This is a genomic window from Wenxinia saemankumensis, assembly GCF_900141735.1.
In the GTDB taxonomy this organism is placed as follows: domain Bacteria; phylum Pseudomonadota; class Alphaproteobacteria; order Rhodobacterales; family Rhodobacteraceae; genus Wenxinia; species Wenxinia saemankumensis.
Genome location: NZ_FQYO01000005.1, coordinates 222,237 through 277,512, shown reverse-complemented (window position 1 = coordinate 277,512; position 55,276 = coordinate 222,237). Strand labels below are relative to the sequence as shown.

The window sequence follows — 55,276 nt, the reverse complement described above, 5'->3', positions numbered from 1 at the left end:
GGGCGCGGCGGCGGCCGAGATCGGCGGTGAGGGTGGCGTGCAGCTCGGGGCCGATCAGCCCCTCCTCGCGCAGCACCTCGTATTCCCGCTCCTCCAGCCGCAGGGCGGTGCGGCGGATGAAGCGTCGCTCCAGCTCCTCGGCGTAGCCCGGATATTGCAGGCGCAGCCCGTCCAGCGCCTGTCCCACCTCCTCGGCCCGCGCATCGAGCAGGTCGTGCAGCAGGTTCGCGACCCGCCGGCCATGGATGCGCCGGATCCGCCGGTCGATGAAGCCGTCCAGATCCTTGAGGATCAGGCGCTGGATCAGCAGCCGCTCGAACCGGTCCTCGGTCAGCCGGGCGAAGAGCCGCGACAGGCGCAGCCGCGTGTGCAGCCAGGCCGCCAGCCGGTAGACGCCGCCCTGCCCCAGGGGCCGCCGCGCGGCGCGGCGATAGCCCATCCGACCCTGCACGCGGGTCTGCTCGATCAGTCGGTCGGCATCGGACAGCGCCATCTCGGCCAGCCGGCTCGAGATCGCCTGCTCGCGGAACCGCTCGAGGATCAGCTCGCGCTCGGCCCCCGCCAGCGCGATGAGGCCGAGCGTGATCCGGTCCCGGTCGAGGATCGCCTCGGCCTCGTCCGCGCGCTTGACCGCCGCGTCCAGCCGCTCGCCGAAGCGCTTGGCCTCGGCGCGCACCGTCTCGCGGGCGAGGCCGTAATTCTCGGTGACCTCGGCCACCTCCTCGCGCACCTCCTGCAGGGCGACGGCGACGACCTGGTTCGCCAGCGCCGCGTCGATGGGCGAGAGCCGGTCGAGCCCCAGCTTCGCGATCACCCAGCGCAGCGTGGTCCCCTGCACGATCAGCGTGAACAGGACGAAGCCGGTCGCCAGGATGCCGACCTCGCGCCGCACGTCGGGCGGCACGCGCAGGCTCTCGGTCACGGCGAGCGCCAGCGCCAGCGTCACCGCGCCCCGCAGCCCGCCCCAGAGGATCGCGGCGCGGTAGGGCCGCTCGACATGAGGGCTGAGCCGCGCCCGGTCGAGCAGCGGCAGCAGCACGAAGAGGATGAAGGCCCGCGCGACCAGTGCCGCGGCCGTCACGACGAGGATCCGGCCCAGATCGCCGAAGGTCAGCCCGTCCAGCAGCCGCGGAATGAGCAGCGCGGCGAGAACGAAGATCAGCGCCCCGGCCCAGTGCGCCAGCAGGTCCCAGACCTCGCGCAGGTTGGCCCAGGCGGCGGGGGTCAGCCGCCCCGGCCCGATCAGGTTCAGCGTGAGGCCCGCCGCCACCACCGCGATCACGCCCGAGGCGCCGACCAGCTGCTCGGACCCGATATAGGCAAGGTAGGGCAGCGCGACCGAGAGCGAGAGCTGCGCCAGCGGGAACCGCCAGACCAACCCCATCGCCATCACCGTCAGCCGCCCGGCCGCCCAGCCCGCCGCCGCGCCCCCGACCAGCAGGAAGGGGAACTGCGCCAGCGCCGAGCCCAGCTGGGGGTCGGGCACGCCGCGCATGACGAAGCCCATGAAGAGGCCGAACAGCGCGATGGCGGCCGCGTCGTTCAGCAGGCTCTCGCCCTCGACGATGCGGCTGAGGCGCAGCGGCGCGGCGATGGAGCGGAAGATGCCCACCACGGCCGAGGGATCTGTTGTCGACACGATCGCCCCGACCAGCAGCGCCGGGAACAGCGTCATTCCCGCCACCCAGTGCAGCGCGTAGCCGACGCTGAGGGTCGCCACGACCACGGCGACGATGGCCAGGACCAGGATCGGCACCCAGTCGTCCAGCATCCGCCGCAGGTTCAGCCCCAGCGTCACCTGGAACAGCAGCGTCGGGAGGAAGACGTAGAGGAAGACGTTGGACCGGATCGGCAGGGCGAGGATCGCCTCGGCCACCGGGTTCAGCGCATCGGTGAAGGTCGTCCGCAGGAAGAACGCCGCCGCGCCGCCGATGGCGATGCCGAGGGCCGCGAGGATCACCGAATAGGGCAGCCGCAGCCGCGCCGCGAGCGGCTCGGCGAGGCCGATCACCAGGAAGAGCCCGGCCAGGATCGCGGTGATGAGGACGATGTCCATGGACCTGTCCTAGAGTGCCCGCGTTCCCCTGTCACGGCGGCGGGGGTGCAAGGATTGACCCCGCACGCAGATGTGCCCATCCCTTGGGCGACCCAATTCCCCCCGGAGGACGCCATGACCAACCGTCTCGATCAGCTGAAAGACATGACCATCGTCGTCGCCGATACCGGCGACATCGAGGCGGTGAAGGCGCACAAGCCGCAGGATTGCACGACGAACCCCTCGCTGGTGCTCAAGGCGGTGCAGGACGACGCCTTCAAGGACACGTTCCGCGAGGCGGTGGCGAAGGGCGGCAGCACCGAGGACATCGCGCAGGACCTGGTGATCCGCGTGGGCAGCGCGCTGGCCGGGATCGTGCCGGGCTACGTCTCGACCGAGGTCGCCTCGCACCTCTCCTTCGACACCGAGGGCTCCATCGCCTCCGCCCATTCGCTGATCGAGGCCTACGACAAACAGGGCGTCGGCAAGGACCGCATCCTCATCAAGCTCGCTTCCACCTGGGAGGGGATCCGCGCCGCCGAGAAGCTGGAGCGCGAGGGCATCCGCTGCAACCTCACCCTCCTCTTCTCCATGGCCCAGGCGGTCGCCTGCGCCGATGCCGGCGTCACGCTGATCTCCCCCTTCGTCGGGCGCATCACCGACTGGTACAAGTCGGCCGAGGGCGTGGAGGGCTACGAGCCCGAGAACGATCCGGGCGTGAAATCCGTGCGTGAGATCTACGACTACTACAAGTCGGCCGGGATCGAGACGATCGTCATGGGCGCGAGCTTCCGCAACGCCGGCCAGATCGCCGCCCTCGCCGGCTGCGACCGCCTGACGATCTCCCCCGACCTGCTCAAGGAACTGTCCGAGGACGAGACCCCGCTGGAGCGGGTATTGTCGCCGGAGGGCAAGTCGGGCGGGTCCAAGCGGTCGATCAGCGAGGCGGAGTTCCGCTGGGAGCTGAACGAGGACGCCATGGCGACGGAGAAGCTCGCCGAAGGCATCCGCAAGTTCCACGCGGACGGGGTGAAGCTGGCGAAGATGATTGAGGGGGCGAGGTGACGAACAGGCGTTACCAAGTCTTTGTAAGTTCGACTTATCTCGATCTCCACGAGGAGCGGCAGGAGCTTATACGAGCAATATTAGAGTTGGATTGCATCCCCGCTGGGATGGAGCTTTTCCCGCCTCCGACGACGACGCTTGGAGCCTAGGGGTACGTCGCAAATTGGAGGCTGCCGATCTGGAAAGCAGAAAACCAGGTCATCCGCCTCACTTTGAGCTCATACGATTTCACGTGGCCCCCGGCCCGAACAGCGCCGAAGGCGCCGGGCCAGCGGCGGCCCGCCCCCCGGGCTGCCGCTTCGTCGCCGCCAGCGCGACGCTCATTCGGTGCAATGACACGACGCCATAAAGTGCGGACCTCGACCGTCCGAGGCGGCATCCCGCGGGCCGCCGCAGGCCCGGCTTGCGCGTCGACCGGGGCGGACGGCCGAGCAGGGTCGGAACGGCCGCCCGCCTTGCTCCGGACCCGCCGGCGATCCGCTCAGTCGCGCCCGCCCCTCACCACTCGAACGCCGCCACGCTCTCCCGCCGCCCCAGGCTCATCGCGTCCGCCACCAGCACCATCGGGGCGAGGTCCACGTCCTGCGTGCCGTGCAGCACTAGCTCCGCCATCCGCTCGTAGAGCGCGGGGTATTCCGCGTGGGGGCCGGTCTCCACCGCCTCGCCGGCGATCTCGACCCGGCTGCCGCCGCGGATCAGCTTGACCGATCCTTCCGCCGTCTCGATCTCCATGTTCCAGGTCGGCGGGCCGGCCTCGCGCCAGTCGAAGCGGGCCTCGATCCCTTGCGTGAACTGGAGTTGCGCCGCGATGGGCGTCTGCCTGTTCTCCGGCACCTCCAGCGTCGCCTCGGTCAGGAAGACGGGGCGCGGCAGGATCTCGGTCAGGATCGACAGCGCGTTGATGCCGGGATCGAATACGCCGAGGCCGCCGGGCTCGAACACCCAGTCCTGCCCGGGATGCCATTGCTTCACGTCCTCGATCCAGTCGATCCGCCCGCCCGTCACCTCGCGCGTCGCGAGCCAATCCTTCGCGACCGACACGCCCGCCGCCATCCGGCTGTGCCAGGTGGTGTAGAGCGTGCGCCCCCGCTCCCCCGCCAGCCGGGCGAGGTCGTGCACCTCGGCCAGCGTGGCGCCCGGCGGCTTCTCGAGCATGACGTGCCGCCCCGCCTCCAGCGCCTGCCGGGCCAGCGCGTAGCGCGGCACGGGCGGCTGGCAGAACGAGATCACCTCGATATCGGGCCGCGCCTCGAGGAAGGCGCCGAGATCGGTGAAATGCTCCACCCCCTCCACCTGGCCCGAGCGGGAGATCGTCGCCGCCAGCTCCCAGTCCTCCGATGCCTCCAGGGCGGGGATATGCTGGTCGCGGGCGATCTTGCCGATGCCGGACAGGGCGATCTTCATGGGGGGCGTCCTCGTACTGGGCGGGCTCGCGGCCCGGCTCGTGGTCGGGCCACACTCCCCCGCCGGGGGCAGGGCGTCAACGCTCACCCTTCGCAGAGTTTGCAAATACCGCGGCCGGGCGCGCGCGCCGGTCACGCGCCGGTCCCGGGCCGGCGAGGGGCCGCGATTTTCCCCTTTCCTTCCCCCGGCGCCGCCCCCAAACCTCCCCCCGACACGATCCGGAGCCTGACATGTTCGACGACGCCCTCCTCGCCCGCATCCGCGACCGCTTCGCCCATGTGGAGGAGGATCCGTTCACCGGCCCCCGCATCTTCTTCGAGAGCGCGGGCGGCGCCCTGCACCTCAAGTCGGTGGTCGAGACCTCGACGAAGTTCGCCGCCCTCCCCGACAACCAGGGCCGCGACAATCCCGCCTCGAAGGCGCTCGAGGACATCATCGCCCGCGCCCGCGACGCCTTCCGCCTCTACCTCAATGCCTCCGCCGGCACGGTGATGGTCGGCGAGAGCGGGACCGAGCTGCTGCACCGGCTCGTCCGCACCGCGATGGTGGCGCGCCCGGACGGGCCGGTCGTCGGCACCACGCTCGAGCATCCCGCCAGCCGCGACGCGATGGCCCATTGGGCCGGCGTGCAGGGGCGCACGCACATCCTCGTTCCGCACGACAACGCCACCGGCACCGCCTGGGCCGAGGCCTACCGCGCGCACCTGACCCCCGACACGGCCGTCGTGACGGTGATCCACACCTCTCCCGTCACCGGCCGGCCGGTCGACATCGCCGCCGTGGCCGCGACGGTGCGCAAGGTCGCGCCGGACGCGCTGATCATCGTCGACGGCATCCAGCACGCCGCCCATGGCGCGGTGGACCTTTCCGGCGCGGATGTCGACGGCTACGTGATCTCGCCCTACAAGGTCTTCTCCCGTCATGGCTACGGCCTCGCCTGGGCCTCGGACCGGCTCTCGGCGGTGGATCACGAGGGGATCGCCGGCAAGTGGGAGCACGGGACCCGCGACACCGGCGCCTATGCCACCTGGCTGGACGTGGTGGCCTATCTCGACTGGCTGGGCGGCGAGGTCTCGTCCGAGACCGCGCCCCGCGCCCGGCTGGAGGCGGCGGCCGCCGCGATCCACGACCACGAGGCGGGGCTCGTGCAGATGATGATCGAGGGAACCGGCAACCTCGCCGGCCTCAAGGATCTGCCCGGCCTCACGCTGGTCGGCGGCGCCGAGCCCGCGCCGCGCGAGGGGGTCGTGAGCTTCTCCGTCGCCGGGCGCCCCTCGCCCGAGATCGTCGCCGCGCTCGAGACGCAGGGCCTGCGCGCCCATACCCGCAAGGCCGACGCCTATTCGGGCAACGTCCTGTCGCCCCTCGGCATGGCCGATTGCGTGCGGGTCTCGACCGGGCATTACAACAGCCCCGAGGAAGTGCGCCGCCTCCTCGCCGCGATGGCCGAGATCGTGCCGAGCTGAGGCGCCGTCCCGGCCGGCGGTGGCGGCGCCGCCCGCCGCCTGCTAGGGGCCGGCAAGAGCAGGGGAATGCGACCGATGCCCGGTGTCCAGGCCAGCCAGCAGATCGAGGCGCTGATCGCGGGCGGCGCGATCCGGGCCGCGCGGCCCGTCGCGCCGGGACAGGTCCAGCCCGCCTCCCTGGACCTGCGGCTCGGGGCGCGGGCCTACCGCGTCCGCGCCTCGTTCCTCGCCGGGCGCGAGCGCAGCGTCGCCGAACGGCTGGCCGATTTCACGATGCACGAATTCGATCTCTCGGGCGGCGCCGTGCTCGAGAAGGGCTGCGTCTACCTCGTGCCGCTGCTCGAGAGCCTCGACCTGCCGGACCACCTCTCCGGCGCCGCCTCGGCCAAGAGCTCGATCGGGCGGCTCGACCTGCTGACGCGGGTGCTGACCGACCGGGGAACCGAGTTCGACCGCATCCCGCCCGGCTATTCCGGCCCGCTCTGGGCAGAGATCTGTCCGCGCAGCTTCTCGGTCCTCGCGGCCGAGGGGCAGATGCTGACGCAGGTGATCTTCCGCGACGGCGACACGCGACTGTCCGACGACGCGCTCCGCGCGCTCCACGACGAGACGCCGCTGGTGGGCGCCGGGCCCGCGCGGATCGACGGCGGGCTGGGGTTCTCGGTCGACCTCGCCCCCGCGCGGGGCGACCTCGTCGGCTACAGGGCCAAGCCCCATACCGGCATCGTCGACCTAGCCCGGGTGAGCCACTACCCGGTGCAGGACTACTGGGAGGAGGTGCGCTCCCAGTCCGGGCACATCATCCTCGATCCCGGCGCGTTCTACATTCTCGTCAGCCGCGAGGCGATCGCCATCCCGCCCGGACATGCCGCCGAGATGGCGCCCTACCTCGCCATGGTCGGCGAGTTCCGGGTCCATTACGCCGGCTTCTTCGATCCTGGCTTCGGCTGGGCGGGCGCGGGCGGCACCGGCTCCCGGGGGGTGCTGGAGGTGCGCTGCCACGAGGCGCCCTTCGTGCTCGAGCACGGGCAGGTTGTCGGGCGGCTGATCTACGAGCGGATGGCCGAGGTGCCGGCGGCGCTCTACGGCACGGGCATCGCGTCGAACTACCAGGGCCAGGGCCTGAAGCTGTCGAAGCATTTCCGGATGGACGAGGGCCGCTGACAGGACCTCGGACGAGGGGTTTCCCGGCAGGACGGTCATCGGCGGGGAGGCTGCCGGCCCGCGCCGGCCCCGACCCCGGGGATCCGCGTATCCCGTGTGTTGCCGGCCGGGGGTGCGGACGCTCGCCCCCTCGCCCCCGGGGCCGATCCTCGCGGCGCCGGTCCGGCGCGCCGGACACGAGCGCCGCTGACAGGGGCTAGGGGATCGGCCGATCCGCGCCGGGACAGGGGGACCTTCGGGCGGGATGGGGCCGGCCCCGCGGACGGCCCAGCCCCCCGGCCCGCAACCCGCCGGCCCTACTCCTCGTCGAAGAGCGCGCTCTGCCCGCTTTCGGTCCCGTCCTCCGGCTCGCTCCCGTCGCCGGGGCGCGGGCGGTTGTCGAGCAGGCCGGCGGCCCGCAGCTCCTTCAGGCCGGGCAGGTCGCGCGCGCTCTCCAGCCCGAAATGGTCGAGGAAGGCCTGTGTCACCACGAAGGTGGTGGGCCGCCCGGGCGTCATGCGGCGCCGGCCGAGGCGGATCCAGTCCATCTCGATCAGCAGGTCGAGCGTGCCGCGGCTGATGCCCACGCCGCGGATCTCCTCGATCTCGGCCCTCGTGACCGGCTGGTGATAGGCGACGATGGCCAGCGTCTCGATCGCGGCGCGGCTGAGCTTGCGCGTCTCCACCACCTCGCGGCGCATCAGGAAGCCGAGATCCGGCGCCGTGCGGATCGCCCAGGCCTCTCCGACACGGACGACGCGCACGCCCCGCCCCTCGTAGCGGCGCCGCAGCGCTTCGAGCGCGGGGCCCGGCTCGCAGCCATGGGGCATCCGCGCGGTCAGGTCGGCCAGCGTCACCGGTTCGGCGCTGGCGAAGAGGATCGCCTCGACCATCCGCTCCTGCTCGCCCGCGGGCGGCGCCTCGAACAGGGTCTCGCGCGGGGGCGGCCCCCCCGGCCCCGCGCCCGGCGGCGGATTATCCGTCTCGTCCATTCAGATCCCCTTGCGGCGCCGGATCTGGATCGGCGCGAATGTGTCCCCCTGCCGGATCTCGATCCGCCCCTCCTTCGCCAGTTCCAGGCTCGCGGCGAAGGTCGCGGCGGTCGACGAACGGCGCTTCGCCGGGTCGCTCTCCCATCCCTCCGGCAGGTAGGACGAGATGTCGGTCCAGTCGCCCGCAAAGCCGATCAGGTGCCGCATCCGGCCCAGCGCCTCTTCCATCGACATGATCGACTCGCGATCCATGACGAAGGGGCGGAACTCGTCCTTCGTCCGGGTCCGGGCATAGGCCTGCATCAGGTCGAGCAGCGTCGCGGTATAGCGCACCGCGCGCACCCGCTCGACCGCCTGCGCGGCGCCGCGGGGAAAGACGTCGCGCCCCAGCCGGTCGCGGGCCATCAGCTGCGCCGCCGCCTCGCGCATCGCCGAGAGGCGCTCGAGCTGGAAGGCGAGATGGGCGGCGAGCTCGTCCCCGCTCGGCCCCTCCTCCTCGGGATCGGGGGGCAGCAGCAGGCGCGACTTGAGAAAGGCCAGCCAGGCCGCCATCACGAGGTAATCGGCCGCCAGCTCGATCCGCAGGGTCCGTGCTTGTTCGACGAAGGCGAGGTACTGTTCGGCCAGGGCAAGGATCGAGATGTGCCGCAGGTCGACCTTCTGCGTGCGCGACATCGTCAGAAGCAGGTCGAGCGGCCCTTCGTAGCCCTCGACATCGACGATCAGCGCCTCGGCCGCGCGGCGCTCGGCCACGCTGGCGGCGGGTGCGGGATCCTCGCCCTGCGCGTCGGTCATCGGCTCGGCCTCGATCGGGCGCTCAGCCCAGAAGGGCGGCAAGTTCGTCCTCGAGCGCCTCGATGTCAACGGGATCGGGGGCCCGCCGTGCGGCAAGGGCCGCCTCGGCCCGCGACAGGGCCGCGCCCTCCAGCCGGGGGACGTGGGCGATCACGTCCTCGCGCCCGGCACGGTCGCCGTTGCCGTAGAGAACGACGTCGCAGCCCGCCGCGATCGAGGCGGCGGCCCGCTCGCCCGGGCTGCCGGTCAGCGCCTCCATCCCGATATCGTCGGTCATCAGAAGGCCCCCGAACCCCAGCTCCTGCCGGATCAGCCAGATCAGCGTGGGCGAGATCGTGGCGGCGCGGTGCGGGTCGAGCGCCCGGTAGACGATATGCGCGCTCATCGCCATCGGCAGGTCCGACAGCGCGGCGAAGGGCGCGAAATCCCGCGCCCGCAGCTCGGCCGCCGGCACCTCGATCCGCGGCAGCGTGAGGTGGCTGTCGACCCGGGCCCGCCCGTAGCCCGGAATGTGCTTGAGGCAGGGCAGCACGCCCCCCGCCAGCAGCGCCTCGGCCGCCGCGCGGGCGGCCGCGACCACGGTCCCGACATCGCTGCCGTAGAGGCGGTTGCGCAGGACGGGATGCGTCTCGGGCTCGACCAGGTCGGCGAGCGGCGCGGCGCTGACATCGATCCCGACCTCGTGCAGCTCGTGCGCGATGAGGCGGTTGCGGATCCACTGGGCGCGGATCGGCGAGTCCGCCCGCTCCATCTGGTCCAGCGCGGGCAGGAACTCGCGCCAGTGCGGCGCGCGCAGGCGCTGGACGCGCCCCCCCTCCTGGTCGATCATCACCGGCACGTCGCGGCCGAGGATCGCCCGGACATCCGCCGTCAGCACCCGCAGCTGCCCCGGCGCCTCGACGTTCCGGCCGAACAGGATGATCCCCCAGGGATCGGCCCTGCGCAGGAAGGCCCTCTCCTCGGAGCCGATGACTTTGCCCTCGAGGCCGAGGATCGCGGCGCGAGGCGCCATCAGCGCACCACGACCGGGATGCAGTCCGCCGATTCCGCGACGAGGGCCGAGCAGAACCGGCGCGCATCGGCCAGGTCGCCGAACCCCATGACCCGCAGGCGGAAGAAGGTCTGCCCCGCACTCTCGGCCTCCTGGATGAGCGGCTGCCGGTCGGCGATGAAGTCGGCGAAGGTGGCCGAGGCGCCGGCCCAGGCCTCGCGCGCGGCCTCGGGCGAGGGGAAGGCGCCGAGCTGGACCAGCACCGTGTCCAGCGGCACCGGCTCCACGCTGACCGGCACGCCGCCCGGGGCGGCGGCGGCGGAAGAGGCGGCTGCGGGCGACGGCGCGGTGCGCGTCCGCGCCACGGGGCGCAGGGCCCGGGCGAGGCCGGGCGCGCTTTCGGGCAGGATGTCGGCCTGGTCGATGATCGCGGGGCCCGAGGCGATGTCCTCGGGCGGCAGGCCCGACAGCGGCTCCGCCCCCCGCGCGATCGTGTCGGCGAGGGCGAGCACCTCCTCGGCCGTCAGCGGGCGGTCGGGAGTGATCGAGAGGTCCGCCGTCGCAGTCGCCGCGGCGGGCGCCGCGGGCGGCGGCGGCGGACCGATCAGGTCGGCCGGATCGATCCCGGTGGAGGGGGCCGGGCCCGGCGCCGGCGCGGGGCGCGCCGCGGCCGGAAGGGCGGCCGGGACCGCGGCCGGCGCGGCGGTCATGCCGAGATCGGCCGGAGAGGGGCCGTCCGCCGCGTCGATCCGCAGGTCGCCCTCCGGCGGCAGCGGCACCGCGATCAGGTCGTCCTCCTGCGGGGCGGTCGGCGCGGGGGCGAGGAACAGCGTCTCCTCGGTCGGGGCCGCGCCGCCCATCGCCGCGACCTCGTTCACGGCGAGGCCGGCATGCAGGGCGATCTCGCCGCCCGGCGTGGTCGGCCGCTCGCGGAACGGGCCGCTGGCGGCGTGCACGACCGGCAGGCCGGTCGCGTCGCGCACGAGAAGGCGATAGCCCCAGATGCCGACGCCGATGATCAGGGCCAGCGACACCCCGGCGGTCGCGAACTGCACCGCCCGCCCGGCCCGGGCCAGCAGCCCCCGGCGCGGCGGCAGGTCGCTCTCGTCCACCTCGCCCTCGCCGACATCGACATAGTCGCAGGCGCCCATCGACCGGGTCCAGTCATCGGCCTGCGGCCGCCTCGCGCCGTCCTGCGCACCGTCCTGCGCACCGGGCTCCCGCGACGGCCAGCGACCGTCCTCCCAATCCATCACCGCCATGCGCCTGCCCCTTCCGCCGGGTGCCGGCACGTGCCGGGCCCCGATCTACCGCTCGATCCTCGCCCGGGTCCGTCGACCGGCCCGGGGACCGGCGGGGGCGCCGTTGATCAGCGCATTTCCTCCACCGGAACGACGCCGAGGATACCGAGGCCCTCGCCGATCACAACGCCCGCCGCCCGCGCCAGCGCGATTTTCGCCTGACTCGTTGCAGCATCGCCCTCCTGGAAGAAGCGCAGCGCCGGCTCCTCGTTGCCGCGGTTCCAGAGCGCGTGCAGGTCCGAGGCGAGGTCGTAGAGATAGAACGCCACCCGGTGCGGCTCGTGCGTACGGGCCGCGATCTCCACCAGACGCGGCCATTCGGCGATCTTGCGGGCGAGACCGATCTCGGCCTCGTGCTCCAGCGCGCCCACGGCGCCGGCCAGCGCGGACTCGTCCACCGCGATCCCCGCCTCGCGCGCCCGGCGCAGCACCGAATGGATCCGGGCATTGGCGTATTGCACGTAGAAGACCGGGTTGTCCTTCGACTGCTCCAGAACCTTGTCGAAATCGAAGTCGAGCGGCGCGTCGTTCTTGCGCGTCAGCATGTGGAAACGGGTCACGTCCGGTCCCACCTGGTCGAGCAGGTCGCGCAGCGTGATGAAGGTGCCCGCCCGCTTGCTCATCTTGAACGGCTCGCCGTCCTTCCAGAGCTTCACGATCTGCGCCAGCTTGATGTCGACCGGCACGCGGTTCTCCGACAGCGCGGCGACCGCAGCCTTCATCCGCTTGACGTAGCCGCCGTGATCGGCGCCGAACACGTCGATCAGCTGGTCGAAGCCGCGCTCGATCTTGTCGTAGTGATAGGCGATGTCCGGCGCGAAATAGGTCCAGGCGCCGTCCGACTTGCGGATCGGCCGGTCGACGTCGTCGCCGTATTCCGTGGACCTGAACAGCGTCTGCTCGCGCGGCTCCCAATCCTCGGGGATCTTGCCCTTCGGCGGCTCGAGCGTGCCCTTGTAGATCAGGCCCTTTCCCTCGAGATCGGCGATCGCCGCCTCGATCCGGCCCGTCCCGTAGAGCGACTTCTCCGAGAAGAAGACGTCGTGCCGCACGCCCAGCGCGGCGAGGTCGTCGCGGATCAGGTCCATCATCCGGTCGGTGGCGAAGGGCCGCACGATCGGAAGCCACTCGCCCTCGTCCTTGCCAACGAGGCTGTCGCCGTATTCCGATTTCAGCGCCTCGCCGACCTCGATCAGGTAATCGCCCGGATAGCTGCCCTCGGGCCAGTCGACGGACAGATCGTGCGCCTCGAGATAGCGCAGGTAGGCGGACCGGGCGAGCGTGTCGACCTGCGCCCCGCCGTCGTTGATGTAGTATTCGCGGGTGACCTCGTGGCCGGTATAGGCCAGCAGGCTCGCCAGCGCGTCGCCGAAGACGGCGCCCCGCACATGGCCGACATGGACCGGCCCCGTGGGATTGGTCGAGACGTATTCGACGTTGACCTTCGCCCCCTGCCCCATCGCGGACCGGCCGAACCCGTCCGCCGTCAACGCGGCGCGGACGAGATCGGGCCAGACGGAGGCCGCGAGCCGGAGATTGAGGAAGCCCGGCCCCGCCACCTCGGCCTGGTCGATGCGCGGATCCTCCGCCAGCCGTGCGGCCAGCGCGGTCGCGATGTCCCGCGGCCTTGCCCCCGCGGGCCCCGCCAGCACCATCGCCGCGTTGGTCGCCATGTCGCCGTGCCCGGGATCGCGCGGCGGCTCCACCGTGACGTTGCCGAGATCGAGCCCGCCCGGCAGGACGCCGCTCTCGGTCATGTCGGTGAGCGCCTTGACGACGAGGGCGCGGATGTCGGCGAAGAGGTTCATGGCGTGCGGCTCCTTTACGGGGGCCGGACTACGCCCCGCCGGCGGAGCGGTCAACGGAGGCGAAGCCGTCCCCCGTGCCGTTGCCCTGTCCCCCCTCGCGATCCGCCTCCCTGTCGGCCTGGCGGTCGCGGCCGCTCTGCTTGCGGGTCTTGGTCTCGCCCTTCTCGGCCTCGCGCTCGGAACGCAGGCGCGCCTCGGTCTCGGGCGTGGTCATGGTGACCAGCCGGACGCCGGGGCCGGGCCGCACGTCGTCGCCGTCGATCAGGAAGGACAGGCCTGCATTCGGCCCGATCCGTCCGATCAGCTTGGCGTCGGGGCGCCGCTCGGCCCAGTCCTCGAAGCCGAACTCGTCGGTCAGGCGGGTGATCCGGACGCCCCAGCCCTCGTGGATCATCCGGTCGAGCTCGCGCAGGGTCATGTCGCCCGCGATCACCGCCCCGCCGAGGCCGGGGGGCAAGGCGAAGCGGGCGCTGTCCCGCTTCTCCCGCGCGACCTGGTAGACCTTCTCGCGGCCGAATTCGGGTCCGAGGTCGGTTCCGATCAACGTGTTGTAGGCGTCGTTGTCGGTCGCGGCGAGGATGGTGTCGTAATGCATCAGCTCGAGGTTCTCCTCCGCCGCCTCGGACAGGATGTCGCCCGCGAAGATCGGCACCCCCTCGATCCGGCTGCGGATGAGCCGGCCGTAATTGGGATCGGTCATCAGGACCGGGACCCCGGCCCGGTACAGCGCCTCGGCCAGTGCCTTGGTGAAGGGCGAGGCGCCGACGATGATCAGGCCCGGCGTCTCGGCCCCCGACAGGCCGAGCGCCCGGGCGAAGGGGCGCAGCGTGAAGCCGTGGACGACGACCGTCACCGCGACCAGCACGAAGGCGAGCGGCCCGATCAGCGACCCGTCCGTGACCCCCGCCTCGACCAGCCGCTCACCGAAGAGCCCGGCCACGGCGACCAGCACCACCCCGCGCGGCGCGGTGAAGGCGAGCAGGATCTGCTCCTTCAGCGGCACGCTGGAATTGAGGAACGAGATCGCGACGGTCAGCGGCCTGGCGAGGGCAATCACCGCCACCACGAACAGCGCCGCCCGCCAGTCCAGCGCCGCGAGCTGCCCGAAATCGAGCGCGGCCGCCAGCAGGATGAACACGCCCGAGACGAGCAGGATGGTGGCGTATTCCTTGAAGCGGCGGATCTCGGTGTAGGAGGCGAGCTCGGCATTGGCGATGACGATCCCCATGATCGTGACGGCCAGCAGGCCGCTCTCGTGGAGGACCGCGTCCGAGATGCCGAACACCGCCAGCAGGATCGAGATCAGCACCGGAACCTTCATGAATTCCGGCACGTGCCCGCGGCGGAACGCCCAGGCGATGCCGTAGCCTCCCGCGACGCCCAGCGCCGTGGCGGTCGAGATCCCCCAGGCCAGCGCCCAGACCGCCTCGCTCACCGAGGTCGCGGTCCTCAGCACGAGGACGATCTCGAAGGCGAGGACCGCGGCCAGCGCGCCCACCGGGTCGTTCAGGATCGCCTCCCATTGCAGCAGGGCCGAGGGGCGCCGGGCCAGCCGCGCCTGCCGCAGCAGCGGGGCGATGACCGTCGGGCCGGTGACGATCATGATCCCGCCGAACACGGCCGAACTCTCCCAGCTCAGCCCGGCGGCGAAGCGCAGGGCCAGCGTCGAGAGCAGCCATCCCACGGGCGCCCCGACGAAGATGAGCCGTCGCACCCCCTCGGCCGCATCGCGCAGACGGCGGATGTTCAGCGTCAATCCGCCCTCGAACAGGATGATCGCCACCGCCACCGCGATCAGGGGCTGCAGCAGCGGGCCGATATCGCGCGCGGGATCCATGAAGCCGGTGACGGGCCCGACGATCAGCCCCGCGCCCAGCATCAGCACGATGGCCGGCAGGCGCAGCCGCCAGGCCAGCCATTGCGACCCGACGCCCAGCGCCCCGATCGTGGCGAAAGCCATGACGGGCGCCAGCCCTTCCGCGGCGGTCTCGACTGCCATTCCCGTCCCCTCGTCACCGCCGCGCGACGCCGCGGCCCGAATGGCCCATCGTGGCGCGCCGCCGCCCCCCGTCAAGACCGCGTCAAGACCGCATCGGGCCCGCGTCGGGTCCATGTCGACCATGCCCGGGCCCGCCATCCGCCCCGCATTCCCGGCCACGGCCCCGCCCCCGGGCCCGGCGCCCCTGCCCTCGCGGCGGACCCATCCGCCTCGCATAGCCGCTCCGCCGCCCCGGCCCGGGGGCGGACCGACCCTCCTTCGCAGGGTCGCAAATACCGTCCGCACCCCCCGCCCCTCGCCCCCGGCCCCTGAGTGGCGGGGCCGGACCCTGCCCTCGCGCGACCCCGATCGAGGCGCAGACGCCTCGCCGGCCCCGGACGTTGCGCAGGCCGCCCGCCCCGCCGCCGGCCCCGGGGCGGCCGGCGCGACGGTGGCAGGACGCTGGCGGGACGGCGGGCGGGGCGATGGCGACAGCCGAGCGCCGGCCCGCCGGCCCGCCGGCCTCAGGCGATGCCGAGGACGCGGGTGCGCTCGACCATGTCCGAGCCGGTGAGGCGGGCATGTTCCTGGATCGCGAAGCGGTCGGTCATGCCGGCGATGTAATCGGCCACGATCCGGGCCAGCGCGGTGTCGCCCCCCGGCCCCGCGGCCGCCTCGGCCACGTCCTTGCGCCATTGCTTCGGCAGCTGCGACGGATCGGCCATGAAGAGCGGAAAGAGATCGTTCACGATCCGGGTCACCTCGCCCCGCATCTCGACCACCTGCGGGTGGCGGTACATCCGGTGGAACAGGAAGGTGCGGATCGTGTCGATATCGGCCTTCAGCGCGGGCGAGAACAGGACCATCATCCGCCCCGCCTCGCGGATCTCCTGCGCGCTCCGCGCGCCCGAGGCCTCGAGCGCCGACCGCGCCTGCGCGATCACGTCCTCGACCAGCACCCCGAAGAAGCGGCGCAGCGCCTCGTGCCGGCGGCGGTAGTAGTTCAGCCCGGGATATTTCGCGTCGACCCGCGCGAAGCACTCCCTCAGCACCGGCAGCTCCGCCAGCTCGTCGGTCGAGAAGAGCTCGGCCCGCAGCCCGTCATGCAGGTCGTGATGCGAATAGGCGATGTCGTCCGACAGCGCCGCGACCTGCGCCTCGGCGCTGGCATGGGTCGACAGCTCCAGATCGTGGCGCGCGTCGTAATCGGCCAAGGCATAGGGCACCGGTTCGCCGACCGGGCCGTCGCCCCGAGGGGGCGCAACGGGACCGTTATGCTTGGCGATGCCCTCCAGCGTCTCCCAGGTCAGGTTCAGTCCGTCGAACTCGGCATAGTGCCGCTCCAGCGAGGTCACGATGCGGATCGCCTGCGCATTGTGATCGAACCCGCCATGCGGCTGCATCAGCGCGTCCAGCGCCTCCTCCCCGGTATGGCCGAAGGGCGGGTGGCCGAGATCGTGGGCCAGCGCGACCGCCTCGGTCAGCTCGACGTTCAGCCCCAGCGCGCCCGAGACGGTGCGGGCGACCTGCGCCACCTCGATCGAATGGGTCAGCCGGGTGCGGAAGTAGTCGCCCTCGTGCTCGATGAAGACCTGCGTCTTGTGCTTCAGCCGCCGGAAGGCGGAGGAATGGATGATCCGGTCGCGGTCCCTCTGGAACGGCGAGCGGTGGGCGGAGCCCTCTTCCTCGTGGAGCCGTCCCCTGCTCCGCTCCGGAAGAGAGGCGTAGGGGGCCGTCATCGGCGTGCCTCGTCTCTTGGTGATCGTCTTGTCCGGTCTGCCGGGTTTTCCTATATCGGGGACCTGCAGCCCGGACCAGCAAGTGATTGGACCCCCATGCTCACCCTGCCCCCCAAGGTCACCCCCGCCACCTACGACCGCCTCGCCGAGATCGGCGCGGCGGCAGAGGGCAAGGCCCTGCGCATCGCGGTCGAGGGCGGCGGATGCTCGGGCTTCCAGTACGCCATCACGCTCGACGCCGCGCAGGAGGACGACCTCGTCCTGTCCGGCGGCGCGGGGCAGTCCGTGGTGGTGGATCCGACCTCGCTGCCCTTTCTCGCCGATGCGGTGATCGATTTCCGAGACGAGCTGATCGGCGCGCGCTTCGTGATCGACAATCCGAACGCCGCCTCGTCCTGCGGCTGCGGCACCTCCTTCGCCATGTAGGCGCGCCATGCAGGCGTCGCGGGACGGGCCCATCCCGGGCTTGCGTCCGGACCGCCTGCCGCGCAGAACGATCCCCGTGCCCGCCCAACGCGGGACCGAGGAGGGCCCATGCGGATCGCGACCTTCAACATCAACGGGATCAAGGCGCGGCTGCCCCGCGTCATCGACTGGCTGTCCGAGCAGTCGCCCGACGTCGCCCTGCTGCAGGAGATCAAGTCCGTCGACGAGGGCTTCCCCCGCGAGGCGATCGAGGATCTGGGCTATAGCGTCGAGACCCACGGGCAGAAGGGCTTCAACGGTGTCGCGATCGTCAGCCGCCTGCCGCTCGAGGACGTGACGCGCGGCCTGCCCGGCGACGACGCGGACGAGCAGGCCCGCTACATCGAGGCGACGGTGATGGGCGAGCGGCGGGCGGTGCGGCTCTGCTGCCTCTACCTGCCGAACGGGAATCCCGCGCCGGGGCCGAAATACGACTACAAGCTCGGCTGGATGGCCCGGCTGGAGACGCGGGCGAAGGAACTGCTCGGCTCCGAGATGCCGGCGGTGATGGCGGGCGATTACAACGTGATCCCGCAGGACGAGGATGCAAAGCGCCCGGACGCCTGGCGCGAGGACGCGCTGGCCCTGCCGGCGACGCGGGATGCCTTCCGCCGGATCGTCAATCTGGGCTTCACCGACGCCTTCCGCGCCCGGGTCGGCGGCGGCGGGCACTACTCGTTCTGGGACTACCAGGCCGGCGCCTTCGACCGCGACGACGGGATCCGGATCGACCATCACCTGCTGACGCCGCAGGCCGCCGACCTGATGACGGATTGCTGGATCGAGAAGGCGGAGCGCGCGAAGGAGAAGCCCTCCGATCACGTGCCCGTCTGGCTGGAACTCGCCGCGTGAGGACCGCTCCGGTCCCCGGGCAGGCTGGCGTCCCGGGACGGGCCGCTCTCGCTGCGCTCCTGGCGCTGACCGCGGTCGCCGCCTCGCCCGCGGCCGCACAGTGCCGGATGGCCGGCGCCGGCGCGGCTTGTGCCGAGATCCGTGGCCCGTCCGCCGTGCCGACCGACCTCGGCCCCGGTCCCTACGCGGTCGGCGAGACGGTGCCGCGCACCGGTGCCGGGACGATCCTGCACCAGCCCTGGTATTACGGTCTGCCCCGGGCGGAGGGCGCCTGGATCTACCTGCGGGTTGAGGACGACGTGTACCGCGTCTCGGTCGCCGAGTACCGGGTGATCGAGCGGGTCACGCCGCGGATGCGCCGCTGGTGGGACGATCCCGTCGGCAGCTACGCCCAGCCGGAGCGGCCGCCCCGCGGGCCGCTGCCTCAGATCGGGGCCTCTGACGGGTCGTAGGCATAGACCCGCTCCAGCCCCCGGGCGAGCAGCCCGCCCCCCACCGCCAGCACCGCCTGCGCGCCCCAGCTGAGGGGCGGGCGCAGGTGAAAGCGCCAGGCATTGCCGCGGGCGAGCCGTACCACCGCCTCGGCCCGGGGGCGCCGCGCCGCCTCGTAGCGGGCCAGCGCCTCGGGAATCGTGCCCGCCAGATCCAGCGCCCGGCCGAGGATCACCGCGTCCTCCAGCGCGAGATTGGCCCCCTGCGCGAGGAAGGGCAGCGTCGGATGGGCCGCGTCGCCCAGCAGCGCGGCCCGCTTTCCGTCCTGCCAGCGCGCCGCGACGGGCCGCAGGTGCAGACCCCAGAGATGGACCTCGCGCAGCGCGCCGAGATCGTGGCCGAGCACCGCGCCGAACCGGGCGAAGCGGCGCCGGAACACCTCCGGATCGCCCTTCTGCCGCCAGCCCTCGCCGGTGAAGTCGCGCCGCTCCTCGACCGCGACGAGGTTGCGCAGGCTGCCGTCCCGCAGCGGGTAGCTGACGACATGCGCGCCGGGACCCATCGCCAGCACGGCGGGCGCGCGGGCCTCGCCCCGGCCGGGCAGCAGGGCCCGCCACGCCACCTGCCCGGTGAACTGCGCCCGGACCCGGGCGTCGATCGCGCCGCGCCAGTCGCTCAGTCCCCCGTCCGCGGCGACCAGCAGGTCCGCCGCCCCGGCCGTGGCGGAGCCGGGGCGCACGGCGCTCGACATGCGCATGTCCACGCCGGCCGCGGTCGCGGCCTCGGTCAGCAGGGAGAGAAGGTCGGCCCGATGGATGTACCACGTCGCCCCGGACCGGGGCGGCGGCACGCGCGCGACCGTCCGGCCGGAGGGGGCCCGGATCGCGGTCCCCTCGGACAGGACCGCGCCCGCGGGCGGGCCGTCGCCGCACAGGCCGAGCGAGCGCAGGGCCGCCTGTCCGTTGGCGCTGACCTGCAGGCCCGCGCCGACATCGCCGAACGCCTCGGCCCGTTCGTGGAGGGTGACCTGCGCGCCGGCGCGGGCCAGCGCGAGCGCGGCGGCCATGCCGCCGATCCCGCCGCCGACGACGAGCGCGCGGGAGCGGTCCAGTCTCACGGAAGATCCGTCGCGGGCGGAGGGGAGGTCATGCGCCCGCCCCCGCCCCTAGTCGTCCCGGTGGACCCGCTCGCGGCGCTCGTGCTTTTCCTGCGCCTCGAGGCTCATCGTCGCGATCGGACGGGCGTCCAGCCGCTTCAGCGAGATCGGCTCGCCCGTCACCTCGCAATAGCCGTACTCGCCCTCCTCGATGCGGCGCAGCGCGGCGTCGATCTTGGAGACGAGCTTGCGCTGGCGGTCGCGGGTCCGCAGCTCGAGGGCGCGGTCCGTCTCCTCGCTGGCGCGGTCGGCGATGTCGGGGATGTTGCGCGTCCCGTCCTTCATGCCCTCGATCGTGTCGCGGCTATCGGACAGCAGGTCGCCCTTCCAGTTGAGCAGCTTGCGGCGGAAATATTCGAGCTGGCGCTCGTTCATGAAGGGCTCGTCTTCGGCCGGGCGATAATCGTCCGGCAGGAAGTTCTCCGCTTTCATTTCTGCTCCCATGACCCTCGCTACTCCCCGTGATCGGGGCCGGTCCGTCCGGGTGATCCGGGCCGTCCCGCACGTCGTGCATCCCCGAGTTGCCGCGCCTTTAACCCAGCGGCGGGGGGCTGTCACCCCCCTGCCCGCCGCCCGGGTCCAGAAGTGAAGCGCCCCCGCACGCGGACAATTCGAACCGAAGCCTCGGCATGTTATCAAAGACATACCGGCCGGGTTATGGGTGGAGTTCGAAAGCCTGTCTCCCGTCGGCGGGGGGGGGGGGGGGGGGGGGGGGGGGGGGGGGGGGGGGGGGGGGGGGGGGGGGGGGGGGGGGGGGGGGGGGGCGGGCCCGCCGCCGAAATCGGCACGGGCGGGGCAGCCGCCGGGGTCAGGCGCGCGTCAGGGCGAGGAAGGCGACGCCGGAGGTGATGAGATTCAGCCCCAGCATCAGGCCCAGCGCCCAGAGCGCCGTGCCCGGCAGCCCGAGAAGCAGGAGAAGGCCGAGCAGGATGGAGGCCGCGCCCGAGACCAGCATCCAGCGGGATGCCGGGGCGGTGCCGTGATTTTGCGCCCAGAGCGCGATCTCGAGCGCGCCCTGCGCGGCGAAGAGAATTGCCATCAGAAGCGTCAGCCCGATCAGCCCGTCCAGCGTGACCACCAGGAAGATGCCGGCCGCGATCTGCAGTACGCCCACGAGGCCGGACCACAGGGCCGACCCCCAGGACCGGCTCTGGAACGCGTGGTAGAGCACCGCCGCCCCCGACAGGACGAGAAGCCAGCCCACCAGCACCTTCACCGCGATGGAGGACACGAGGGGAAACAGGACCGCGAGCACGCCGATCGCGATCAACGCCCAGCCGAGGAAGGTGAAGCGGCCGCGATGTTCCTGCACCGCCGAGCGCAGCGGCTCGGGGATCCCGGGGCCCGGATCGCTCATCTCCGGCGCGGGTCGCGCGACGGGCGGACCGGGATCGGGATCGGTTGCGGCTCGGGCGAGAGCGCGCCGCCGACCCAGCCGCGCAGCCGGTCGATGAACTCTGCCAGCACCCTCATGCCCGGCCCTCCCGGCGCAGCACCGCCACTGGCGGCGCCGCGAGGGCGGGGGCCGATCCGCGCGGCCCCTCTGCGTCGCTTTCGGCCCGCAGGAAGAGGGCGACCCCGACCTGTGCGCCGGCGAACACGATCCCGTTGAAGAACCAGAGCATCGCGAGGGCGAGCGGACCGTCGGCGGTCGACGTGACGAGATGGCGCAGCCCCGACATGTCGGCCAGGAGGAGCGCGCCGACGAAGAGCGTCGCGACCCCGAACCCGACGAGATAGTGGATCATGCAGAACCTGGCGAGGCGTGGCATCGGGATAGTCCTCCGGCTGGCCCGTTGAAGCGGAAACGCGGAGCGCCCCCCTTCGTTCCGACCCGATCCTGCCACGATCCGCGCCGGGCGCCAGCCCCGCCCCCGACCTTCCGGTGCGTCAGAACGCCTCGGGCCGGGCCTCGCGCGCCATGTGGTCGAGCACGGCGTTGACGAACTTGGCCTCCCGCCCCTCGGGGAAGAAGGCCTGCGCCACCTGCACGAACTCGACGATCACGACCTTGGGCGGCGTCCGGCCCGCGACGAGCTCGGCCCCCGCCGCGCGGAACAGCGCCCGCAGGACCGGGTCGATCCGGGCGATCGGCCATTTCGCGACCAGCGCGCGGTCGGTCATCTGGTCGATCCGCGCCTGGTCGTTGATCGCGCCTTCCATGAGGCCGCGGAACGTGTCGACGTCGCCTTCCTCGTACTCGCCTTCCTCGTAGACCGCGCCGAAGCGGTGGGTCTCGAACTCGACGATCACGCTGTCGACGGTCTGGCCGCTCACCTCCATCTGGTAGAGGGCCTGCACGGCGAAGAGCCGCGAGGCGGAGCGCGCGCGGCGCCTGCTGTCCTGCCTGGTCGTCATGCGGTGGACCCGTCCCCTGTATCGGCCCCCGCCGCACCCCCGGCCATGAGACGCTCGCTGGTGAACCCGACGCCCTTGCGGGCGGAGCCCCACCTACGGGCCAGCGCCATCAGGTGCAAGGCGGCCGCGGCGGCACCCCCGCCCTTGTTCTGGCCGCCCGGGTCGGCGCGGACGGCAGCCTGCTCGTGGGTCTCCACGGTGAGGATGCCGTTCCCCACGCAATGACCCGACAGGCCCAGCAGCGTCAGCGCGCGCGAGCTGTCGTTGCAGACCGTCTCGTAATGCGTCGTCTCGCCCCGGATCACGCAGCCGAGCGCGACGTAGCCGTCGAAGTTCGACATCCGGCCAGCGATGCCGATGGCGGGGCCGATCTCGAGCGCGCCGGGCACCTCGATCGTCTCGTGGGTGCAGCCCGCCGCCTCCAGCTCGGCCCGCGCGCCTGCCAGCAGGCCGTCCGCGATGTCGCGGTAGAAGGGCGCGACGACGATCAACACCTTCGGCGCGGTGTCGAATTCGGGGCGGGGCAGCGTGTAATGCGATTGTCCGGCCATCATCCGATCTCCGAGATCTTGCGGGTGCCCGCGATTTCCAGCCCGTAGGCCTCCAGCCCCACGACCCTGGGCCGGGGGGAATTGGTCAGCAGCGTGATCCGGCTGAGGCCGAGCGAGGACAGGATCTGCGCGCCCAGCCCGTATTGCCGCAGCGTCTGGGGCGAGACCTCCTCGCTGGCGGCGACCTTCATGTGCAGGTCGCGCAGCAGGACGAGCACGCCCCGCCCCTCCTGCGCGATCAGTTCCATCGCGTCGCCGAACTCGTCGCGGCGACCTTTCGGCCCGGTCCCCACGACGTCGAGCAGCGGGTCGAGCGCATGCATCCGCACCAGGACCGGCTCGTCGCCCGCGACGTCGCCCTTCACCAGCGCGATATGCTCCGCGCCCTCGGCGCTGTCGGTGTAGATCCGCAAGGTCCAGTCTCCCCCGAACTCGGAGGTGATCTGCCGCTCCTCGCGGATGCGGACGAGGTTGTCGTGGCGCCGGCGATAGGCGATCAGGTCGCTGATCGTGCCGATCTTGATGTTGTGCAGCTGCGCGAAGGCGACGAGCTCCGGCAGGCGGGCCATCGTCCCGTCCTCGGCCATCACCTCGCAGATGACGCCCGACGGATTCAGCCCCGCCAGCCGGGCGAGGTCCACCGCGGCCTCGGTATGGCCCGCGCGCACCAGTGTGCCGCCCTCGCGCGCGCGCAGCGGGAAGACGTGGCCCGGCGTCGCGATGTCCGCCGGCCCCTTCGAGGCGTCGATCGCGATCGCGATCGTCAGCGCCCGGTCATGGGCCGAGATGCCGGTCGACACGCCTTCGCGCGCCTCGATCGACACGGTGAAGGCGGTCTCGTGCCGCGAGGAGTTCTGCGAGGCCATCAGCGGCAGGCCGAGCTGGTCCACCCGCTCGCCCGTCATGGCGAGGCAGATGAGGCCCCGCCCATGCGTCGCCATGAAGTTGATCTTCTCGGGCGTCGCCATCTGCGCGGGGATCACGAGGTCGCCCTCGTTCTCGCGGTCCTCGTGGTCGACGAGAAGGAACATCCGCCCGTTGCGGGCCTCCTCGATGATCTCCTCGGTGGTGGAGATGGCGTCGGCCCAGTCGCGCTCGACGGGGCCGGGGCTTTCGAAGGCGGACATGGGGCGACTCCCGGAGGCGGCTGGTGAGGGCGGATCTGGTCGCGCCCCCGATACCCAAGGGGCGCCGCGATGGGAAGGGCGCCCATCGGGCAGGCCGCGCGCAGGTACGGTGCGACGCTGCGGCGCGGTCCGGCGCCCGGGCGGATGGAGGCGCCCGTGCGGCCGCTCAGCCCGCGGGCGCACCTTCGAAGCAGGCCGCGCCGTCGAGCCAGCCGGCGCAGCCCGCCGCCTCGGCCCAGGGCCGCTCGAACGGCGCCTCTCCGACCAGCACGAAGCGGTCGGCCGGCCGCCCCTCGCAGGCGGCGCGCAGCGCGGCACGGGCCGCCGCCCAGCCGGCATGGGGGCCGGGCGCGGGATGGGCGGCGTCGATCACGCCCGACGCGGCGAGGCGGTCGGCCGCCCCTGCGGGCTGGGCGAGGACGACGCGGCGCGTCGAGATCCGTTCCGAAAGCCAGGCGGCCCGGTCCGGCGCGGGCGCGCCCGCCCGATCCGGGCGCAGCGCGTTGGTCGAGAACAGGAAACCGATCAGGTCGTGTCCCGTGGCGGCCCGGAACCCGGCATAGGTGCGGTAGGGCAGGCCCAGTTCCTGCGCGCGCTTCACCCGCAGGCGGACCACCTCGACCGGCAGGACCGGCAGCAGCTCCGCCCGGGCGCGCCCCCAGGCATGGCGGCGCCAGCCGGTGCCCCCCTCCATCGTGGGTCCGTTGTTGTGGCCGATCCCCGGCGCGCTCACGCCGCCGCCCAGTCCTGCAGCCGGGCGACGTAGCGGGCCATCGTGTCGACCTCGAGATTGACCGCGTCGCCGACCTCCGCCCGGCCCCAGGTCGTGACCTCCTGGGTGTGGGGAATGAGGTTCACGCCGAACTCGCGGCCGTCCACCTCGTTCACCGTCAGCGAGGTCCCGTTCAGCGCGACCGAGCCCTTGGGCGCGATGAACCGCGCCAGATCCCCGGGCGCGCGGAAGGTGAGGCGCGTGCTGTCGCCCTCGTCCCGCATCGCGGTGATCTCGGCCACGCCGTCGACATGACCCGAGACGATGTGCCCGCCCAGCTCGTCCCCCACCTTCAGCGCGCGCTCGAGGTTGATCCGCCGCCCCGCCGCCCAGCCGTTCCGGCCGATCGCGGTCCGGCTCACCGTCTCGGCGCTGATGTCGACGTCGAACCAGTTCCTGGGCCCGGTGCCGGTGGCGACCACGGTCAGGCAGACCCCGTCGCAGCTGATCGAGGCGCCGATCTCGATCCCCGCCACGTCGTAGGAGGTGCCGATCCGCGCGCGCAGGTCCCCCCGCGCCGCGTCGAGGGCGAGAACCTCGCCGATATCGGTGACGATGCCGGTGAACATGGGCGGACCTCGCGGGAATGGGCTTTGCCGCCCTTCCTAGGCGCAGGCGGACGGTCCTGCAACGGCCCCGCCCCCACCGCCCGCGCGGCGGGCGGGGCAGCTTGCCCCCCGCGTCACGGCCCCGCCATATTGCCGCCGCCCGGGCCTGCCAGTCCGTCCCGGGTGACCGAGACGATCCCCAGACCGGCCCCCGAGGGAGGCCCCGTGATGCCCGACGCCGCCGCGGGCCGGCGCTTCCTGTTCCTGCAGGGGCCGCACGGCCCCTTCTTCCACCGCCTCGCCCAGGGCCTCCGCGCCGCCGGGGCCGAGGTGCGGCGCGTCGGCTTCAACGCCGGGGACCGCGCCTTCTGGTTCGGCGGAGCGGGCTACATCCCCTATCGGGGCAGGGCCGAGGGCTGGCCCGCCGAATTCGCCCGACTGGTCGAGGCCGAGCGGATCACCGACATCGTGCTCTACGGCGACACGCGCCCCGTCCATGCCAGCGCCGTCGAGGAGGCGGCGCGCCGCGGCCTGACGATCCACGTCTTCGAGGAGGGCTACATGCGGCCCTACTGGGTGACCTACGAGCGCGGCGGCACCAACGGCCATTCCCGCCTGATGGACCTGACGGTCGCCGACATGCGCGCCGCCCTCGCCCAGTCCGACCTCGACGTGCCCGAACCCCCGGCCCGCTGGGGCGACATGCGCCAGCACGTCTTCTACGGCGCGCTCTACCACTGGTTCGTGCTGTTCCGGAACGGGGACTACCGGGGCTTCCGCCCCCACCGCGAGCTGCCGCTCTGGCGAGAGACGACGCTCTACACCAAGCGGCTGCTGCTGATGCCCTGGCTCGCCCTCGACCGGATGATCGCGTCGACGCGGATCCGCACCGGCGGCTTTCCCTATCACCTCGTCCTGATGCAGCTCGAGCACGATGCCAGCTTCCGCGAGCATTCGCCCTTCACCCGGATGGAGGAGTTCCTCGCGCTGGTGGTCGAGGGCTTCGCCAGGGGCGCGCCCCGGCACCATCACCTCGTCTTCAAGGCCCATCCGCTGGAGAACGGCCGCTCCCCCCTGACCGCCATCCTGCGCCGGCTGGGCCGCGAGCACGGCGTCGCGGACCGGCTGCATTACGTGCGCGGCGGCAAGATCGCGCGGCTGCTCGACCACGCGCGCACCGCGCTGACGGTCAATTCCACCGCCGCGCAGCAGGTGCTCTGGCGCGGCATCCCGCTGAAGGTCTTCGGCCGAGCGGTCTATGCCAAGCCCGAATTCTGCGCCGACGCCCCCCTGCCCGACTTCTTCGCCCAGCCCCGGCGGCCCGACACGCGGGCCTACAAGGACTACCGCAAGTTCCTGCTCGAGACGAGCCAGGTGCCCGGCGGCTTCTATTCCGCCCGGGGGCGGCGGCAGCTGATGCGGCAGGTTGTCGACATGATGCTGGCGCCCGAGGATCCCTACGACGCCCTCGCCTCGGGCCGCGCCGCGCCGCGCCAGCCGCTGCGCGTCGTCAAGTAGGGGTCCGCCGGACGCGCGTCCGGCCGGTCCCGCTGCGCCATCGCCGCCACACCTCGCAGGGCGGGCCGCCGCCCGGCCGCCCGCGGGTGTGGACCGCGGGGGGCGTTCCGGCCTAGCGTCGAGGCAAAACATTCCGAGGCAGCAGGTCCGGGACCCAACCCGGGCCGAGGAGACGAGCAGTGACAACCCTCAAGCACCGTCTGACGACGGGCCTCGCCGCGTTCGCGGCCCTCGCCCTCGTCGCGGGCTGCGGCCTGCCGCGCCCGGGCCCCAACCAGTCCGAGATCTTTGCCGGTTCCGTCCTGCGCGAGGGCGATTCCTTCGTCCTCGTCGTCGACGACCGCGTGAACGCGGTGGCGGGCGTGACCCCGGCCATGGCCTTCGCCCAGACCTTCCAGGGGGCCGGCGTGCTGGGGTCGGACACGATCCAGCCGGGCGACCTTCTGCAGATCACCGTGTTCGAGAACGTGGATGACGGGCTGATCGTGCCGACCGGCGCCAACGCGACCGCCCTGTCCGAGATCCAGGTCGACGGCTCGGGCTTCATCTTCGTGCCCTATGCGGGCCGCATCCGCGCCGCCGGCAACACGCCCGAGGCGGTCCGGCGGATCATCGTCGAGAGCCTGTCGGACCAGACCCCGGACCCGCAGGTCCAGATCTCGCGGGTCGCGGGCGACGGGCAGACGGTCAGCGTCGTCGGCGGCGTCGGCGCGCAGGGGGTCTACCCGATCGAGCGGCCGACCCGGACGCTCACCTCGATGATCGCGCGCGCCGGCGGCATCGTCGTCGAGCCCGACATCGCCCAGGTCACCGTCGTGCGCGGCGGCACCCGGTCGACCATCTGGTTCGACGATCTCTACGACCACCCCTCCGCCGACATCGCGCTGCGCGGCGGCGACCGCATCCTCGTCGAGGAGGACAGCCGGTCCTTCACCGCGCTCGGCGCCACGGGCGCGCAGACCCTCGTCCCGTTCGAGAGCCAGACCATCTCGGCGATCGAGGCGATCGCGACCGTCGGCGGGCTCTCTCCCGCCACGGCCGATCCAACGGGCGTCTTCGTCTTCCGCAACGAGCCCGAGGCGATCGCGCGGCAGCTGACCGGCATCCCCGATCTGCAGGGCACGCAGCGGGTGGTCTACGTGCTCGACCTCACCCGGCCCAACGGCATGTTCTTCGCCCGCGACTTCGCGATCCGCGACGAGGACACGGTCTACGTGACCGAGGCGCCCTTCGTGCAGTTCAACCGCCTGATCTCGGCCCTGACGGGCACGCTGGGCGCGGTGGACGCGGTGCGCACCACCGGCAGCGGGTCGAGCGACTGAGCCATCCCGTGATGGATCCGGATGCCGCCGCGGGGGCCCCCTCGCGGCGGCTCTTCGTCTATAACGGCGGCTTCCTCGACCGCCGGGTGCGCCGCCTCCTCGCCCTGGCGGGCTACGAGGTCCGGCTGGGGCGGCCCGGCGCGGACGACGTCGTCGGGATCTGGGGGCAGAGTCCGACGGCCCGCCGCGGCACGGCCGTCGCCGCCCGGACCGGGGCCGGGATCCTGCGGGTCGAGGACGCCTTCCTGCGCTCGGTCCATCCGGGGCGCGCGGGGGGCGGGCCGCCGCTGGGGCTGCTTCTGGACCGGGGCGGGGTGCATTTCGACCCCGCCACCGTCTCCGACCTCGAACGTCTGCTCGCCACGCATCCGCTGGACGACACGGCCCTGCTGGACCGCGCGCGCGCCGGGATCGACCGGATGCGGGCGGCGCATCTGACGAAGTACACCGCCTTCGATCCCTCCGCCCCGGTGCCGGGTCCGGGCTACGTGCTTGTCGTGGATCAGGTCGCGGGCGACGCCTCGGTCCGGGCCACGGGCGGCGGCCGGCACGATTTCCTCGAGATGCTCCACGACGCGGCAGAGGACCATCCGGGCGCCCGGATCGTGGTGAAGGGCCATCCCGAGACGGCGGCGGGCCGGAGGGCCGGCCATCTGACGCGAGCCGACCTCCCAGAGGGCGCGATCCTGCTGGACGGGCCGGTCTCGCCCTGGCGGCTGCTCGAGGGCGCGATCGCCGTCCACGCCTATTCCTCGCAGCTGGGCTTCGAGGCGATCCTCGCCGGGCACCGGCCGCGCATCTACGGCCAGCCCTTCTATGCCGGATGGGGCCTGACCGAGGATCGCGCGCCGCTGGACCGCCGGCAGCGGCGCCTGACGCGGGCGCAGCTCTTCGCCGGGGCGATGATCCTCGCACCGGTCTGGATCGACCCCTACCGGGACCGCCGCGCCACCTTCGAGGAGGCGCTGGACGCGCTGGAGGCCGAGACGCGCGCGTGGCGCGAGGACCGGCGGGGCTGGGTCGGCGCGGGCATGCGCGCCTGGAAGCGCGGCGCGATGGACGGCTTCTTCGGCGGGACGCGGCGGATGGTCTTTGCCGGCACGGCCCGGGCCCCGGCCCTCGCGGCGCGGCGGGGCCGGCGGCTGATGGTCTGGGCGAACCGGACCACGCCCGGGCTGGAGGCCGCGGGCGCCCTCCGGGTCGAGGACGGGTTCCTGCGCTCCAGCGGCCTAGGGGCCGCGCTCGTGCCGCCGATGTCGCTCGCGCTCGACGATCTCGGCATCTACTACGATCCGGGCCGCGAGAGCCGGCTGGAGCGGCTGATCGCCGCCAGCGTCGAGCTGCCCTTGCACGATTCCGACCGCGCGGCCCGGCTGGTCGCCGCGATGACCGGGGCGAACCTCACCAAATACAACCTGCGCGGCGACCTGCCTGCCCTGCCGGAGGGGAGGCGCCTTCTGGTCCCCGGACAGGTGGAGGACGATGCCTCGATCCGGCTCGGCGCCGGCGCGGTGCGCACGAACCGCGCGCTCCTGCAGGCGGCCCGGGCCGCCCATCCGGAGGCGATCCTGCTCTACAAGCCGCATCCCGACGTCGAGGCGGGCCTCCGGCCCGGGCGGGTCGCGGATGCGGGCGAGATCGCGGATCTGGTGCTGGAAGGGGTCGGCGCGGCCGAGGCGCTGGCGGCGGCAGATGCGGTCTGGACCATGACCTCCACCCTCGGCTTCGAGGCGCTGCTGCGGGGGCTGCCGGTGACCTGCCTGGGCGCGCCCTTCTATGCCGGCTGGGGCCTGACAGAGGATCTGGGTCCGGTCCCCGCGCGCCGCACCGCCCGGCCGACGCCGCAGCAATTCGCGTATGCCTGCCTGATCGGCTATCCCCGCTACCGGGATCCGGTGACCGGGCGCCCCTGCCCGCCGGAGGTGGTGCTCGACCGGCTGGCGCGGGGCGAGGTTCCGCGCCCCGGACGGGGGATGCGCGCCCTGTCGCGGCTGCAGGGCCGGCTGGCCGGGATGGCCTGGCTCTGGCGCTGAGCCCCTGCCCGGGAATCGCCCCCGGCCCGGAGCGATCGCCGGAGTATTTGGGGCAAGATAAGAGCAGGGGGCGGGATCAGGTCCCGGCCGGACGCCAGGTCGCGAGCGTGTCGGGGCCGAGAGGGCGTACCTCCTCGAGCACGAAGCGCGGCGCCTCGGCCAGGCGCCCCAGCCCCATCGCGGCGAGGGCGGGCGTTCCCTCGGCTCCGATGGCGAGACCCGCCTGAAAGGTGACGAGCCGGTCGACGAGGCCGGCGCAGATCAGCGAGGCGGCGAGCGCGCCGCCCCCCTCGCAGAAGACCGCTGTCAGCCCCCGCGCGCCGAGGGCGGCCAGGACGGAGGCGGGATCGAGCTGGCCGCCCTCGACCTCGCAGGGCACCAGGATAGCGCCCCGCCCCTGCCACGCCGTGCGGAGATCGGCGGCGGCGGTCGGCCCGTGGCAGAGCCAGAGCGGCAGATCCCGCGCGCTGTGCCCGAGCCGGCCTCCGCCCGGCAGGTCGAGATGGCGGGACAGGACGACGCGCACCGGCTGGCGGTCGATGCCGAGCCCCCGCACGTCGAGCATCGGATCGTCCGCGCGCGCGGTCCCGGCCCCGACCATGACCGCATCGTGCCGGGCCCGCATCGCATGGACGGCGCGCCGCGCCTCCGGCCCCGTGATCCAGCGGCTCTCGCCCGTCGCGGTGGCGATCCGCCCGTCGAGCGAGGCGGCGAGCTTCAGCGTCACCGCCGGCCGGCCCCGTGTCGTGCGCGACAGGAAGCCGGCCAGATCCCGCTCCGCCCGGTCGGCGAGCACGCCCTCCATCACCGCGATCCCCGCCGCGCGGAGGATCGCGACGCCGCGCCCCGCCACGCGGGGGTCGGGATCGGCGGCGGCGATCACCACCCGGGCGATCCCCGCCGCGACCAGCGACTCGGCGCAGGGGGGCGTCGCGCCGTGATGGGCGCAGGGTTCGAGCGTGACGTAGGCGGTGGCGCCGCGCGCCGCCGGGCCGGCCATCGCCAGCGCCCGCATCTCGGCATGGGGGCGCCCCCCGTCGGCAGTGCGGGCGCGGCCGATCACGCGGCCGTCCCGGACGATCACGCAGCCCACGGCCGGGTTCGGCCAGCACCGCCCCTGCCCCCGCGCGCCGAGGGCGAGCGCGGCCGCCATGTGGCGACGGTCGTCCTGCGCGGTCACGCCCGTCTCAGGCCTCTGTCTTGGAGGCGGGGCGCAGCTCGTCGATGAACCGGTCGAAATCGTCCGCGGCCTGGAAGTTCTTGTAGACGCTGGCGAAGCGGACATAGGCGACGGTGTCGATCCGGGCGAGGCTCTCCATCACGATCTCGCCGATCGCCTTGGACGGAATGTCGGTCTCGCCCATGCTCTCCAGCCGCCGGACGATGCCCGAGATCATCTGGTCCATGCGCTCGGGCTCGACGGGGCGCTTCTGCAAGGCGATGCGGATCGAGCGTTCCAGCTTGTCGCGGTCGAAATCCTCGCGCCGGCCGGTCGACTTGATGACGACGAGGTCGCGCAGCTGCACGCGTTCGTAGGTGGTGAAGCGGCCCGCGCAGGCGGGGCAGAAGCGCCGCCTGCGGATCGCGACATGGTCCTCCGCCGGGCGGGAATCCTTCACCTGCGTGTCGACATTGCCGCAAAAGGGGCACCGCATCGGCTGTCCTCGTCTCGTCCCTTGGGGCCCTGCGCCCCCTTGCCGCCAGCACTATAGGAACGGGCCTATCCCTTGGGTAGGGCCGATTCGTCGCCCGAGATGTAGTGTGGCAAAAGGAACGACGCGTCAGAGACGCTGGTAGGCCACCGCCACCTCGCGTCGGTGCGGCCTGTCGCGATGCTCGACCAGATAGACACCCTGCCAGGTACCGAGCAGCGGCCGCCCGTCCTCGACCGGGATCGAGAGCGAGACCGGCAGCAGCGCCGCGCGGATATGGCCGGGCATGTCGTCGGGCCCCTCGTAGGTATGGCGCAGATAGGACATCGATGGGTCGTCCGAGCGCGGGGCGAGCCGCTCGAGATAGGCCTGCAGATCGGTGCGGACCTCGGCATCCGCGTTCTCCTGGATCAGAAGCGAGCAGGAGGTGTGGCGCACGAAAAGGGTGAGCAGGCCGTCCCCGTCCAGCGGAGGCAGGCGGTCCGTGATCTCGATCAGGCCGGGGCCGCGCGTCTCGACAGTGATGCGGTCGATCACGTGCCGGTCACTCGACCACGCAGCGGATCGGCGCCTCCGGCATGGCGGCGACGTCCGCCGTCGCGTCCGCGACGGGTGCGGTGCCGATCAGGTCGGCGACCAGCGCCTCGCAATCGGCGAGTTCGTGCGGCGCGACGACGATGGTGGCACCGTCCTGCATTCCCCGGCTCTCCTCGGGCGGCAGGATCGGCAGGAACATCAGGGCGAGCGTGGCGGCGATCATGGCGGGGGTTCCCTTTCCGGCTGGGGCCCGGTCGACGGGTCAACGAGTCGGGGCGGCCGGGCGTTCCGCCGGTCCCGGGACGGGGGGGAGCCGTTGCACGGGCGCCACTAGTCCGCCGCCTCGCCCGGCAGGGCGCGCGGCTCGTCCGCCCCGTCGAACTCCGTCGCCAGGGACTTCTTCGTCCTCGCCCCCATCTCCTTGAGCATCTCGACCTGCCGCAGGACGTTGCCCGACCCGGTCCTGAGCTGGCCGTAGGCGTCGGAATGGGCACGCACCGCATTGTCCAGATGGGTGCCCACCTTGTTCATGTTGTCCACGAAACCCGCGACCTTGTCGTAGAGGAGACCGGCCCGGCGGGCGATCTCCTCGGCGTTGCTCTCGCGCCGCTCGACCGTCCAGATATGCTCGACCGTGCGCAGCGTGACCATCAGGGTGGTGGGGGTCATCACCCCCACGCCCTTGGACACGGCGTAGGAGGTGAGGTCCCCCTGGGCGCCCAGCGCGGCCGAGAGCGCGCCCTCGATGGGCACGAACATCAGGACGTAATCGACCGATCCCTGCTCCAGCCGGTCGTAGCCCTTGGCCGCGAGCGTGTCGATGTGGCGCCGCAGCGAGGCGACGTGGCGGGCGAGCGCCTCGGCCCGCGGGGCGTCGTCCTCGGCCGCGACGAGCTCGTTATAGGCCTTGAGCGAGACCTTGCTGTCCACGACCAGCACCTTCCGGCGCGGCATCTTGACCACCACGTCGGGGCGGTAGCGGCCCCCCTCCTCGTCGGTGCGGCTGGCCTGCGTCTCGTAATGCAGGCCCTCCTGCAGGCCCGAATCCTCGAGGATGCGTTCCAGGATCATCTCGCCCCAGGCGCCCTGCTTCTGCTGGTCGCCCTTCAGCGCGCGGGTGAGGTTCGCCGCCTCGCTGCGGACCGTCTCGGTCTGGGTCGTCAGCATCGAGATCTGCTGCGCCAGGCGCGCCCGTTCCTCGTCGGCCTTGCCGTGGACCTGCCGCAGCTCGGCCTCGAACCGCCCGACATGCTCGCGGAACGGCGTGAGCAGCTCGGTCAGCCGGGCGGTGTGGGCCTTGGAGAAATCCTCGCCCGTGCGGCGCAGCGTGGCGCCGGCCAGCTCCTCGAAGCGGCGGGACATCTCCTCGCGCAGGTCCTTCAGCGCCGCGACCTCGCGCTCGGCCGAGGCGAGCTTGCCGTCGGTATCGGCCTGCAGATGGGCATGGCGGCGCTGCAGCGCGCCATGCTCGTCCTGCAGGGCGCCGTGCCTGCCCTGCAGGGCGGCCATCTCGGCCGCCGCCTTCTCGGCCGCGGCCTCCATCCGGGTGACCGCCTCGCGCAGGGCGGCGGCCTGGCGGGCGGTCTCATCATGGGCGGCACGGTCAGTCTCGCGCGCGGCGCGCAGGGCCTCGAGCTCGGCGGACAGCTCGGCGAGCCGGGTCTCGCGGCCGTCCAGCCGCTCGCCGGCCCGGTCGCGCTCGGTCCGGGCGGCATCCAGATCGGCCCGCAGCGCGGCGAGCTGCGCGCGACCCGACCGGACCGAGAGGAGGGCGATTGCCAGCAGGGCGAGGGCCACGAAGGCGAGAGCCGCGACGAGGGCTTCGGAAGAAAACGGCATGGACGGGGACTCCTCGGGACGCGGCGATGTTCTCCTTTCGGTCCTGCGGCGTCAAGCCGCGCGGACCCGGCCGGCCGCTCGGGCGTTGCCCCCGCGACCACGACACGGGAGCACGACATGACCGACCGGACCCTCTTCATCACCGGCGCCTCCACCGGGATCGGCGCCGCCACGGCCCGCGCGGCCGTCGCGGGGGGCTGGAATGTCGGCCTCTTCGCCCGGTCGGAGGAGAAGATCGCGGCCCTCGCCGACGAGCTCGGGGCGCGCGCGCTCGCCCTGCCGGGCGACGCCACCGACTTCGCGGCGCAGGACCGCGCGCTCGCGCAGCTCGCCGAACGGTTCGGCGGGGTCGATGCCGCCTATGCCAATGCGGGGCGCGGCACGTCCGGCAAGGGGACCGAGGACGGCGATCTCGACGACTGGCAGGGCATGATCGACCTCAACATCATGGCCCTGCTGAAGACAGTGAAGGCCGCCCTGCCCCATCTGAAGCCGCGCAGGGGCCACATCCTGCTGACCGGCAGCGCCGCCGGGCGACGGCATATCGCGGGGTCGGTCTACGGGGCCACGAAATGGTTCGTGCACGGCTATGCCGGCAACCTGTCCGAGGAGATGCGCGAATGGGGCGGGCGCTGCACGGTGATCGCGCCCGGCATGGTCGACACGCCGTTCTTCGACGAGCCCAAGCCCGACAAGCTGAAGCCGGAGGACGTGGCCGACGCGGTCATGCTGGCACTGACCGCGCGGGGCAGCGCGGACGTGCGCGAGGTCTACCTGATGCCCCGGACCTAGGGGCCCCGGCACGGGCTAGTGCAGGCCGGGCGTGCCGCCCCCTTCGGGGCGGTCCTCGGCCGCCATCGGGCGCAGCGCCCAGAAGCCGGGACGGGCATCCTCGAGCACGGGCCCCATCGGGGGCACGCGGAAGAAGCGGAACTCGTCCTCACCGGCGACGATCATACGCAGCTGGTCCTCGGCCCGGGGATGGCGGCAGAAGATCACCGCCCCCGTCAGGCCCAGCCCGTTGGCCTGGAGGATCGCCTCGACGAACCGCTCCTCGTCCTCCAGGGCGATCTCCTCGCCCGGATCGACCTCGACCATCTGGTCGGTGCCGACGAAGCACACGACCGGCGCGCGATACTCGTGGTCCGTGCGGATGTAATCCACCAGCGGCTGCAGGGCGTCCGGCAGCCCGTCGTTCAGATCATTGAGGGACATCAGTCGAAGACGCTCTCGCCCAGCTGGTCGACGATCAGCTTGCCCTTGGCCAGGCTCTCGGCCACGCCCTGCTCCTCGGTCTCGAGCGTATCGGCCCGGACGAAGTGATGGCTCCGCTCGCCCTTCTCCACCCTTCCGGCGATCCGCCACTTGCCGCCGTCCTTCTGCGGCTCGGGATAGATAAGGAAGTCCTTGTAGGCCTCCGGCGCGGCGGAGGTTTTCGCCGGGGCGGCCGCGCCCCCACCGAGCAATCTGGATAGCCATGACATCAGGTCGGTCCTCCGTGGTCGGTCCGGTCGTGGGCGCTGCGCCCTGCCCGCAGGGCCTGGCGCGGGGGCCCGCCCCCTGCCTCGTTCAAACGATCCGGCGGCCGGCACCGGAATGCCGCCCGCCACGATCCCGGCGGCCCTACTGGTCGAGGAAGCTGCGCAGCTTGCGGCTCCGCGAGGGGTGCTTGAGCTTGCGCAGGGCCTTCGCCTCGATCTGGCGGATGCGTTCGCGGGTCACGCTGAACTGCTGGCCGACCTCCTCGAGCGTGTGATCGGTGTTCATCCCGATGCCGAAACGCATCCGCAGGACCCGCTCCTCGCGGGGCGTGAGCGAGGCGAGGACCCGGGTCGTCGTCTCCTTCAGGTTCTCCTGGATGGCGCTGTCGAGCGGCAGGACGGCGTTCTTGTCCTCGATGAAGTCGCCGAGCTGGCTGTCCTCCTCGTCGCCGATGGGCGTCTCGAGGCTGATCGGCTCCTTGGCGATCTTCATCACCTTGCGGACCTTCTCGAGCGGCATCTGCAGCTTCTCGGCCAGCTCCTCGGGCGTCGGCTCGCGGCCGATCTCGTGCAGCATCTGGCGGCCGGTGCGGACCAGCTTGTTGATCGTCTCGATCATGTGGACCGGGATGCGGATCGTCCGCGCCTGGTCGGCGATGGACCGGGTGATCGCCTGGCGGATCCACCACGTCGCGTAGGTGCTGAACTTGTAGCCGCGGCGATACTCGAACTTGTCCACGGCCTTCATCAGGCCGATATTGCCTTCCTGAATGAGATCAAGGAACTGCAAGCCACGGTTCGTGTATTTCTTGGCGATCGAGATGACGAGCCGCAGGTTCGCCTCGACCATCTCCTTCTTGGCCTGCCGCGCTTCCTTCTCGCCCTTCTGGACCTGCTGGACGATGCGGCGGAACTCCTGGATGTCGACGCCCACATACTGGCCGACCTGCGCCATCTCGCCGCGCAGCTCCTCGATCTTGTCCGAGGACTTCTCGAACAGCATCTGCCAGCCCCGGCCGGACTTGGCGCCCATCCGGTCCATCCAGCCGGGATCGAGCTCGGCGCCGCGATACTCGTCGATGAACTCGCGCCGGTTGATGCGCGCCTGATCGGCGAGCTTCACCATGCTCGAATCGATCGACATGATCCGGCGGTTGATGCCGTAGAGCTGGTCGACCAGCGCTTCGATCCGGTTGTTGTGCAGGTGCAGCGAGTTCACCATCTCGACGATCTGGCTGCGCAGCTGCTGGTACTTCTCTTCCTGCGCCTGGCTGAACGAGCTGTCCTCGTTCAGCGTCGCGCTCATCCGGGCGTCCTGCATCTCGGACAGGGCCTCGAAATCCATCGCGATGCATTCGAGCGTCTCGAGCACGCGCGGCTTGAGCGCGCCCTCCATCGCGGCGAGCGACATGTTCGCCTGCTCGTCGTCGTCATCGTCGTCGTCGCTGGAGATCGGGTTGCCGTCGGCGTCGAGCTCCTGCCCGCCGCCCTCCTTGCGGGCGCCGCCCTCGGGAGTCGCGGCGCCGGGCACGACGGATTCGCCGGCCTCGCCGTCCTCTTCCATCTGGGTGCCGAAGGTCGCCTCGAGGTCGATCACGTCGCGCAGCAGGATGTCCTCGGACAGCAGCTCGTCGCGCCAGATCGTGATCGCCTGGAAGGTCAGCGGGCTCTCGCAGAGCCCGAGGATCATCGTGTTGCGCCCGGCCTCGATCCGCTTGGCGATGGCGATCTCGCCCTCGCGCGAGAGCAGCTCGACGCTGCCCATCTCGCGCAGGTACATGCGGACGGGGTCGTCGGTGCGCTCGAGCTTCTCGGAATCGCCGCTGCCGACGGCGACCTCGCGGTTGCCGGTCGTCGCGACCTCGCGCGAGCCCTTGTTCTCCTCGACCTCCTCGGATTCCTCCTCCTCGGTGACCTGGATGCCCATTTCCGAGAGCATCGACATCACGTCCTCGATCTGGTCGGAGCTGACCTGATCGGGCGGGAGAACCTGGTTGAGCTGATCGTAGGTGATGTAACCGCGCTCGCGGGCCTCGGCGATCATCTTCTTGACCGCCGCCTGGCTCATGTCGAGCGAGATGTTGTCGTCGTCGCTCTCGTCCTTGCGGCTCTCGTCGGTGTTGTCCTTGGCGGCCATCATATCCCCTCGATAAGTCCCGCAAAAGCGGTCCCGTTGCCGGTCCCCACTGCCGCTCGTCGCGTTCCGCACCTGATCGAATCAGGTAGGCGGAATTGGTCACGAATCAACCAAAGGGAGGTGATTCGCAACGGGGGCGGCGGCAAATCCGCATCACATTCGGTCGTCGCGCCGGGGCGGTCCGCGACCGCCCCTTCGGCATCAGCGGGGCCGGCCTCCGCCCCCGCCACTGGTCCCGCCGCGGGCGCCGCCCTTGGCATAGTCGATCCGCCCCAGCAGGTCAGCGAAGGCGGTCCGCTCTTCGCGCCGGACCTTGGCGCCGTTCGGGCCCGTCTCGTATTCCGCCCGGTCCTCGCCATCGCCGCGCCCCGCCCGTTCGAGCGCACGCGCCGCCTGGGCAAGCCGCCAGGTCAGCCCCTCGTCCGCGACCCCCTCGACGTCGAGGGCGGCCTCGGCGATCTCGCGGGCCTGCCCGCGGCGGGCGCCGAGCCGGGCGAGATCCTCGGCGAGGCCGAGCCGGGCCGTTTCGATGTCGCCGGGGCGGCGGACCGCCGGCGTGATCGCCACATGGCGCTCGGCAAAGAGCGTTTCAAGGGCCGCCTCGCCGAGGTCGTGCGCCAGTTCGGCCCTGAGGTCCTGCGCCGCGCCCAGCCGAAGGATCGCGTCGCGGATGCGCCGATGGGCGGGATCCCGGCACTCCATCCGCTCGATCTCGGCCTCGAACTCGGTCAGCGCGCCGGGGGTCACGACCAGGGTGGCGAGGATCGCCGCCTCGCGCAGGCGGTCCTCGCTGTCGCCCGCCGCGGCAAGGATCGAGCCGCGCGTCTCGGCCCGCACGGGTTCCGGCGGGGGCTTGCCGGGGGTCCAGGCCCGCCGCGGCTTCGCCGGGCGCTGGCCGCGGAACAGCTCCCATTTGCGGTCCTTCAGCGCCTGGTCGTAATGGTGCCGCAACGAGGGATCGCGGATCTTCCCGGTCGCGCCACGCAGAGCGTGATCGAGCGCGGCCCGCCGCTCGGGACTGTCGAAGGACTTTCCTTCCGTCTCGCGCCGCCAGAGCAGGTCGACCATCGGCAGCGCGCCGTCGAGCACCTGCTTCACCGCCTCCGGCCCCTTGGCCCGCAATAGGTCGTCCGGGTCCTGGCCCTGCGGCATCAGCGCGAAGCGCAACGACTTGCCCACCTCCATCAGCGGCAGGGCGAGGTCGATGACCCGCATCGCGGCGCGCAGGCCCGCCGCGTCGCCGTCGAGCGCGATCACCGGTTCAGGCGCGATCCGCCAGAGCAGGGCGAGCTGCTCCTCGGTGATCGCGGTCCCCAGCGGCGCGACGGAGGCGCCGAACCCCGCCTCGGCCAGCGCGATCACGTCCATGTAGCCCTCGGCCACGATCAGCGGCTGACCCTTGCCCGCCGCCTCGCGCGCGGGAGCGTGGTTGTAGAGCGAGCGTCCCTTGTCGAAGAGCCGCGTCTCGGGCGAGTTCAGGTACTTGGCATTGTCCGACGGATCCATCGCCCGCCCGCCGAAGGCGATGGGCCGCCCCCGCCCGTCGCGGATCGGGAACATGATGCGCCCCCGGAACACGTCGTAGGGCGCCCTGCCCTTGTCCGAGTTCCGCACCAGCCCGCAGGCCAGCAGGTCCTTCACGTCGATGCCACGCCCCATCAGCGCCTCGCGCAGCCCTTCCCAGCCCGGGGGGGCGAAGCCGATCTCCCACCGTTCGCGCGCCGCCTCGCCCAGACCGCGACGGTCGAGATAGGCCCGCGCCTCCGCCCCGGCGGCTGTGCGCAGCTGAAGGCGGAACCAGCGGATCGCCTCGTCCATCACCTCGTGGAGGCGGGCGCGCTCGTCCTGCTTCTCCTTCGCGGCGGGATCGCGGGCGGGCATCTGCATCCCCGCCTCGCCAGCCAGGATCTCGATCGCCTCCATGAAGGGGACGTTCTCGGTCTCCATCACGAAGGAGATGGCGTCGCCCTTCGCGTGGCAGCCGAAGCAGTAGTAGAAGCCCTTGCGATCATCGACGTGGAAGCTGGCGGTCTTCTCCTGGTGGAACGGGCACGGCGCCCAGAGATCGCCCTTCCCCTGGTTCGACTTGCGATTGTCCCACATGACCTTGCGGCCGACGACCTGGCCGAGGGAGAGCCGCGCGCGCAGCTCGTCGAGGAAGGTGGGGGGAAGACTCATGGGTCGAATATCGGCCCCGCCGGCGGCGCGTTCAAGCGCCGGGGCGGCCGGTCGTCGCCGCGACCCCCGGGCGCGGGGCGGGCGTGTGCCGCCCCGCCGCCGCTTCTCAGCAGGTCGAGGTGGCCAGGTCGCCGTTCTCGTTGCTGTTCCAGCAGAGCTGCCCGGCGAAGCGCGGCCGCGTCGCGGTGAAGTTGTAGAAGGTGTAGGCGTCGAGCCCGACATTCGCGTCAGGCTCGTAGTCGAGCCAGCTCTCGACCAGGATCATGCGGCCCGCATTCGAGGTGATCGGGATCCGGTCGTAGTGCGCGGCGATGTCGGCGTTCTGCAGCGGCTGGATCCCCGACATCGTGCCGCGCACCTGGCTCCAGACCACGCGGTGGCGGTCGCGGCTCTGCTCGTAGCGGACCACGGTGACCCGCAGCGCGCGGTCCTGGTCCGATTGCAGGAGGAAGCCCTGCAGCTCGGACAGGCTGTTCATGTAGACCGGAGAGATGAAGTTCGTCTCGCGGCTCAGCGCGTCGCCGATCGTGTAGGCGGCGCGGGTGTTCGTCGCCTCGGTGCGGAAGCTGTCGTAGTAGACCCAGCCTGCCATCATCGCCCAGACCACCATCGGCAGGCCCATGACCAGCTCGACCGTGACCGTCCCCTCGCTGCGGCGCAGGAACCGGCCGGCGAACCGCCCGAGGCCCGCGCGGACCTTTTGCAGCGCCCCGGTCATTCGCGCGGCTCCACCACGAAGAGGGACGTGGCGATCAGGCCGTAGGCGCCCTCGGATTCCTTGTAGATCGACGCGCCGAGGCCTGCGCCGGGGAACATCGGGTCGAACAGGGCGCAGGCCCGCAGGATCGCCATCTGGTTGCCGTCGAGCCGGTCGAAGCTCGACCGGATCGGCTTCTCGTCGTCGCCGCGATCGGCGCAATCGGCGTCGTCGGCGATCAGCGTCAGGTCCCGCGGGTCCAGCCGCTCCATCTCGAGGCGCAGGTCGGCGCAGCTGGAGAGGAGCGGGTTGTACGAGCAGACCCGCTCGGACAGCGTGGCGTGATTGACCGGCGTCAGGCGCCCCAGCCGCACGTCCCGCACCGCGAGGTCGAGCGAACGCTCGAGCATCACGTGACGCGTCTGGACGAGGCCCAGCTCGAGCCCGGTGAAGAAGATGTACATCACCGGCACGAAGTAGAGACAGAATTCCAGCGTGGCCGTCCCCTCCTCCGAGGCGAGGAAGCCCTTCACGAAGCGCCCGATCATTGCACCAGCCTCAGCGACTGGATCTGGTTGGCGATCGCCTCGAACACGTCCTGCACGTCGTCCACCTCGGCATCGTAGAAATGCGAGGGGGTGAACGAGCAGTCGAAGATCAGCTGCCTTCCGTTCTGCGGCGCCTGGAAGGACACGCCGAAGATGACGATGTCGTCGTCCCGGGCATCGTCGCAGATCCGGCGCAGCTGGGCGTCCATGGTCGCGGTGCCGGTCTGGCTGCGGAAGGCGTCGAGCGTGTTGTAGTAGGTGTTGGTGTTGCCGGAGGCGCGGGCATAGAGCTCCCACGCCACGTACTGCACCCGCACCTCTTCCCAGATCTGGCGCCAATCCTGACGGACGGCCGTCGTGCTGCTGGGATAGGGATAGCTCTTCCATTCGCCGCTATGCGGCCACCAGTAGCGGTTCGAGCCGCCGCGCCAGGAATGGTAGATCGAATAGCGGCCGTCGGAGGCGCGCCAGATCGGCGATTCGCCCGAGCGGTATCCGGGATTCAGGCGCTCCTCGGCGAAATGCTCGCCGTCGGTCATCAGCACGACGACCTTCATCGTGTTGGTCTCGTTCTGCTCGAAGGGCCGGTTGGCCATCTCGGGCCCCATGTGGCCGGCCGCCCGCAGCTGGTTGAAGAAGTCCCGCTCGTCCTCGTCGACGAAGGTCAGCCCCCAGCGCAGCCCCGCGTTGATCGAGGTGGCGCCCACGGCGTCGAGCCCCCGGATCGCGTCCTGCAGGTCGCCGATATCGCCCGTCGGCAGCAGGACCTGGTTCGCCGTGGAATCCTGGCACCACATGTTGTTGGTGTTGGGTCGGTTGTAGTCCGGGGGCGTGTAGCTCCACGAATAGCGGTAGGGCGCGGTGAAGAGGTCGGCGTAACCGGTCGCGGGCAGCAGCATGCTGTGGGAGATGTCCGACCCGGTATAGACGCTGGGCGGCAGGTCGACGCAGGCCACGTTGCGGCGGTAGGGATGACTGGTGACGTTGTAGTAGCCGGCAGCGGTCGTGGTCGGCGTGAGGTATCGCCCGGCCAGCGTCGGGCCGAGATTGACCTGCCCGTTGAACGGCACGATCCCGATGGTGACCCGGTCGTCCGGATCGTCCTCCTTGAGGATGTCGACGAAGTTCAGCGCCGCCAGCTCGAGGTTCTCGATCTTCTCCCCGGCCATCGAGCCGGAGACGTCGAGCACCATCATCACCTCGATGTCGAGCACGTCCTCGCGCGCCTCGCTGCTGGACAGGACGGTCATCTCGTCGATGCCGAGCAGGGGCAGGAAGATCGTGTTGTGGCGCAGCGAGGCGCTGGCCTCGACCGTGCGCGAGTTGAACTCGTTCCTCACCGTCACGCTGGTGATGTTGTCGGCCAGCCCCTCGCGCCGGGCGAAATCGCGCACGACGGTCTCGGAATCGATCGTCTGCTCGAGGTCGGCGGCGGCCAGCGTCGCCCGGTCGAGCATGGATTGCAGCCGCGCCCGGTCACTTTCGAACCGGACGTAGTCGACCGAGGCCCCGCCGATCATCAGGACGAGGATGACCAGGAACAGAAGGAAGATGAGCATCGCGCCGCCCTCGTCGGCGGCGAAACGCGCGATCGCCCTCCGCCCTGCCCCCGAGGTCGGCCGTCCTGCCGTCAGCACGGCGCGAATCGTGTTCCCAGCTTTCATGTCCCTCTCCCGTCCGGACGGACGACTGCGAGGGTGGGTGTCGCAGGGTGGTCTGTCGACGATACGACGGGAATTGGGCAGGGAATTGTTGAGTATGGTGAATTGAGGCGGAGAGGGCCCGGCCCGGCCTCAATCTTTGCAGGGCTTTGGGCGGGTCCACCGGCCGGGCGGCTTCTCAATTCGCGAGGTTAATCCAGCCTTTGCCATGCTGACGCCGAAATTCGGCCGGCTTCCCGCCCACGACTCGCCACGGGGCCGGGTTCCGGCCCGCCTCTCGCCACGGCGCCGACCGGAAGGCGCCCCCCGTTCCCGCCGGCCAGCAGGATGGCCCCACCGGGCGATGCCGGGGCCGGGCGGCCGGGGCCGTCCGCCCTGCCGGCGCCGGGGGTCAGAGCCCCTTCGCCCGGTAGCTGCCCGCCACGCGCCCGATGGCGACGAGATAGGCGGCCGTGCGCAGGTCGCTCACGTCGTCGCGGGCGTTCCAGACCTCCCGCATCGCCTGGTAGGCGGTGCGCATCGTGTCGTCGAGGCCAGAGCGCACCAGCTCCAGCTCGCCCGACCCCTTGAGGTAGCGCGACTTGAATCCTTCCGAGAGCGTCCAGCCGAGGCCCTTGTCCGCGCTGAGCCGCTCCAGCTCGTCCACGATCATGTGGTGCTGGGTCTCTTCCGCGCGGCGCTGCATCCGGCCGAAGCGGATATGCGACAGGTTCTTGACCCATTCGAAATAGCTGACCGTCACGCCGCCCGCATTGGCGTACATGTCCGGGATGATGACCGTGCCCTTGCGGCGCAGGATCTCGTCGCCCCGGGCGGTGATCGGGCCGTTCGCGGCCTCGATGATCAGCGGGGCCTTCACGCGGTCGGCGTTGTCGCGATGGATCACCCCCTCCAGCGCGGCGGGGATCAGGATGTCGCAATCGGCCTCGAGATAGCCCGCGCCGTCCTCGACCAGCGAGGCCTCGGGATAGCCCTTGATCGTCCCGTGCGAGCGGATCCACTGGTGGATCTTCTCCACGTCCAGCCCGTTCTCGTCGTGCAGCGCGCCGTCGCGTTCGATGATGCCGGTGATCCGCGCGCCGTCCTCCTCGGACAGGAACTTGGCGGCGTGGTAGCCCACATTGCCGAGGCCCTGCACGATGATGCGCTTGCCCTCGAGGCCGCCGGACAGGTTCGCCTTCGCCACGTCCTCGGGATGGCGGAAGAACTCGCGCAGCGCGTATTGCACCCCCCGCCCCGTCGCCTCGACCCGGCCGGCGATGCCGCCCGCATTCAGCGGCTTGCCGGTGACGCAGGCGCTGGCATTGATGTCCGTGGTGTTCATCCGACGGTACTGGTCGGCGATCCAGGCCATCTCGCGCTCGCCCGTGCCCATGTCCGGGGCGGGCACGTTCTGGGCCGGGTTGATGAGGTCGCGCTTCGCCAGCTCGTAGGCGAAGCGGCGGGTGATGAGCTCCAGCTCGTGCTCCTCCCATTCGCGCGGATCGATGCGGAGCCCCCCCTTCGAGCCGCCATAGGGCACCTCGACCAGTGCGCACTTGTAGGTCATCAGGGCGGCCAGAGCCTCGACCTCGTCCTGGTGGACCCCCATCGAGTAGCGGATGCCGCCCTTGACCGGCTCCATGTGCTCGGAATGGACCGAGCGGTAGCCGGTGAAGGTGTGGATCTGTCCGCGCAGGCGGACGCCGAACCGCACGGTATAGGTCGCGTTGCAGACCCGGATCTTCTCCTCCAGCCCGGGCGGCAGGTCCATCAGCCGGACGGCGCGGTTGAACATGATGTCGACGCTGTCGCGGAAGCTCGGCTCGAGCGGCTGGGTCGGTTCGCTGGTCATGGCGGGTCTCCTTCCTTGGCTCCGGTCGTCGAATCGGCACGACCGCCCCGCGATCACTCTAGTCCCCCCGGGCCCGATTTCAGCCGGCAAGCGTGGCTTTTGCACTTTCGCGTCCGGCCTGACCTTCGGGCAGGTCATCGCCCCGGCGCGGCCGATCGCCCGGGCCGGGGGCGGGTTGTACGCGGAACTTCCTGCAATCAACGCGTTTTCGACAGTGCCGTGCCACATTTCGACCAATCGCGGGGGACACTCTCGGTCCGACCGACTGACAGAACCCGACGGAAGGACGCCCGGCCCGCCGCTGCGGTCCCGCCCGCCCCCGTCGGAAGCGAGGGATGATGCATCCGACCCCGCAGCGAGGACGGCGTGCCGGCGCCGGGCCGCGCCTCGCCCGCTTCGCGCGGGGCGAGGAGGGAAGCATGGTCGTCTTCGCCCTCTTCATGATCATCCTGATGCTGATCGTCGCCGGCATGGCGGTGGATTTCGTGCGGTTCGAGAACAGCCGTGCCCGGCTGCAGACGACGCTGGACCGGGCGGTCCTCGCCGCCGCGTCGCTCGACAACGAGCTGCAGCCGCGCGACGTGGTGCAAAGCTACATCGACGCGGCCGGCCTGACCGCCAATCTGGGCCGGGTCGAGGTGCAGCAGCAGGCGAACGAGCGCACCGTCACCGCGACCGCCAGCGCCGACATGCCGGCGATCTTCCTGCCGCTGGTCGGGATCGAGTCGCTGCTCGCCCCCGCCGCCTCGGTCGCGAGCGAGCAGCGCCAGAGCCTCGAGATCGCGCTCGTCGTCGACATCTCGGGCTCGATGGCGCAGAACCGCCGGATCGAGAACCTCCGCTCCGCCGCCGACACCTTCGTCGCCTACATGTTCGACGAGTACGGCCCCGATTACGTCAGCTTCTCGGTCGTCCCCTATGCCACCCAGGTCTCGCTCCCCCGGGGGATGATCGCGCAGTACGACGTGCCGCTCGACCACGAATACAGCTTCTGCGTGGACCTGCCGGACGACGTCTACGACAGCGCCGGGATCCCGCCGACGCATCCCCTCCGCCAGGGCGGGCACATGGATGCCCGGACGGGGGGCGCGTCCCATCCCTACCGCCAGTTCTACTTCGCCAATTGCAACACCGACCCGGCGGCCGTGATCCTGCCGGTCTCGAACGACGAGGACGGGATCCGGCGGATGATCGCGGCGCTCGGCACGCAGGACATGACCTCGATCGAGATGGGCGTGAAATGGGGGGCGGCGCTGCTCGACCCCTCGGCCCGCCCCGTCATCGACGGGATGATCGCCAGCGGCGAGGTGGGTCCGGCGATGGCCGGGCGTCCGTTCGACTACGATCGCCCCAATACGCGGAAGATCCTGATCGTCATGTCGGACGGCTACAACCGTTTCCACTACGAGATGCGGGACGCGTTCCGGTCCGGCCTGTCCGACATCTGGACCGACGGCACGCGGATCCGGGTCCAGGACTTCGAGGTCGGCGACCGCGACGGCGACGGCCGGCCGGGCGAGAACCTGTTCGATCCCGATACCCGCCGGTTCGAGTCCATCCCCGCCCTGACCATCTCGGGGCCTGCGGACGCCCGCACGCAGGAGCGTGTCGGGACCACCACCTGGCGCCGCCTCACCTGGCCGGACCTCTTCGCCCGCGTCAGCGTGCGCGGCCATGCCTACGATTTCCGGCGCAACCAGACCGGCAACGACCAGGCCTATGTCGACTGGTTCTGGGCAAGCGTGGACTACCTGGACGAGCCGGTGAAGAACGACCGCCTGAACCGGATCTGCGACGCCGCCGACGCGGCCGGGATCACCGTCTTCTCGATCGGGTTCGAGGTCTATTCCGAATTCGCCCAGCCGCTGGCCGATTGCGCCTCGACGCCGCAGAACTTCTACACCGCCGAAGGCGACCGGATCACCGACGTCTACATGGCGATCGCCCATCAGATCAGCGCGCTGAGGCTGACCCAGTGAGCTGGCTGCGCGCCTTCCTCGCCCGAGACGAAAGCGGTTCGGCCACGCTGGAATTCGTGATCCTGCTGCCGGGCTTCATCCTGCTGCTGCTGTCGAGCTTCGAGCTGGGGATGCTGATGACGCGGCACGTCATGCTGGACCGCGCGCTCGACCTCGCCGTGCGCGGGGTACGGATCGGCACGCTCGAGGACGGGGACCACGACACGCTCGTCGCGGCTCTCTGCGAGAACCTGCCCGTACTGCGCGGCTGCGCGGCGGAGGTGAAGCTCGAGATGCGCCGGATCGACGTCTGGGCCGGCGCGCCGGTCGAGATGGACGGCGCCGATTGCGTGGACCATGCCGAGCCGGACCTGCCGCCGCGCAGCTGGCAGCAGGGCGGGCGCAACCAGCTGATGATCCTGCGGGTCTGCGCGCTGTTCGACCCGATGTTCCCGACGACGGGCCTCGGCGCCTCGCTGCCCCGCCGATCCGACGGATCCTACGCGCTGATCGCCACCTCGTCCTTCGTGGTGGAGCCGTGAGGGCCGCGCTGCACGCCCTCGCCGCGTCGGCGTCCGCCCCGTTCCGGCGCGAGGACGGCAGCGTCACCGTCGAGGCGGTGATCATGCTGCCGGCGATCCTGTGGTGCTACCTGGGCACCTACGTCTTCTTCGACGCCTACCGGGCGCAGACCGTCAACATCAAGGCGGCCTACACGATCGGCGACACGCTGAGCCGCGAGACGAGCTACGTCACCCCCGCCTTCATCGACACGATGTCCGAGCTGCAGCAGTTCCTCGTCGGGGGCGACGAGCCGATGGCCCTGCGGGTCACGGTGATCGGCTACGACGCGGACGAGGACCGCTACGTCGTCCGCTGGTCCGAGCCGCGGGGCGGCCCGCCGGCCCTGACCGATGCGGGGCTCGCCGCCGCACGCGCGCAGATCCCCGTCATGTCCCCCGTCGAGCGGGCCATCGTCGTCGAGACCTGGGTCGATTACGAGCCGGGATTCCGCGTCGGGATCGACGCCTTCACCTTCGAGGACTTCGTGGTGACGCGGCCCCGCGGCGGCCAGCTCTGCTTCAACGAGGATCCGGAAGGCTCGTTCCTCGACGCGGTCTGCTGAGGGTCACCGGGGGCCGGGCACCGGTATCTTCGCCCCGCGGGCCGCCGCCCGCCCCCGGGGGATGACCTGCCCGAAGGCTGCGCCCCGGGCGGTCGCCGGGTGGCCCCCTCTCCGTCCGGCCGCGCCGGATGCCCCGGTGCGCAGCGCGGAGGGTCAGCCCCGGCCGCCGCCTCCCGGCCCCTGCCGGGACAGGGCCAGCCGCATCGCGATCTCCTCGGCCATCACGCGGGAGGCGCGGGCGTTCAGCACGCCGCCGATACCGACCCGCCGCCCGATCCGCCACCACAGGCCCGGCGCCCAGCCGCGCGGCGCGCGGCCGGTCAGGTGCAGGACGAACCCGTTGGACGGCTTGAAGGCGAAGGCGCCGCGATCGACGCGGGCGATCTCCTCCCAGCGGGCCAGCATCCGGCCGCGGTCGTCGTGCAGGCCCGTGCGGTCGAGGATCAGCGCCCGCGCCGTGGCCCGCCGCACCGCCTCGGCCCCGACAAGGGCGAGGACGCCCAGCGCCAGCAGGGCGACCCGGCCGAGCGGGTGGCTCTCGCGCCCCTCCACCGGCGCCGCGCCGAGGCCGAGCCAGACGAGGACCAGGCCGAGCAGGGCCAGCGCCGCCACGGCCGCCACCCGGCGCGGGCCGGCTGCGGCGAGGTCGCGCCGCGTGTCGAAGGGATCGTCCGGGTCCATGCAGCCTCTCCGCTTGCCGTCTACGTGCTAGCGCCTCCCGGCGCGGGGGGCCAGCACCCGCCCTCGCGCAGCGACCCCGGCCCGGGTCGGCCTTGCTCGGCGATCCCGTCCCGGCTCGCCCTTGCACGACGACCCCGGCCCTGGCGGGCGTTGCACGGCGATCCCGCCCCGGGTCGGCCTTGCGCGACGCACCCCTCTCGGGTCGCCCTTGCCAAGCGACCCGGGGCCGGGGGATGAAGGACGCATGCCCCGCCGCCTCGCCCCCCTGCCGGTCCTCCTTCTCTGCGCCTGCGCCGCAGCGCCCGGGATCGAGGCGCGCCTGCCCGGCGTGGCCGAGGTCGGTCCGCCCCCCGCCCTCGCGCCGCTGGGGCCGATCCTGGCGGCCGCGGACCGGCCCGGCGCCGCCGATCCCGCCCCCGCCCTGTCGGGACGCATCGGCGCGCTGAACGCCCGCGCCGCCGCGCTGCGCGGCCCGGTCCTGCCCGCCCCGGCAGCCGCACGGATCGCAGGCGGCGTGGACCTCGCGCCGCTGTACCCCTGAGGCCCGGTCCCGCGGCGGGCCTCCCCCACCCCGTCGCGGACCTGTCGCGGACGCCGTCGCCGGCCGCGCGCCCCCCGCGCCGGCAGGCGGTCCTCCCGGACGCGGCCACCGGGCGCACCCCTCTTCCTCGGCCCTGCGGCACTCTCGGCCCGCGCGCGCCCGGACGGCCGCGCGCGTTGAACTGGCGCGCCGAACCGGCTAGGCCTCGCGGCGGCGCAACCCGCGCCTTCCGACGCCCGCCCCGAAACCAGCCCCGAAACCAGCCCGGACCCGCCCCATGCCCGATCCCATCCGCCTCGGTATCGCCGGTCTCGGCACGGTCGGCCGCGGCGTGGTCCGCATCGTCCAGCGCCACGGCGCCACGCTCGCCGCGCGCGCCGGCCGCCCGGTCGAGATCGTCGCCGTCTCGGCCCGCAGCCGGGACAAGGACAGGGGCGTCGACCTCTCGGCCTATGGGTGGGAGGACGATCCCGTCGCGCTGGCCCGCCGCCCCGACATCGATCTCTTCGTCGAGCTGATGGGCGGTGCCGATGGCCCGGCCAAGGACGCGACCGAAGCCGCGCTCGAGGCCGGCCACGACGTCGTCACCGCCAACAAGGCGCTGCTCGCCATCCACGGGCAGGCGCTGGCCGAGACGGCGGAGCGCGCGGGCGCCGCGATCCGCTTCGAGGCCGCCGTCGCGGGCGGCATCCCGGTGGTCAAGGCGCTGACCGAGGGGCTCGCGGGGAACGAGGTGACCCGCATCCTCGGCGTGATGAACGGCACCTGCAACTACATCCTGACGCGGATGGAGAACGCCGGCCTGACCTATGATGAGGCCTTCGCCGAGGCGGACGGCCTCGGCTACCTGGAGGCCGATCCCGAACTCGACGTGGGCGGGATCGACGCGGCCCACAAGCTGGCGCTCCTCTCGGCCATCGCCTTCGGCACGCGGGTCGACTTCCCGAACGTCCGGCTGGAAGGGATCGGCTCGGTCAGCATCGACGACATCCGCCACGCCGCCGACATGGGGTACCGGATCAAGCTGCTCGGCGTCGCCCGGATGACCGGGCGGGGGCTGGAGCAGCGGATGACGCCCTGTCTCGTCCCCGCCTCCTCGCCGCTGGGGCAGCTCGAGGGCGGCACGAACATGGTCGTGCTCGAGGGCGACAGCGTCGGCCAGATCGTGCTGCGGGGCGCCGGCGCGGGCGAGGGGCCGACGGCGAGCGCGGTGATGGCCGACGTCATGGATCTCGCCCGCGGGATCCGGTTGCCGGTCTTCGGCCAGCCCGCCACCGGACTGCGCGCGGCCCGCGCCGCCGTCGCGGCGGTGCCCGCACCCTACTACCTGCGCATGACGCTGGTCGACAAACCCGGCGCGCTGGCCAAGATCGCCCGCGCCCTCGGCGAGGCCGGCATCTCCATCGACCGGATGCGGCAATACGACCACGCCGAGGGCACCGCCCCCGTCCTGATCGTCACCCACCGCACAACGCGCGGCGCGCTGGAGGAGGCAATCGCCGCGATGGACGCGACCGGCGTCGTTGCCGAGAGCGCCGTCGCCTTGCGGATCGAGGAACTCTGAGCCAACCGCCTCCCGATCCCGAAGGCGCTGCCGGATGGCAGCGCCCCGTCGGCCCGCTCCCCCCGCCCCGCGCCGGTCGCGCGCTCCTCCGCCCCCCGGGCGCGACCCCGCCCCCCTTATCTTGCCGCAAATACTCCGGGGGGCTCGCGCAGCGAGCGGGGGCGGAGCCCCCTCCCCGGACAGACAGGCAGGCCCCGCGCCGGCGTTGGCGTTCAGACCCCGGCGTTGGCGTTCACACCCCGGCGTTAGCGTTCACACCATTGTGTCCTGCGCCTGCGACTGGCATCCCGTAGACGCCCCTTCCTGCGCGAGATCCCCGATGCCCGACGCTCCCGAATTCCACGACCGCCTGCTTTCGCTCGGCCTCGCCCGGGTCTCGGAGGCGGCGGCCATCGCCTGCGCCGACCTGATCGGCCGCGGCGACGAGAAGGCCGCCGACCAGGCGGCGGTGAACGCCATGCGCAACCAGCTCAACATGCTGGACATCCGCGGCACCGTCGTGATCGGCGAGGGCGAGCGCGACGAGGCACCGATGCTCTTCATCGGCGAGGAGGTGGGCGCGGGCCATGCCGCCGGGGCCGGCCCCGAGGTGGACATCGCGCTCGACCCGCTCGAGGGGACGACCCTGACGGCGAAGGACATGCCGAACGCCCTGACCGTCATCGCGATGGCCCCGCGCGGCACGCTGCTGCATGCGCCCGACGTCTACATGGACAAGCTCGCGATCGGTCCCGGCTTCAAGCCCGGCGTGGTGACCCTCGCCATGAGCCCGGCGGAACGCGTGAGCGCGCTCGCCGCCGCCCGGGGCTGCTCGGTCACGGACATCACCGTCTGCGTGCTGGAGCGCCCCCGCCACGAGGAGATGATCGCCGAGATCCGCTCGACCGGCGCGGCGATCCGCCTGATCACCGACGGCGACGTCGCGGGCGTCATGCACACGGCCGATACCGCCCGGACGGGCATCGACATGTACATGGGATCGGGCGGCGCGCCCGAGGGCGTGCTCGCCGCCGCCGCGCTGAAATGCATGGGCGGGCAGATGTACGGCAAGCTGCTGTTCCGGAACGAGGACGAGCGGAACCGCGCGAAGAAGGCGGGGATCACCAATTTCGACCGGGTCTATACCCGCGACGACCTCGTCACCGGCGACGTGATCTTCGCCGCGACCGGCGTCACCGACGGCAGCCTCGTGCCCGGCATCCGGCGCGACCCCGGCCACGTCACGGCCGAGACGATCCTCATGCGGTCCAAGACGGGGTCGGTCCGGCGGATGATCTACCGCAACCCGGTCAGGTAGGGCGGGGGCCGGGCGCGCCCTTCTGCGGCGCCGCTCCCGGCTTCGTCGGGGCGCCGCGGTTTTCCCTTTCCATGCGGAGGGGGGGCGACGCGGCGGATCGCGGCTGCCGCGGCGGGATCGCGCGGGGCTGGTCCCGGACCGCGAGGCGGGATACTCCCCGCCCCATGAAGGACGCCCCCCTCCCAGCCGCCTTCCTGCGCGTCGAACGCTCGCTCGGCCAGCGCCGCTGGGTCGGGCCCGGCGCCGAGCACGAGCGGCTGACCCTGGCGATGGAGCAGGCGACCCGCCTGCCCCGCGCGCTCTGCGCCCTGCTCGTGCGCGGCGGCATCGCGCCTCAGGATGCGGCGGCCCATTGCGACCCCAAGGTGCGCGACCTCCTCCCCGATCCCATGATCCTGCGCGACATGGATCCCGCCGCCGCGCGGCTCGTCGCGGCGCTGGACCGGCGCGAGCGGATCGCCGTCTTCGCCGATTACGACGTGGACGGCGGCGCTTCGGCCGCGCTGCTGATCTGCTGGCTGCGGCAGATGGGGCGGGACGCGACGCTCTACGTTCCCGACCGGATCGACGAGGGCTACGGCCCGAACGAGGCGGCGATGGCGGGGCTCGCCGCGCGCCACGACCTGATCGTCTGCGTCGATTGCGGCACGCTTTCCCACGGGCCGATCGCGGCGGCGAGGGGCGCGGACGTGATCGTCCTCGACCACCATCTCGGAGGCGAGACGCTGCCCGATTGCGTCGCCGTGGTGAACCCGAACCGGCAGGACGAGGACGGGGCGCTGGGCCATCTCTGCGCCGCCTCCGTCGTCTTCCTCGTCCTGGTGGAGCTGAACCGCCGGCTGCGGCCGCGCGGCGGCCCCCTGCCCGACCTCATGGGCCTGATGGACCTCGTCGCGCTCGCCACCGTGGCCGACGTGGCGCCGCTGATCGGGGTGAACCGCGCCCTCGTCCGGGCCGGCCTGCACCGGATGGCCCTGCGCGAGCGTCCGGGTCTCAGGGCGCTGGCCGACGTGGCCGGGATGGACGGGGCGCCCACGGCCTATCACCTCGGCTACATGCTCGGCCCCCGGATCAACGCGGGCGGGCGGATCGGCATGGCCAATCTCGGGGCGCGACTGCTCTCGACGGCCGATCCGCACGAGGCGCAGGCCCTGGCCGAGCGGCTCGACGCCCTGAACGCCGAACGGCGCGAGATCGAGGCGCAGGTCAGGACGGCGGCGATGGCGCAGGCCGAGGCGCGGGCCGACGGCCCCCTTGCCTGGGCCGCGGGGGCCGGCTGGCATCCGGGCGTGGTCGGCATCGTCGCGGCCCGGGTGAAGGAGGCGACGAACCGGCCCGCCGTCGTGATCGGGATCGAGGACGGCATCGGCAAGGGCTCGGCCCGGTCGGTGGCCGGGGTGGATATCGGCGCCGCGATACAGCGCCTCGCTGCCGAGGGGCTGGTGCTGAAGGGCGGCGGCCACCGCATGGCGGCCGGCCTGACGGTGGAGGAGGGCCGGATCGAGGCCGCGATGGCGCGCCTCGGCGAGCTGCTCGCCCGGCAGGGCGCCGGCGCGGGGGGCCCGCGCGACCTGCGGCTCGACGGGCTGCTGATGCCGGGCGCGGCCACCGTCGAGCTGATCGACCGGCTCGAGACCGCCGGGCCGTTCGGCCAGGGCGCGCCGGCGCCGCGATTCGCCCTGCCCGATTGCCGGGTGATGCTGGCCAAGGAGGTCGGCCAGGGGCACCTGAAGATCGCCGTCGGCGACGGAACCGGCCCCCGCCTGGACGGCATCGCCTTCGGCGCGGTCGAGACGGAGCTCGGCCGCGCGCTGATGGCCCATGGCGGCGCCCGTTTCCATGTCGCGGGCCGTCTCGAGGTCAATGTCTGGCAGGGGCGCCGCTCCGCGCAGCTCAAGCTCGAGGACGCGGCCCCCGCCACGGGCGGCCAGGACGGCTGACGAAGCGGCAAGCGCGAATTTTCTGCGCGCGCCCTCTTGCGCCCCCCCACCCCTTTTCGTAAGACCCGCCGCACCAGCCGCGGCCCGTTCGTCTATCGGTTAGGACGCCAGGTTTTCAACCTGGAAAGAGGGGTTCGATTCCCCTACGGGCTGCCACTGGTTTCTCCCCCGCACCGCCGAGATTCTCGCCGATCCGGCCCCGGATCGGGAAGCCTTCCATTCGGGCTTCGGCGTCCGGCGACGGCCGCAGGACCCAGCCGGCGACCGCCGTCCTGGTCAGGCCGCGATGACCCTGCGCAGGGCACGGACCACCATCGCGTGATCCTCGACATCCGGCAGGCCGCTCACCGCCGCGGTCCCTATGAGCGTCCCGCCCTGCAGCATCAGGGGCACCGCCCCGCCGCTCGCGACGTAATCCCCGGCCGGCAGGGCGAAGACGGCGTTGAGATCGTAGCCGCCCTTCTCCGCCTCGAGCCGGATCGCGAGGGAGGAGCGGTGGAACCGGTGCGCGACGGCCCGCTTCCGCGCCGCCCAGGACAGGTTGTCCGGCGTCGCCCCCGGCATCAGCACCGACATCACCAATTCGGTCCCGTGGGCGATCGTGATCGCGACCGGCAGGGCCTGCGCCGCGGCCTCCTCGCGCATCGCGGAACCGAGCTGCCAGGCGATCTCGTAGTCGAAGCGCGGCAGGGGCAGTTCCTGCTGCTCGCGGGCGAGCATCTCGAGCGTCGGGGTCATGGGGCGTGTCCTTCCCTGTCGGTCCATGCCGCCGCGGGCCGGCGGTCCGGCCCCTCTGGGCCCCGGGGCCCCGCATGGCAACCGCCGGACGCTCGCCCTTCGCAGCGATCGTGGGTCTCCCGGCCCGGCGGCCGCCAAGGGCCCATGCCGCGGGAGGAGGCGCGCCTAGAGCGAGGCCGTGATCCCCCCGTCCACATAGAGCACCGTCCCGTTCACGAAGGAGGCGGCATCCGAGGCGAGGAAGATGCAGGCGCCGACCAGCTCCTCGACCCGGCCCCAGCGACCCGCGGGCGTACGTTTCTCGAGCCAGGCGGTGAAGTCCGGGTCCGCGACGAGGGCGGCATTGAGCGGCGTGTCGAAATAGCCGGGGGCGAGGGCGTTCACCTGCAGGCCGTGCCGTGCCCAGTCGGTCGCCATCCCCTTGGTCAGGTTGGCGACCGCACCCTTCGTGGCCGTGTAGGGCGCGATTCCTGGCCGGGCGAGCGCGGATTGCACGCTGGCGATGTTCACGATCCGGCCCGCGCCACGGGCGATCATGTGCCGTGCCACCGCCTGCCCGACATGGAAGACGCTTGCGACATTGGTCTGGAGCAGCGCCTCGAACCGTTCGGCCGGAAAGTCCTCGAGCGGGGCGCGGTGCTGCATGCCCGCGTTGTTGACGAGGATGTCGATCGCGCCGGTGCCGGCCTCGAACCCGTCGACCGCGGCGCGCACCGCGTCCGTCTCCGTCACGTCGAAGGGCAGCGTCCGGACCTCCGCCCCCTCGGCGCGCAGCCCCTCGGCCGCCTCCTCCAGCCGGACCGCGTCGCGGCCGTTCAGCACGATCCGCGCCCCCGCCCCGGCAAGGCCGCGCGCCAGGGCCAGACCGATCCCCTGCGACGATCCGGTGATCAGCGCCCGCCGCCCGGCCAGGTCGAACAGGTTCCGTGTCATGGGGGCCCTCCCTTGCTGCATGGTCCTTCATCCGGGGATGGCCGGCACGGCGCAAGGGCCGCCTCCCCCCGCCGCCCCCCTGC

The 55,276-nt window shown here is 72.1% G+C and carries 51 protein-coding genes, 1 tRNA gene and 1 pseudogene (1 of these 53 running past the window's edge); 19 read left to right on the top strand and 34 right to left on the bottom strand.

What is annotated here, in order from left to right:
* Positions 1-2,056 (bottom strand): annotated as a pseudogene (locus tag BUE30_RS14965) (cation:proton antiporter) (its annotated part extends 425 nt beyond the left edge of the window); the annotation flags it as partial.
* Between the two features lie 114 nt (positions 2,057-2,170).
* Between BUE30_RS14965 and tal the strand changes: the two are divergent.
* The gene (tal, locus tag BUE30_RS14960) at positions 2,171-3,100 is read left to right on the top strand and encodes a transaldolase (RefSeq protein ID WP_073332843.1); all 930 of its coding nucleotides are present in this window, start codon (positions 2,171-2,173) and stop codon (positions 3,098-3,100) included.
* Positions 3,097-3,249, top strand: coding sequence for a DUF4062 domain-containing protein (locus BUE30_RS18180; RefSeq protein WP_083601411.1), 153 nt, complete (start codon positions 3,097-3,099; stop codon positions 3,247-3,249). The genes tal and BUE30_RS18180 overlap by 4 nt, the downstream gene beginning before the upstream one ends.
* Before the next feature lie 349 nt (positions 3,250-3,598).
* Here BUE30_RS18180 and BUE30_RS14950 read toward each other — a convergent pair whose 3' ends face one another.
* Positions 3,599-4,504 (bottom strand): Gfo/Idh/MocA family protein, encoded by a 906-nt coding sequence (locus BUE30_RS14950; RefSeq protein ID WP_073332839.1) that lies wholly within the window; start codon positions 4,502-4,504, stop codon positions 3,599-3,601.
* A 230-nt stretch (positions 4,505-4,734) separates the two neighbouring features.
* Here BUE30_RS14950 and BUE30_RS14945 point away from each other — a divergent pair, with 230 nt between their 5' ends.
* Complete coding sequence (locus BUE30_RS14945; RefSeq protein ID WP_073332834.1) at positions 4,735-5,970, top strand: aminotransferase class V-fold PLP-dependent enzyme; 1,236 nt, start codon at positions 4,735-4,737, stop codon at positions 5,968-5,970.
* Positions 5,971-6,045: 75 nt separating this feature from the next.
* On the top strand, positions 6,046-7,134 hold the full coding sequence (locus tag BUE30_RS14940) for a 2'-deoxycytidine 5'-triphosphate deaminase (protein WP_073333058.1): 1,089 nt from the start codon (positions 6,046-6,048) through the stop codon (positions 7,132-7,134).
* A gap of 296 nt (positions 7,135-7,430) precedes the next feature.
* Here the strand turns inward: BUE30_RS14940 and scpB are convergent, their stop codons facing one another.
* From scpB to BUE30_RS14905, 7 genes are all read right to left on the bottom strand, one after another.
* Positions 7,431-8,105 (bottom strand): SMC-Scp complex subunit ScpB, encoded by a 675-nt coding sequence (gene scpB, locus BUE30_RS14935; protein ID WP_073332830.1) that lies wholly within the window; start codon positions 8,103-8,105, stop codon positions 7,431-7,433.
* Entirely contained in the window at positions 8,106-8,900 is a 795-nt protein-coding gene (locus BUE30_RS14930; RefSeq protein WP_073333057.1) for a segregation and condensation protein A, read from the bottom strand.
* A 22-nt stretch (positions 8,901-8,922) separates the two neighbouring features.
* Positions 8,923-9,912 (bottom strand): glycoside hydrolase family 3 N-terminal domain-containing protein, encoded by a 990-nt coding sequence (locus tag BUE30_RS14925; RefSeq protein ID WP_073332826.1) that lies wholly within the window; start codon positions 9,910-9,912, stop codon positions 8,923-8,925.
* Positions 9,912-11,153, bottom strand: a complete 1,242-nt coding sequence (locus tag BUE30_RS14920) for an SPOR domain-containing protein (protein ID WP_083601410.1) — start codon at positions 11,151-11,153, stop codon at positions 9,912-9,914. The genes BUE30_RS14925 and BUE30_RS14920 overlap by 1 nt, the downstream gene beginning before the upstream one ends.
* 107 nt (positions 11,154-11,260) lie before the next feature.
* On the bottom strand, positions 11,261-13,000 hold the full coding sequence (gene argS / locus BUE30_RS14915; RefSeq protein WP_073332820.1) for an arginine--tRNA ligase: 1,740 nt from the start codon (positions 12,998-13,000) through the stop codon (positions 11,261-11,263).
* A gap of 28 nt (positions 13,001-13,028) precedes the next feature.
* Positions 13,029-14,999, bottom strand: coding sequence for a cation:proton antiporter (locus tag BUE30_RS14910; RefSeq protein ID WP_073332815.1), 1,971 nt, complete (start codon positions 14,997-14,999; stop codon positions 13,029-13,031).
* 503 nt (positions 15,000-15,502) lie between these two features.
* On the bottom strand, positions 15,503-16,717 hold the full coding sequence (locus BUE30_RS14905) for a deoxyguanosinetriphosphate triphosphohydrolase (protein ID WP_073332810.1): 1,215 nt from the start codon (positions 16,715-16,717) through the stop codon (positions 15,503-15,505).
* Positions 16,718-16,813: 96 nt separating this feature from the next.
* On the opposite strand from BUE30_RS14905, the gene BUE30_RS14900 reads away from it, so the two are divergent.
* From BUE30_RS14900 to BUE30_RS14890, 3 genes are all read left to right on the top strand, one after another.
* Positions 16,814-17,143, top strand: coding sequence for a HesB/IscA family protein (locus BUE30_RS14900; RefSeq protein ID WP_073332805.1), 330 nt, complete (start codon positions 16,814-16,816; stop codon positions 17,141-17,143).
* Between the two features lie 108 nt (positions 17,144-17,251).
* Positions 17,252-18,034, top strand: a complete 783-nt coding sequence (gene xth, locus BUE30_RS14895) for an exodeoxyribonuclease III (RefSeq protein ID WP_073332801.1) — start codon at positions 17,252-17,254, stop codon at positions 18,032-18,034.
* Positions 18,035-18,141: 107 nt separating this feature from the next.
* On the top strand, positions 18,142-18,486 hold the full coding sequence (locus tag BUE30_RS14890; protein WP_139300580.1) for a hypothetical protein: 345 nt from the start codon (positions 18,142-18,144) through the stop codon (positions 18,484-18,486).
* Here BUE30_RS14890 and BUE30_RS14885 read toward each other — a convergent pair.
* From BUE30_RS14885 to BUE30_RS14845, 9 genes are all read right to left on the bottom strand, one after another.
* The gene (locus tag BUE30_RS14885) at positions 18,459-19,583 is read right to left on the bottom strand and encodes an FAD-dependent monooxygenase (protein WP_073332795.1); all 1,125 of its coding nucleotides are present in this window, start codon (positions 19,581-19,583) and stop codon (positions 18,459-18,461) included. The two genes, BUE30_RS14890 and BUE30_RS14885, sit on opposite strands and share 28 nt — an antisense overlap.
* A 48-nt stretch (positions 19,584-19,631) precedes the next feature.
* Complete coding sequence (dksA, locus tag BUE30_RS14880; protein WP_073333043.1) at positions 19,632-20,054, bottom strand: RNA polymerase-binding protein DksA; 423 nt, start codon at positions 20,052-20,054, stop codon at positions 19,632-19,634.
* A gap of 376 nt (positions 20,055-20,430) precedes the next feature.
* On the bottom strand, positions 20,431-20,979 hold the full coding sequence (locus BUE30_RS14875) for an HdeD family acid-resistance protein (RefSeq protein ID WP_073332792.1): 549 nt from the start codon (positions 20,977-20,979) through the stop codon (positions 20,431-20,433).
* A gap of 112 nt (positions 20,980-21,091) precedes the next feature.
* Positions 21,092-21,394, bottom strand: a complete 303-nt coding sequence (locus BUE30_RS14870; RefSeq protein WP_073332787.1) for a hypothetical protein — start codon at positions 21,392-21,394, stop codon at positions 21,092-21,094.
* A gap of 118 nt (positions 21,395-21,512) precedes the next feature.
* Positions 21,513-21,980 carry a transcription antitermination factor NusB gene (gene nusB, locus BUE30_RS14865; RefSeq protein ID WP_073332782.1) on the bottom strand — a complete coding sequence of 156 codons (468 nt, stop codon included), beginning with the start codon at positions 21,978-21,980 and terminating at the stop codon, positions 21,513-21,515.
* A complete protein-coding gene (locus BUE30_RS14860) occupies positions 21,977-22,531 on the bottom strand; it encodes a 6,7-dimethyl-8-ribityllumazine synthase (protein ID WP_170865655.1) in 555 nt (184 codons plus the stop codon). The genes nusB and BUE30_RS14860 overlap by 4 nt, the downstream gene beginning before the upstream one ends.
* Positions 22,531-23,658: a 3,4-dihydroxy-2-butanone-4-phosphate synthase gene (gene ribB / locus BUE30_RS14855; RefSeq protein ID WP_073332773.1), complete on the bottom strand. Its 1,128-nt coding sequence runs from the start codon at positions 23,656-23,658 to the stop codon at positions 22,531-22,533. The genes BUE30_RS14860 and ribB overlap by 1 nt, the downstream gene beginning before the upstream one ends.
* A 166-nt stretch (positions 23,659-23,824) precedes the next feature.
* The gene (locus BUE30_RS14850; protein ID WP_073332768.1) at positions 23,825-24,391 is read right to left on the bottom strand and encodes a hypothetical protein; all 567 of its coding nucleotides are present in this window, start codon (positions 24,389-24,391) and stop codon (positions 23,825-23,827) included.
* On the bottom strand, positions 24,388-24,999 hold the full coding sequence (locus BUE30_RS14845; protein WP_073332764.1) for a riboflavin synthase: 612 nt from the start codon (positions 24,997-24,999) through the stop codon (positions 24,388-24,390). Before BUE30_RS14845 ends, BUE30_RS14850 begins: the two co-directional genes overlap by 4 nt.
* 207 nt (positions 25,000-25,206) lie before the next feature.
* On the opposite strand from BUE30_RS14845, the gene BUE30_RS14840 reads away from it, so the two are divergent.
* The 3 genes from BUE30_RS14840 to BUE30_RS14830 all read left to right on the top strand — a co-directional run bounded on the left by BUE30_RS14840 (position 25,207) and on the right by BUE30_RS14830 (position 29,851).
* Positions 25,207-26,496, top strand: coding sequence for a capsule biosynthesis protein (locus BUE30_RS14840; protein WP_073332760.1), 1,290 nt, complete (start codon positions 25,207-25,209; stop codon positions 26,494-26,496).
* Between the two features lie 179 nt (positions 26,497-26,675).
* A complete protein-coding gene (locus BUE30_RS14835) occupies positions 26,676-27,818 on the top strand; it encodes a polysaccharide biosynthesis/export family protein (RefSeq protein WP_073332757.1) in 1,143 nt (380 codons plus the stop codon).
* An 11-nt stretch (positions 27,819-27,829) separates the two neighbouring features.
* Positions 27,830-29,851 (top strand): capsular polysaccharide biosynthesis protein, encoded by a 2,022-nt coding sequence (locus tag BUE30_RS14830; RefSeq protein WP_073332752.1) that lies wholly within the window; start codon positions 27,830-27,832, stop codon positions 29,849-29,851.
* Between the two features lie 76 nt (positions 29,852-29,927).
* Here the strand turns inward: BUE30_RS14830 and ribD are convergent, their stop codons facing one another.
* The 5 genes from ribD to BUE30_RS14805 all read right to left on the bottom strand — a co-directional run bounded on the left by ribD (position 29,928) and on the right by BUE30_RS14805 (position 33,879).
* Positions 29,928-31,031 (bottom strand): bifunctional diaminohydroxyphosphoribosylaminopyrimidine deaminase/5-amino-6-(5-phosphoribosylamino)uracil reductase RibD, encoded by a 1,104-nt coding sequence (gene ribD, locus BUE30_RS14825; protein ID WP_244526375.1) that lies wholly within the window; start codon positions 31,029-31,031, stop codon positions 29,928-29,930.
* 7 nt (positions 31,032-31,038) lie between these two features.
* Complete coding sequence (gene nrdR / locus BUE30_RS14820) at positions 31,039-31,506, bottom strand: transcriptional regulator NrdR (RefSeq protein ID WP_073332744.1); 468 nt, start codon at positions 31,504-31,506, stop codon at positions 31,039-31,041.
* A gap of 126 nt (positions 31,507-31,632) precedes the next feature.
* Entirely contained in the window at positions 31,633-32,040 is a 408-nt protein-coding gene (locus BUE30_RS14815) for a secondary thiamine-phosphate synthase enzyme YjbQ (RefSeq protein WP_073332740.1), read from the bottom strand.
* A gap of 7 nt (positions 32,041-32,047) precedes the next feature.
* Positions 32,048-32,263 carry a hypothetical protein gene (locus BUE30_RS14810; RefSeq protein WP_073332737.1) on the bottom strand — a complete coding sequence of 72 codons (216 nt, stop codon included), beginning with the start codon at positions 32,261-32,263 and terminating at the stop codon, positions 32,048-32,050.
* A 107-nt stretch (positions 32,264-32,370) separates the two neighbouring features.
* Positions 32,371-33,879, bottom strand: coding sequence for a DNA recombination protein RmuC (locus BUE30_RS14805; RefSeq protein ID WP_073332733.1), 1,509 nt, complete (start codon positions 33,877-33,879; stop codon positions 32,371-32,373).
* A gap of 117 nt (positions 33,880-33,996) precedes the next feature.
* Here BUE30_RS14805 and BUE30_RS14800 point away from each other — a divergent pair, with 117 nt between their 5' ends.
* A complete protein-coding gene (locus BUE30_RS14800) occupies positions 33,997-34,671 on the top strand; it encodes an SDR family oxidoreductase (protein WP_073332729.1) in 675 nt (224 codons plus the stop codon).
* A gap of 15 nt (positions 34,672-34,686) precedes the next feature.
* Here BUE30_RS14800 and BUE30_RS14795 read toward each other — a convergent pair whose 3' ends face one another.
* The 8 genes from BUE30_RS14795 to BUE30_RS14760 form a co-directional block, all read right to left on the bottom strand.
* The gene (locus tag BUE30_RS14795) at positions 34,687-35,094 is read right to left on the bottom strand and encodes a hypothetical protein (protein WP_073332725.1); all 408 of its coding nucleotides are present in this window, start codon (positions 35,092-35,094) and stop codon (positions 34,687-34,689) included.
* Complete coding sequence (locus tag BUE30_RS14790) at positions 35,094-35,363, bottom strand: HlyU family transcriptional regulator (RefSeq protein WP_073332722.1); 270 nt, start codon at positions 35,361-35,363, stop codon at positions 35,094-35,096. Before BUE30_RS14790 ends, BUE30_RS14795 begins: the two co-directional genes overlap by 1 nt.
* Positions 35,364-35,502: 139 nt before the next feature.
* A complete protein-coding gene (gene rpoD, locus BUE30_RS14785; RefSeq protein ID WP_073333029.1) occupies positions 35,503-37,497 on the bottom strand; it encodes an RNA polymerase sigma factor RpoD in 1,995 nt (664 codons plus the stop codon).
* 201 nt (positions 37,498-37,698) lie between these two features.
* Positions 37,699-39,675, bottom strand: coding sequence for a DNA primase (gene dnaG, locus BUE30_RS14780; RefSeq protein ID WP_073332717.1), 1,977 nt, complete (start codon positions 39,673-39,675; stop codon positions 37,699-37,701).
* Between the two features lie 106 nt (positions 39,676-39,781).
* Complete coding sequence (locus BUE30_RS14775; RefSeq protein WP_073332713.1) at positions 39,782-40,393, bottom strand: TadE/TadG family type IV pilus assembly protein; 612 nt, start codon at positions 40,391-40,393, stop codon at positions 39,782-39,784.
* On the bottom strand, positions 40,390-40,920 hold the full coding sequence (locus BUE30_RS14770; protein WP_073332708.1) for a TadE/TadG family type IV pilus assembly protein: 531 nt from the start codon (positions 40,918-40,920) through the stop codon (positions 40,390-40,392). Before BUE30_RS14770 ends, BUE30_RS14775 begins: the two co-directional genes overlap by 4 nt.
* The gene (locus BUE30_RS14765; RefSeq protein ID WP_083601408.1) at positions 40,917-42,584 is read right to left on the bottom strand and encodes a pilus assembly protein TadG-related protein; all 1,668 of its coding nucleotides are present in this window, start codon (positions 42,582-42,584) and stop codon (positions 40,917-40,919) included. The genes BUE30_RS14770 and BUE30_RS14765 overlap by 4 nt, the downstream gene beginning before the upstream one ends.
* A 388-nt stretch (positions 42,585-42,972) precedes the next feature.
* The gene (locus tag BUE30_RS14760; RefSeq protein ID WP_073332700.1) at positions 42,973-44,415 is read right to left on the bottom strand and encodes a Glu/Leu/Phe/Val family dehydrogenase; all 1,443 of its coding nucleotides are present in this window, start codon (positions 44,413-44,415) and stop codon (positions 42,973-42,975) included.
* Positions 44,416-44,834: 419 nt separating this feature from the next.
* Between BUE30_RS14760 and BUE30_RS18095 the strand changes: the two genes are divergently transcribed.
* Genes BUE30_RS18095 through BUE30_RS14745 form a run of 3 tightly spaced genes read left to right on the top strand, consistent with a single transcriptional unit; the run spans position 44,835 to position 47,499 of the window.
* The gene (locus tag BUE30_RS18095; protein WP_170865654.1) at positions 44,835-46,394 is read left to right on the top strand and encodes a TadE/TadG family type IV pilus assembly protein; all 1,560 of its coding nucleotides are present in this window, start codon (positions 44,835-44,837) and stop codon (positions 46,392-46,394) included.
* Positions 46,391-46,915 (top strand): TadE/TadG family type IV pilus assembly protein, encoded by a 525-nt coding sequence (locus tag BUE30_RS18090; protein WP_073332692.1) that lies wholly within the window; start codon positions 46,391-46,393, stop codon positions 46,913-46,915. Before BUE30_RS18095 ends, BUE30_RS18090 begins: the two co-directional genes overlap by 4 nt.
* Positions 46,912-47,499, top strand: coding sequence for a TadE/TadG family type IV pilus assembly protein (locus BUE30_RS14745; RefSeq protein WP_083601407.1), 588 nt, complete (start codon positions 46,912-46,914; stop codon positions 47,497-47,499). The genes BUE30_RS18090 and BUE30_RS14745 overlap by 4 nt, the downstream gene beginning before the upstream one ends.
* Positions 47,500-47,652: 153 nt before the next feature.
* Here the strand turns inward: BUE30_RS14745 and BUE30_RS14740 are convergent, their stop codons facing one another.
* Complete coding sequence (locus BUE30_RS14740; RefSeq protein WP_073332689.1) at positions 47,653-48,180, bottom strand: hypothetical protein; 528 nt, start codon at positions 48,178-48,180, stop codon at positions 47,653-47,655.
* 244 nt (positions 48,181-48,424) lie between these two features.
* Between BUE30_RS14740 and BUE30_RS14735 the strand changes: the two genes are divergently transcribed.
* From BUE30_RS14735 to BUE30_RS14715, 5 genes are all read left to right on the top strand, one after another.
* Positions 48,425-48,721, top strand: coding sequence for a hypothetical protein (locus tag BUE30_RS14735; RefSeq protein WP_073332685.1), 297 nt, complete (start codon positions 48,425-48,427; stop codon positions 48,719-48,721).
* Positions 48,722-48,998: 277 nt separating this feature from the next.
* Entirely contained in the window at positions 48,999-50,285 is a 1,287-nt protein-coding gene (locus BUE30_RS14730; RefSeq protein WP_073332680.1) for a homoserine dehydrogenase, read from the top strand.
* A gap of 319 nt (positions 50,286-50,604) precedes the next feature.
* A complete protein-coding gene (glpX, locus tag BUE30_RS14725; RefSeq protein ID WP_073332675.1) occupies positions 50,605-51,582 on the top strand; it encodes a class II fructose-bisphosphatase in 978 nt (325 codons plus the stop codon).
* Positions 51,583-51,746: 164 nt separating this feature from the next.
* The gene (gene recJ, locus BUE30_RS14720; protein WP_073332671.1) at positions 51,747-53,522 is read left to right on the top strand and encodes a single-stranded-DNA-specific exonuclease RecJ; all 1,776 of its coding nucleotides are present in this window, start codon (positions 51,747-51,749) and stop codon (positions 53,520-53,522) included.
* A gap of 81 nt (positions 53,523-53,603) precedes the next feature.
* Positions 53,604-53,678: transfer RNA gene (locus tag BUE30_RS14715), tRNA-Glu, on the top strand.
* Positions 53,679-53,798: 120 nt separating this feature from the next.
* Here the strand turns inward: BUE30_RS14715 and BUE30_RS14710 are convergent.
* Positions 53,799-54,260: a heme-degrading domain-containing protein gene (locus BUE30_RS14710; RefSeq protein ID WP_083601406.1), complete on the bottom strand. Its 462-nt coding sequence runs from the start codon at positions 54,258-54,260 to the stop codon at positions 53,799-53,801.
* A 165-nt stretch (positions 54,261-54,425) separates the two neighbouring features.
* Positions 54,426-55,193 (bottom strand): SDR family oxidoreductase, encoded by a 768-nt coding sequence (locus tag BUE30_RS14705; RefSeq protein ID WP_073332666.1) that lies wholly within the window; start codon positions 55,191-55,193, stop codon positions 54,426-54,428.
* Positions 55,194-55,276: the final 83 nt, after the last annotated feature.

Excerpts from the sequence above, each read along its gene's own strand:
- tal (WP_073332843.1), top strand. The coding sequence starts at position 2,171 with ATGACCAACCGTCTCGATCAGCTGAAAGACATGACCATCGTCGTCGCC.
- BUE30_RS14950 (WP_073332839.1), bottom strand. The coding sequence starts at position 4,504 with ATGAAGATCGCCCTGTCCGGCATCGGCAAGATCGCCCGCGACCAGCAT.
- BUE30_RS14945 (WP_073332834.1), top strand. The coding sequence starts at position 4,735 with ATGTTCGACGACGCCCTCCTCGCCCGCATCCGCGACCGCTTCGCCCAT.
- BUE30_RS14940 (WP_073333058.1), top strand. The coding sequence starts at position 6,046 with ATGCCCGGTGTCCAGGCCAGCCAGCAGATCGAGGCGCTGATCGCGGGC.
- scpB (WP_073332830.1), bottom strand. The coding sequence starts at position 8,105 with ATGGACGAGACGGATAATCCGCCGCCGGGCGCGGGGCCGGGGGGGCCG.
- BUE30_RS14930 (WP_073333057.1), bottom strand. The coding sequence starts at position 8,900 with ATGACCGACGCGCAGGGCGAGGATCCCGCACCCGCCGCCAGCGTGGCC.
- BUE30_RS14925 (WP_073332826.1), bottom strand. The coding sequence starts at position 9,912 with ATGGCGCCTCGCGCCGCGATCCTCGGCCTCGAGGGCAAAGTCATCGGC.
- BUE30_RS14920 (WP_083601410.1), bottom strand. The coding sequence starts at position 11,153 with ATGGCGGTGATGGATTGGGAGGACGGTCGCTGGCCGTCGCGGGAGCCC.
- argS (WP_073332820.1), bottom strand. The coding sequence starts at position 13,000 with ATGAACCTCTTCGCCGACATCCGCGCCCTCGTCGTCAAGGCGCTCACC.
- BUE30_RS14910 (WP_073332815.1), bottom strand. The coding sequence starts at position 14,999 with ATGGCAGTCGAGACCGCCGCGGAAGGGCTGGCGCCCGTCATGGCTTTC.
- BUE30_RS14905 (WP_073332810.1), bottom strand. The coding sequence starts at position 16,717 with ATGACGGCCCCCTACGCCTCTCTTCCGGAGCGGAGCAGGGGACGGCTC.
- BUE30_RS14900 (WP_073332805.1), top strand. The coding sequence starts at position 16,814 with ATGCTCACCCTGCCCCCCAAGGTCACCCCCGCCACCTACGACCGCCTC.
- xth (WP_073332801.1), top strand. The coding sequence starts at position 17,252 with ATGCGGATCGCGACCTTCAACATCAACGGGATCAAGGCGCGGCTGCCC.
- BUE30_RS14890 (WP_139300580.1), top strand. The coding sequence starts at position 18,142 with ATGGCCGGCGCCGGCGCGGCTTGTGCCGAGATCCGTGGCCCGTCCGCC.
- dksA (WP_073333043.1), bottom strand. The coding sequence starts at position 20,054 with ATGAAAGCGGAGAACTTCCTGCCGGACGATTATCGCCCGGCCGAAGAC.
- BUE30_RS14875 (WP_073332792.1), bottom strand. The coding sequence starts at position 20,979 with ATGAGCGATCCGGGCCCCGGGATCCCCGAGCCGCTGCGCTCGGCGGTG.
- BUE30_RS14870 (WP_073332787.1), bottom strand. The coding sequence starts at position 21,394 with ATGCCACGCCTCGCCAGGTTCTGCATGATCCACTATCTCGTCGGGTTC.
- nusB (WP_073332782.1), bottom strand. The coding sequence starts at position 21,980 with ATGACGACCAGGCAGGACAGCAGGCGCCGCGCGCGCTCCGCCTCGCGG.
- BUE30_RS14860 (WP_170865655.1), bottom strand. The coding sequence starts at position 22,531 with ATGGCCGGACAATCGCATTACACGCTGCCCCGCCCCGAATTCGACACC.
- ribB (WP_073332773.1), bottom strand. The coding sequence starts at position 23,658 with ATGTCCGCCTTCGAAAGCCCCGGCCCCGTCGAGCGCGACTGGGCCGAC.
- BUE30_RS14845 (WP_073332764.1), bottom strand. The coding sequence starts at position 24,999 with ATGTTCACCGGCATCGTCACCGATATCGGCGAGGTTCTCGCCCTCGAC.
- BUE30_RS14840 (WP_073332760.1), top strand. The coding sequence starts at position 25,207 with ATGCCCGACGCCGCCGCGGGCCGGCGCTTCCTGTTCCTGCAGGGGCCG.
- BUE30_RS14830 (WP_073332752.1), top strand. The coding sequence starts at position 27,830 with ATGGATCCGGATGCCGCCGCGGGGGCCCCCTCGCGGCGGCTCTTCGTC.
- nrdR (WP_073332744.1), bottom strand. The coding sequence starts at position 31,506 with ATGCGGTGCCCCTTTTGCGGCAATGTCGACACGCAGGTGAAGGATTCC.
- BUE30_RS14810 (WP_073332737.1), bottom strand. The coding sequence starts at position 32,263 with ATGATCGCCGCCACGCTCGCCCTGATGTTCCTGCCGATCCTGCCGCCC.
- BUE30_RS14805 (WP_073332733.1), bottom strand. The coding sequence starts at position 33,879 with ATGCCGTTTTCTTCCGAAGCCCTCGTCGCGGCTCTCGCCTTCGTGGCC.
- BUE30_RS14800 (WP_073332729.1), top strand. The coding sequence starts at position 33,997 with ATGACCGACCGGACCCTCTTCATCACCGGCGCCTCCACCGGGATCGGC.
- BUE30_RS14795 (WP_073332725.1), bottom strand. The coding sequence starts at position 35,094 with ATGTCCCTCAATGATCTGAACGACGGGCTGCCGGACGCCCTGCAGCCG.
- BUE30_RS14790 (WP_073332722.1), bottom strand. The coding sequence starts at position 35,363 with ATGTCATGGCTATCCAGATTGCTCGGTGGGGGCGCGGCCGCCCCGGCG.
- rpoD (WP_073333029.1), bottom strand. The coding sequence starts at position 37,497 with ATGGCCGCCAAGGACAACACCGACGAGAGCCGCAAGGACGAGAGCGAC.
- dnaG (WP_073332717.1), bottom strand. The coding sequence starts at position 39,675 with ATGAGTCTTCCCCCCACCTTCCTCGACGAGCTGCGCGCGCGGCTCTCC.
- BUE30_RS14775 (WP_073332713.1), bottom strand. The coding sequence starts at position 40,393 with ATGACCGGGGCGCTGCAAAAGGTCCGCGCGGGCCTCGGGCGGTTCGCC.
- BUE30_RS14770 (WP_073332708.1), bottom strand. The coding sequence starts at position 40,920 with ATGATCGGGCGCTTCGTGAAGGGCTTCCTCGCCTCGGAGGAGGGGACG.
- BUE30_RS14765 (WP_083601408.1), bottom strand. The coding sequence starts at position 42,584 with ATGAAAGCTGGGAACACGATTCGCGCCGTGCTGACGGCAGGACGGCCG.
- BUE30_RS14760 (WP_073332700.1), bottom strand. The coding sequence starts at position 44,415 with ATGACCAGCGAACCGACCCAGCCGCTCGAGCCGAGCTTCCGCGACAGC.
- BUE30_RS18095 (WP_170865654.1), top strand. The coding sequence starts at position 44,835 with ATGGTCGTCTTCGCCCTCTTCATGATCATCCTGATGCTGATCGTCGCC.
- BUE30_RS14740 (WP_073332689.1), bottom strand. The coding sequence starts at position 48,180 with ATGGACCCGGACGATCCCTTCGACACGCGGCGCGACCTCGCCGCAGCC.
- BUE30_RS14735 (WP_073332685.1), top strand. The coding sequence starts at position 48,425 with ATGCCCCGCCGCCTCGCCCCCCTGCCGGTCCTCCTTCTCTGCGCCTGC.
- BUE30_RS14730 (WP_073332680.1), top strand. The coding sequence starts at position 48,999 with ATGCCCGATCCCATCCGCCTCGGTATCGCCGGTCTCGGCACGGTCGGC.
- glpX (WP_073332675.1), top strand. The coding sequence starts at position 50,605 with ATGCCCGACGCTCCCGAATTCCACGACCGCCTGCTTTCGCTCGGCCTC.
- recJ (WP_073332671.1), top strand. The coding sequence starts at position 51,747 with ATGAAGGACGCCCCCCTCCCAGCCGCCTTCCTGCGCGTCGAACGCTCG.
- BUE30_RS14710 (WP_083601406.1), bottom strand. The coding sequence starts at position 54,260 with ATGACCCCGACGCTCGAGATGCTCGCCCGCGAGCAGCAGGAACTGCCC.
- BUE30_RS14705 (WP_073332666.1), bottom strand. The coding sequence starts at position 55,193 with ATGACACGGAACCTGTTCGACCTGGCCGGGCGGCGGGCGCTGATCACC.